Origin of the sequence: Thioalkalivibrio sp. ALJ12 (assembly GCF_000378305.1) — a bacterium.
Classification (GTDB): domain Bacteria; phylum Pseudomonadota; class Gammaproteobacteria; order Ectothiorhodospirales; family Ectothiorhodospiraceae; genus Thioalkalivibrio.
Genome location: NZ_KB899538.1, coordinates 1,354,887 through 1,411,475 on the forward strand (window position 1 = coordinate 1,354,887; position 56,589 = coordinate 1,411,475).

Sequence of the window (56,589 nt, forward strand, 5' to 3'; positions counted from 1 at the left end):
CCTCGCGGCGCGCTCGCGAGTGAGCGCACGGCAGTATGCGGACCGAAGGCACGTATACACCGGGTGCCGAACCGGGCCGGCCACAATATGGTAGGCGGTCGGACGAAGCCACGGTAAACGCCAGAGGACGAAACAGGCTCAGCCTAAACGGCGCGGAAGGTGGTCGGGGTGCGCGCCTACCGGGGCGTTAGCCCGGCAGGGCGCGAAGGGGAGGGCTTAGTCGTTCGCTTGGGCGGCGCGTTCTTTTTCGGCCTGGTGCAGGCGCTGCAGCATGGCCTTGAGCACCTTCGGGTTGCCGGCGACGACATCGCCGCGGCGAAGCACGTCTGGGTTGCCGGCCCAGTCGCTGACAACGCCACCCGCCTCCTGCACCAGCAGCAGGCCTGCCGCGATGTCCCAGGCCTGCAGGCCCATCTCCCAGAAGCCATCGAAGCGTCCGCAAGCGACCCAGGCCAGATCCAGCGCGGCGGAGCCCGGGCGGCGTACACCGGCGGTGCCGGGCACCAGGTGGCGCAGGCTGCTCAGGTAGCGCTCCAGATCCTGGCCTTCGCGGAAGGGGATGCCGGTGCCCAGCAGGGCGCCGTTGAGGTCCTTGCGGTCGGACACGCGGATCCGGCGGCTGTTGAGAAACGCCCCGGCACCCCGCGTCGCGGTGAACAGCTCTTCCTTCAGCGGGTCGTAGACCACCGCCTGCTCCAGCCGCCCCTTGTGCTTGAGTGCGATGGAGATGCCGTACTGGGGGATCTGGCGCAGGTAGTTGGTGGTGCCGTCCAGCGGGTCGATGATCCAGACGTATTCGCCGTCGGCTCCGTCCTGCTGCCCGCCTTCTTCCGCCATGATGGTGTGGTCGGGATAGGCGCGGCGCAACGTCTGCACAATGGCCTGCTCGGCGGAGAGGTCGACATCCGACACCCAGTCGTTGCGGGCCTTCTCGCGCGTGTTCATGCGATCCGGTCGTCCCCAGGCGCGGGTGGTGATGCGTCCGGCTTCGCGAGCCGCCGATACCGCCGTGTTCAGCATGGGGTGCATGGGGTGTCTCCTGGTGTTCTGAGGGGTGTCCAGCGGGCGCGCGCACGCGCCGCGGAAAGGCCGCGAACAATACACAAGCGGCTCTTTTTTGGGAAGTCGCAGGCACCGGTGTGTACAATCCGACGCCTTGAACGAAGGGGGTTCCGCATATGGAGCAACGCCTGGGCCGGGTGCGGGTCGTGCTGGTCGGTACGACGCATCCGGGCAACATCGGCTCTGCCGCGCGTGCAATGAAGGCCATGGGGGTTACCGATCTGGTGCTGGTGGCGCCGGAGCGGTTCCCGCATGCCGATGCCACGGCGCTGGCCTCCGGGGCCGATGACCTGCTGGCGCGGGCACGGGTGGTGGACGACCTGGCGGCTGCGGTCGCGGACTGTGTGTGGGTGATCGGGACCAGCGCCCGGCTGCGCACGCACTCTGTGCCCGTGCTGGGCCCGGATATTGCGGCCGAACAGGTGCTGACGCATGCGTCCGAGGGGCCGGTCGCGCTGGTGTTCGGGCGCGAGCACAGCGGGCTGACCAATACCGAGCTGGATCACTGCAACGCCTTTGTCCAGATCCCGACCGTCCCGGATTTCAGCTCCCTGAATCTTGCTGGCAGCGTGCAGGTGATGACCTATGCGCTGCGCATGGCCGCCCTGGCCGGGGAGTCGGTTGGGGCCGCGGCTGCGGCCGAGCCCGAGGATGCGCGCGACCCGCTGGCGACCCAGGCGGAGATGGAGGGCCTGTTCAGTCATTTCGAGCAGGCGCTGACGACCATCGAGGTGCTGGATCCCGAGAACCCGCGCCATTTGATGCGGCGCCTGCGCCACCTCTACATGCGCGCGGGGCTCAGTGCCAGCGAGGTGCGCATGCTGCGCGGCATATTGACGCACACGGAGCGTGGCCGCTGAGACGGGTCGCGCGCGGAAGTGATACCTTAGTAAATGACTCAGGAATGAGGCCCGGCCATGTTTGACAGGATGCGCGAGGACATTCGCTGCGTGTTCGCACGCGACCCCGCCGCCCGCAACGCCTTCGAGGTGGTGACGGCGTATCCCGGTCTGCATGCGCTCTGGTATCACCGGCTGGCGCACTGGCTGTGGAACCATCGCATGCGCTGGCTGGGGCGGGTGATTGCCAACTTCAGTCGCTGGGTGACCGGGATCGAGATCCACCCGGGCGCGAAGATCGGGCGGCGCTTCTTTATCGACCACGGTATGGGTGTGGTGATCGGCGAAACCGCCGAGGTCGGCGATGACTGCACGATCTACCACCAGGTGACCCTCGGCGGTACCAGTTGGGAGGGCGGCAAACGCCACCCGACGCTGGGCGACGAGGTGGTCATCGGTGCGGGGGCCAAACTGCTGGGCCCGATCCACGTGGGTGACCGCGCGCGCATCGGTTCGAATGCAGTGGTGCTGAAGGATGTCCCGGCGGATGCGACGGCGGTCGGGATCCCGGCGCGGGTCATCGGTCCGCGGCCGGAGCCGGACCCGCGGTTTCAGCAGATGGCCGACCGCCTGGGTTTCGATGCCTACGGTGTTGCGCGCGATATGCCCGACCCGGTGGCCAACGCGATTCATCGGATCGTGCACCGAGTGCATGAGCTGGACGAGCGCATGGACAAGGCCTGCCAGGCCCTGAAGCGTGCGGGGATCGACCCCGGCGAGGTGGTGGGCGATGCGGATTCGAGGCCGATCGAGCCCTGCGATCTGGAGGGGCTGGAGCCGGACGAATGCGAAGTGCCTCGGCCTGCGGAAAGCCAACAAGAACGTAAACAGCAGGGGAATACTTGATCGTTTTGGTCGGTTATTCTAAGCTGCACGTCAAATGAGCAGGAAGCAGACACAGCCATGAAACTGACAACCAAAGGGCGCTACGCCGTCACTGCCATGCTGGACGTGGCGATGCACACCGAGAACGGCCCGGTATCACTGGCCGAGGTGGCGCGACGCCAGAAACTGTCATTGTCCTATCTGGAGCAGCTTTTTTCCAGGCTGCGCCGGCAGGGGCTGGTGAACAGCAGTCGCGGCCCGGGCGGTGGTTATGCGCTGAGTCGGGAGCCCGAGGGTATCTCGGTGGCCGATATCATCGTCGCGGTCGACGAGCCCGTGGATGTCACGCGCTGTGGCGGCAAGGCCAACTGCAATTCCGAATCGCGCTGTCTGACGCACGATCTGTGGACGGATCTCAGCCAGCAGCTCTACGACTTTCTCAGCAACCGGACGCTGGCGGATGTGCTGGAACGGCATCGGGCACAGAAGGAGCAGGATGGCGTGAAGGAAGTGGTCGTGCATGGCAACGCCCTGAAGGGCGATGCAACCAAATCGAGCAATGCGACCGCCTGAGGCGGCTGCGTAAGGAGTGAACGCGTAATGAGTGACCTGAAACTGCCCATCTACCTGGACTACTCCGCGACCACGCCGGTCGACGAGCGTGTGGCCGAGAAGATGACCGGCTGCCTGACCAAGGACGGCCTGTTCGGCAACCCGGCATCGCGCAGCCACAGCTTCGGCTGGGGTGCGGAAAAAGCCGTGGAGAATGCCCGTGAGCAGGTTGCTGCGCTGGTTGGCGCTGACCCGAAGGAGATCATCTGGACCTCCGGCGCCACCGAGTCCGACAACCTGGCGATCAAGGGTGCCGCGAATTTCTACCAGCGCAAGGGCAAGCACATCATCACGGTCAAGACCGAGCACAAGGCCGTGCTGGACACTGCGCGCCAGCTGGAGCGCGAGGGCTTCGAGGTCACCTATCTGGGCGTGAAGGAGAACGGCCTGGTGGACCTGCAGGAACTCAAGGATGCGATCCGGGACGACACGATCGTCGTCTCCGTGATGCACGTGAACAACGAGATCGGCGTGATCCAGGACATCGAGGCGATTGGCAATCTGTGCCGCGAGCACGGGATCGTCTTCCACGTGGACGCGGCCCAGTCCGCCGGCAAGGTCGCGGTCGATCTGTCCAAACTCCCGGTAGACCTGATGAGCTTCTCCGCGCACAAGGCCTACGGGCCGAAGGGCATCGGTGCCCTGTATGTGCGCCGCAAGCCGCGGGTGCGCATCGAGGCGCAGATGCACGGTGGTGGGCACGAACGCGGTATGCGCTCTGGCACGCTGGCGACTCACCAGATCGTCGGCATGGGCGAGGCCTTCCGAATTGCCGGCGCGGAAATGGGTACCGAACTCGAGCGCATCCGCATGCTGCGCGACCGCCTGTGGGCGGGCCTCGACGGCATGGAAGAGGTCTACCTGAACGGCGACGCCGAACAGCGGGTCGCGCACAACCTGAATGTCTCTTTCAACTTCGTCGAGGGCGAGAGCCTGATCATGGCGCTGCGCGACATCGCCGTGTCCTCCGGATCGGCGTGTACCTCGGCGAGCCTGGAGCCGTCCTACGTGCTGCGAGCACTGGGTCGCGACGACGAGCTGGCGCACAGCTCGATCCGCTTCTCCATCGGTCGCTACACGACCGTCGAGGAGGTCGACCATACGGTCGAGATCGTGCGCGCCGCAGTCGCCAAGCTGCGCGAGCTCTCCCCACTGTGGGAGATGTATCAGGACGGCATCGATCTGAGCACCGTCGAGTGGGCGGCCCACTAGGCCACCGGCTCGGCACCACGAACGCAACGCGTACTACGCAATAGGAGAACGGTCATGGCTTACAGTGACAAGGTTCTGGACCACTACGAAAATCCGCGCAACGTCGGCAGCTTCGACAAGAACGATGACTCCGTCGGTACCGGCATGGTCGGCGCCCCGGCCTGCGGCGATGTGATGAAGCTGCAGATCAAGGTCAACGACGAAGGCGTGATCGAAGACGCCAAGTTCAAGACCTACGGCTGTGGCTCCGCCATCGCCTCCAGTTCGCTGCTCACCGAGTGGGTGCGCGGCAAGACCCTGGACGAGGCCAGCCAGATCAAGAATACGCAGATTGCGGAAGAACTGGCCCTGCCGCCGGTGAAGATCCACTGCTCCGTGCTGGCCGAGGACGCGATCAAGGCAGCCATCTCCAACTATCAGGAGCGGCACGGTCAGGACGAGCAGGCCGAGCAGAAGACCGCCTGAGGTGTCTATGGCGATTACACTGACCGAACCGGCAGCCGAGCGCATCCAGAGCTTTCTTGCCCAGCGTGGCAAGGGTGTGGGCGTGCGCCTCGGGGTCAGGACGACCGGCTGCTCGGGCATGGCCTACGTGGTCGAGTTCGCCGACGATATCGAGGACACCGACACGGTGTTCGAGGATCGTGGCATCAAGTTGGTGGTCAACCCGAAGTCGCTCGTCTATCTGGATGGCACCGAGCTGGATTTCGGCAAGGAAGGCCTGAACGAGGGTTTCAGGTTCAATAACCCGAACGAGAAGGCCCGGTGCGGCTGCGGTGAAAGCTTCAGCATCTGACTGATGCACGCATCCGGGGTGGTGCATGGTGGTTGCCTGGCAGCCACTGTCCCACCCCGTTTTGCGTTGGGCGCCCGTGCCCGATGCCAGCCTCTTGTTGCGAGGACCACAGGACGTCATGACCGACCCCTTCGAGCAGTTCGACTTGCCGGTCGCTTTCGAGATCGACCGTCAGCAGCTGGCCGAGCGCTTCAAGCGCCTGCAGGCCGAGCTGCACCCCGACCGCTTCGTGCGTCAGGGCGACCAGGCGCGGCGCATGGCTGCGGCGATGGCGGCCGATGTCAACGAGGCCTATGCCATTCTCGACGACGACTACCGCCGTGCGGTGGCCTTGCTGGAGCGCGGTGGGATTGCGTTCGATGCAGAACGCGATACCAGCCAGAACATCGAGTTCATCGAGGCCCAGATCGAGTGGCGTGAACGCCTGGAAGAGGCCGAATCCGCCGGCGACCGCGAGGAACTGGACGCGGTGGGGATGGAGCTGGAAAAGGCCCGCGACGAAACGCGCTCGAAGGTCGCCGAGGCCCTGGCCGATCCGACATCGCCCGCGGCGCAGGCCAAAGATCGCGTACTCGAGCTGCGCTTTTTCGACCGCTTGCTGGCGGAGCTGAAACGAACCCGACAGAACCTGGCGCGCGGCTGAGCCGCCGCCGTGTGAAGGAGCCGAATTTCGATGGCGTTACTGCAGATCACCGAACCCGGAGCCGACTCCGCCCCGCACCGGCGGCACCTGGCGGCCGGGATCGACCTCGGCACCACGCATTCGCTGGTCGCCACCGTGCGCAGTGGCGTGGCCGACACCCTGCCGGACGAGCAGGGCCGGCATATCCTGCCTTCTGTGGTGCACTACGCGCCGGATGCGGTAAGCGTCGGGCACGCGGCGGCCGAGCATGCGGCGGATGATCCGCACAACACCATTGCCTCGGTCAAGCGCCTGATCGGTCGAGGCGTGGCGGATGTGGCCACGCTGTCGGGCGAATTGCCGTTTCGGCTGAAAACCGGGGACTCCAGCGTTCCGCGGATCGAGACGGCGGCCGGCGACAAGACGGCGGTGGAGGTCTCGGCCGACATCCTCAATACTCTGCGCGAACGCGCCGAAGCCACGCTTGGCGACGAGCTGGAAGGCGTGGTTATTACCGTGCCGGCGTACTTCGACGATCCGCAACGCCAGGCGACGCGCGACGCGGCGCAACTGGCGGGCCTGAACGTCCTGCGGCTGATTAGCGAGCCGACCGCCGCGGCTGTGGCCTACGGCCTGGACCAGGGCGAAGAGAGCACCATTGCGGTCTATGACCTGGGTGGCGGGACCTTCGATATCTCCATCCTGCAGCTGCGCCGGGGTGTGTTCGAGGTGCTGGCCACCGGGGGCGATTCCGCCCTGGGCGGCGATGACATCGACCGCGCGATCGCGGACTGGCTGCTGAATCAGGCCGGAATGACCGGCGAAACCGACCCGCAGCGTCTGCGCCGCGTGCTGCTGGCCGCGCGCGAGGCCAAGGAGGCCCTGACCGACGCCGACAGCACTCGCGTCGAGGTCGTGCGCGCCGATGGCTCGACTTATACGGCGGAGCTCGACCGCGCGACGCTGGTGGAGCTGGCCCGGCCGCTGCTGGACCGGACGATGGCCGCCTGCCGCCAGGTGCTGGAAGATGCCGACCTGGCGCCGGACGCGATCGACGAGGTCGTGCTGGTCGGTGGTTCCACGCGCATGCCGGCGGTCCGCGAGGCGGTGGAAGCGTTCTTTGGCCGCGCGCCGCACGCCGGGATCGATCCCGATCGTGTGGTGGCCATCGGGGCGGCCCAGCAGGCGGACATCCTGGCCGGCAACAAGCCCGATACCGAGCTCCTGCTGCTGGACGTGATCCCGCTGTCGCTGGGGCTGGAGACGATGGGGGGACTGGTCGAGTTCATCATCCCGCGCAACACCACGATCCCGGCCACCCGCGCGCAGGACTTCACCACCTTCAAGGACGGCCAGACCGCGATGTCGCTGCACGTGGTGCAGGGCGAGCGTGATGTGGTCGATGCCAACCGCTCGCTGGCGCGTTTCACCCTGTCCGGTATCCCGCCGATGGTGGCCGGGGCCGCGCGTATCCGCGTGACCTTCCAGGTCGATGCCGACGGGCTGCTGAACGTGACCGCGCGCGAGCAGACCCAGGGCGTGGAGGCGCATATCGAGGTCAAGCCCAGCTATGGCCTGACCGACAGCGAGATCGAGCAGATGCTGCGCGATTCCGCCTCCTCCGCGCGCGAGGACATGGAGGCGCGGCGCCTGCGCGAGGAGCAGGTCGAGGCCGACCGCGTGCTCGAGGCGCTGGATGCCGCGCTGGAGACGGACGGCGATCGCTACCTCGAGGCCGAGGAGCGCCAGACCATCGAGCAGGCGCGCGATGCGCTGCGCGCCGAACGCGAGAAGGGTGCCGATCCCGACGCCATCGAGGCAGCGCGCAAGCGCGTGGAACAGGCCTCCGAGGCCTTTGTCGCGCGGCGCATGAATGACAGCATCCGGCGCGCGCTCGCCGGACACAACGTTAGCGAATACGACGCAGGGAACTGACAACATGCCCCAGGTAATCTTTCTGCCCCACGAGGAAATCTGCCCGGAGGGGGCCTCCATCGAGGCCGAGCCGGGCATCAGCATCTGCGATCTCGCCCTGAAAAACGGGATCGAGATCGAGCATGCCTGCGAGAAGTCCTGCGCCTGTACCACCTGTCACGTCTATGTACGCGAGGGCTTCGACACCCTCGAGGAGCCGACCGAGGACGAGGAAGACATGCTGGACAAGGCCTGGGGTCTGGAGCCGGACTCCCGACTGTCCTGTCAGGCGATCGTGGCCGACACCGATCTGGTGGTCGAGCTGCCGAAATACACCATCAACCAGGTCTCCGAGAACCACTGAGGGCACGGCTATGAAGTGGACCGATACCCAGGAAATCGCGATCCAGCTGGCGGACGAACACCCGGACGTGGACCCGCGCAACATCAACTTCATGGACCTGCGCCAGTGGGTCATGGAGCTGCCGGAGTTCGACGACGACCCGAACCGTTCCGGCGAGCGCATCCTCGAGGCGATCCAGGCCGCCTGGATGGAAGAGGCCGACGTCGACGACTGAGCTATTCGCCAGGCGTCGCCGGATGGGGCTGTTCGGCCTCTTCCTGCTGGTGGCGCCATAGCCGCGCGTAGGCACCTTTGAGGGCCAGCAACTCGCGGTGTGTGCCGCGTTCGACCACGTGGCCGTGCTCCATGACCGCGATCTGTTCGGCGTCGATCACCGTCGACAGCCGATGCGCGATCACGAGCGTGGTGCGCCGTGCCGAGACCTCGTTCAGCGCGCGCAGGATCGCCTTCTCCGAGCCCGAATCCAGCGACGAGGTCGCCTCGTCGAAGACCAGGATCGGTGGGTCCTTCAGCAGCATGCGGGCGATCGCGATCCGCTGTTTCTCCCCGCCCGAGACCTTCAGCCCCCGTTCCCCGACAACCGTATCCAGCCCGTCCGGCAGTTGTGCGATGAAGTCGTCCAGGTGTGCGAGGCGCACTGCGCGACGAATCGCCTCCTCGTCCGCGCCTGGCTGGCCGTAGGCGACGTTGTAGCGGATGGTGTCGTTGAACAGCACGGTGTCCTGCGGCACCACGCCGATGGCCCGGCGCAGACTAGCCTGCGTCACCTCGCGGATGTCCTGCCCGTCGATCGTGATGCGCCCGCCGTCCACGTCGTAGAAGCGGAACAGCAGGCGCGCCAGGGTGGATTTGCCGGCGCCGCTGGGGCCGACGACGGCCAGCTTGTGACCGGCCGGGATCTCCAGCGAGACGTCCTCGAGGATGCGCCGGTTGGCGTGATAGCCGAATTCCACATGCTCGAAGCGCACCGTGCCCGCCCGGACTTCTAGATCGGGGGCATCCGGGCGGTCCTCCACCTGAACCGGTTTTTCCAGCAGGCCGAACAGCCGCTCGATGTTGGCCAGTGACTGGCGAATCTCGCGATAGACGAAGCCGAGGAAGTTCAGCGGCATGAACAGCTGGATCATGTAGGCGTTGACCATCACCAGATCCCCCAGTGACATCTCGCCGGCGGCTACCTGGCGCGTGGCCAGCAGCATGATCACGGTGATCGCGGCGGCGATGATCAGGGCCTGCCCGGAGTTCAGCAGCACCAGCGACAGGACGTTCTTGGTGCGCGCCTGCTCCCAGGCGGCCAGCCCGCGGTCGTAGCGCTCGGCCTCAAAGGACTCGTTGCCGAAGTACTTGACCGTCTCGTAGTTCAGCAGGCTGTCGATCGCGCGGGTGTTGGACTCGTTGTCGCGCAGATTGGCCTCGCGCACGAAGCGCGTGCGCCATTCGGTGATCCAGATCGAGAACGCGATGTAGACCGCGACCGCCACCAGCACCGTGACCATGAATACCGGCCCCACGGCGATCAGCAGGATCACCGCGACCAGCGCGATCTCGATCAGGGTCGGCAGGATGTTGAATACGGTAAAGCGCAGCAGGAAGCTCATGCCGCTGGTGCCGCGCTCGATGTCGCGCGCCAGACCACCCGTCTCGCGCGCGAGGTGAAAACCCAGCTCCAGCCGGTGCAGGTGCTGGAACACGCGCAGCGAGGCGCGGCGCATCGCGCGCTCCGCCACGCGCACGAATACCGCGTCGCGCAGCTCGCCGAACAGCGTGCTGCCAAAGCGCAACAGACCGTAGCCGATCACCAGGGCCACCGGTACGGCGACCAGTGCCTCGGTACCGGCGTCCTCGAAGTGCTCGACGATGTACTTCAGCGCCAGCGGGATCGCGACCGTGGCCAGCTTGGCCAGGCCCATCAGCACAAGCGCCAGGATCAGCCGTCCGCGAAACTCCGCCAGATAGGGGAGCAGGCTCTTGAGGATGCGCCAGTTCACCGCCCCGGGGGGCGGTGCATCCGGATGCGCCGTGTGCCCACGCATTCAGGCGGTTTCGACGCGGTTGCGGTTGGCGCGCTTGGCCGCGTACAGCGCCTCGTCCGCGCGCGCGATCAGGTTCTCGGCCGACTCCCCCGGCTGGTGGCCGGTAACCCCGAAGCTCGCGGTCAGCGGTGGGGCGGTCCCGAAGTCATGTGCCTCGATCGCATGGCGCAGGGCCTCGGCGAGATTCGCGGCCTGTTCGGCTGTGGTGTTCGGGCAGAGGATCAGGAACTCCTCGCCACCCCAGCGTGCGGCAGTATCGGAGCTGCGAATGCGGTCGCGCAGCAGGTGTCCGGTCTCGCGCAGGACATGGTCGCCGCGAGCGTGCCCCTGCTGGTCATTGATGGTCTTGAAGTGATCCAGGTCCATCAGGATCGCGGTCAGAGGGCTCGCGTCCCGGCGGGCCTGCAGGATCGCTTCCTCGAGGGCATGGTTACCCTTCAGGCGGTTGTGCAGCCCCGTCAGGGGGTCGGTGGTGGCCAGGCGCTCCAGGTGCTCCTGAGCGGCCTCGAGATCCCGCGTGCGTTCGCTGACCATGCGATCAAGGACCTGGGCGCGGTCCTCCAGTTCCTTGATCGGGTAGGGCTCGTCGGCCCCGTGGACAGTGGTGGGGAACGATCCGTGCAGGTGCGCCAGACGCCAGCCGTCGTCGGTGCGTCGAAAAACCAGGCTGCCCCTCAACTCGTTGAGTCTGATCTGTTGTCCGTGGATCCGGGTGTGCATCGCGAACGTGATCATCGCGATCGCGACCTCCGGATGCGGAAAGGTCACGTGCTCGTGCTGGATCATGTAGTCGAAGGGCTCCGGGGCCTGCTCGATATCGCGCCGAATGATCGAAGCGGCCTCGTCGGGCGAGAACGCCGCCTCGTCCATGCCGGTTCCGAAACCACAGACGGTTTCGGCGTTAAGTGCCATCACCTCGTTTGCATCCCGGTGCCGCAACCAGGCATCCAGGTACTCGCGGACCGCGCTGCGGACTTCCTCGTCAACCGAATTGCGCATGCTTTCGGACCATCACGTCTGGTGGTGGATACGGGTCGGGCGGGGTGATGCCCAATGTACACGGTGGCAGTTGATTCGTACCAGTCGCGACGGAAGAGAGCGCCCCGGCGGGTCGGGCAGTTTCGAGGCTTGCAGCTTCCGCTGGCATTCGGCAGGCTTCGGAGTTTGCCAGTCCCTGGAGTTTCTTTTGGAACCGACACGTCTCGCCGCCGGGCACGCGCAGGGAAGCGCCTCGGCCATTGCGCCGCTGGACATCCTGCGCGAGACCTTCGGCTATTCCGATTTTCGTGGCCAGCAACAGGCGGTCATCGAGCATGTGATCGCCGGTGGCGATGCCGTGGTGCTGATGCCCACTGGTGGTGGCAAGTCGCTTTGCTACCAGGTGCCGGCGCTGGCCCGCCCGGGCTGTGCGGTCGTGATTTCGCCGCTGATTGCGCTGATGCAGGATCAGGTGGCGGCCTTGCGCCAGAACGGGGTGGCCGCGGCCAGCCTGGATTCCGGTCAGGACGCCGAGACCGCGCGCGGTGTGCTGGCCGCACTCCATGCGGGCGAACTGGATCTCCTGTACCTGTCCCCGGAACGGCTGTTTGCCTCGGGCATGCTGGAGCGTTTGCAGGGGATCGAGCTGGCCCTGTTCGCGATCGACGAGGCGCACTGCGTTTCCCAGTGGGGTCACGACTTCCGCCCGGAATACGGCCAGCTCGCGGTGCTGGCCGAACACTTCCCGGATGTCCCGCGCATGGCGCTGACCGCCACGGCCGACGGGCCGACTCGCCAGGAGATCCGCGAACGGCTAAGGCTGGAACAGGCCCGCGCGTTCATCAGTTCCTTCGACCGCCCCAACATCCGCTATCGTGTGGCTCAGGCCGATGGCGGGCGCGGGGGCACGCCGCGCGACCGCCTGCTGCGCTTTATCCGTGAGGAGCACGCCGGCGAAGCGGGCATCGTCTATTGCCTGTCGCGCAAGAAGGTCGACGCCCTGGCCGAGTGGCTGGCGGAGCAGGGGATTCCCGCGCTGCCCTACCATGCGGGCCTCTCGGCGCGGACCCGCGCGGAAAACCAGACCCGCTTCCTGCGCGAAGAGGGCGTGATCATGGTGGCCACGATCGCGTTCGGCATGGGGATCGACAAACCCAACGTGCGGTTCGTCGCGCACATGAACCTGCCCAAGAGCCTGGAGGGGTACTACCAGGAGACCGGGCGCGCGGGGCGCGACGGGCTGCCGGCCAATGCCTGGATGGTCTACGGCCTGCAGGACGTGGTCACCCTGCGCCAGATGCTGGAGGGCTCGCAGGCCGGCCCGGAGCGCCAGCGCATCGAGCAGCAGAAACTGGACGCGATGCTGGGGTTCTGCGAGATCACCAGCTGCCGCCGCCAGGCTCTGCTGGCGTACTTCGACGAACACATGCCGGAACCCTGCGGGACCTGCGACAACTGCACGGATCCGCCCGCGACCTGGGATGCCACTGTGCCGGTTCAGAAGCTTTTGTCCTGCATCTACCGCACCGGCGAGCGCTTCGGGGCCGGGCATGTGATCGACGTGCTGCGGGGGTCTTCGAGCGAGCGCCTGCAGCGGCTCGGGCACGACCGGCTGAGTACCTACGGGATCGGCACCGAACTGGACAAGATGCAGTGGCGCGGGGTAGTGCGCCAGCTATTGGCCCGAGGTCTGCTGCGGCTGGATGACGAGGGCCACGGCGGCTTGCGCCTGGATCCGGCCTGCCGGGGCGTGCTGCGCGGGGAGGAGTCCATCCACCTGCGCGAGGAGCAGGCCCGTCCGGCGCGGCAGGCCCGGCCCGCACGCCGCGACACAGCGCGCAGCGTATCCGCGATGGACCCGGAAGACCGGGGTCTGTGGGAGCGCCTGCGGGCGCTGCGCACGGACCTGGCGCGCGAGCAGGGGGTGCCGCCGTATGTGATCTTCTCCGACGCCACACTGCTGGAGATGGTGGCCAGCGCGCCGCGTACGCCCGAGGAGATGGCCGGGATTACCGGGGTGGGGCAGCACAAGCTCGAGCGCTACGGCGACGCGTTCATCCGGGCCATCGAGGGGCATTTCGGGCTATAGTGGTGCAAACGCCGGGACAGGCCCGATAACAAGACAACAACAGCCGGGGAGACCGCGTGAGCCATACCCCTTTTCTGAAAGATTTCTACGAACTCCGGGATGGCCAGGTGGTGGTGACTCCCGAGCAGGGTAGCGACTTCGCCAAGACGCTGGCGGGCGACTTCAACCCGATCCATGACGCCGACAACCGGCGTTTCTGTGTGCCCGGCGATCTGCTGTTTGCCCTGGTGCTGGATACCTTCGGCGCGAGCGCGAACATGCATTTTCGCTTCACCAGTATGGTGGGCGGACATGTGCCGCTGATCTTCCCGGACACCCCGGGCGATGCCTTCGCCATTACGGCAGACGGCGGCAAGAGCGTGATCGAGGTCGAGCGCTCCGGGCGTGTGATCGATGATCCGGATGTGATCGAATCGCTGATCCGCAGCTACGTCAGCTTCTCCGGGCAGAATTTCCCGCATGTGCTCGTGCCGCTGATGGAGGAGCACGGGGTGATGGTGAACCCCAAGCGCCCGCTGGTGATGTACGAGCGCATGGGCTTCAGCCTGCCGGAGCCGCTGGCCGCAACGGCCGGTGTCCCGGAACCGCGGCTCAAGGATGCGGTGATGACCGTCAACGGCAAGCGCGGCGAGATCCGCCTCGACTACGAGCTGGTGATCGACCAGGCCGTCGTGGCCGAAGGCAGCAAGCATCTGGTGCTGAGCGGCCTGCGCCCGTACGACGCCGCGGACGTCGAACAACTGGTGGCCGACTACGAGAGCTGGAAGGCCGCCTACAGCGGCGAGAGCCGTGCACGGCGGGTGGCCGGCTAGCTCCGCCGACTCCGCATCCTTCGGAGTCGCTATCTACTCGGCCGTATCGCGCGCGTGTTCGGCCAGGAGATCGCGCGGGATGATCGCCAGCGTCTCCTCGTGCGTGGCGCGCAGGAATACCCCGGGCGCACAGCCGGCCTTGTAGGCCTCCAGCCAGCGCCCCGCACAAAGACACCAGCGATCCCCGGCCTTCAGACCCGGAAACCCGAATGCCGGATTGGGTGTGCTTAGATCGTTTCCCCTGGCGCGCGAGTACTCCAGAAAATCCTCGGTCATCTCGGCACAGACGGTGTGAATGCCCTGGTCGTCATGGCCGGTCGCGCAGTCACCGTCGCGATAAAAGCCGGTGACGGGATCGGTGCCGCAGGGTTCCAGCGGGCGACCAAAGACGTTGCGGGACTCGAAGCGCTGCATCAGTCAGCATCTCCTGGTGAATGATCTACCCTGGCAGGATATCGAAGTCGTCAGCGTACCGAGTGGTTCCTGCACAGGGGATGAGAGTTCATCCTGGAACGACGGCGTAAGGTCTCGTGAAGCGACTGCATAGTGTGAAGGGATTGGCAGTTTTTCGGGTGTGCCGGAACGCCCGGGCCTTTCGCGCGGACTCACGGGCAGGAATCCACACAAGGAGTAGGTGACATGATGTCGACGAAACGTTGGGTATTGGCGGCGGCGCTGGGCGCCTTGTTCACGGTCGGCACCGCTCAGGCGCAACCGGGCCCCGGTGGCCCGCCGGGGGGCTCGCCCGGGGCCAGTGGTGGTACCCCGGCCGGAGGCAATCCGCCCCCGGGCCATGGCGGAACACCCCCGGGACAGCAGCGCGGTGGCAGCAGCCCGGACCTGCCCAAGCCGCCGCGTTCGTCCAGCCCGCCCTCGCCGGGGGATGGCCCGTTGCCGGATCCGTCCGACCTGCCGGAGCCGCCGACCCCGCCGACGCCTGATCTCTGATCAACCTTCCCGGATGGTTTAGCGATTCTCTGCCCGTCGCGCCCGCAGCGCGGCGGGCAGGGCCGGGTTCATCAGAACCGCATAGGCCGCGGTGGCGGCCACCACACCAACTAGTGGCGGCACGACGGGCGAGTAGTACGCGGCCGCCGAGCCGGCGGCGTAGGCCAGCAGCCCCGGCCAGTGAAAGCTCGGGAGCCGGGTGTTGGCCAGTTGTGGATACTGCCCCCGGTGGCGCAGCCAGTAATCGGCCATGATTACACCCCCCAGCGGCGGGATGAAGGTCCCCAGCAGGATCAGGAACGGCACCAGGTAGTCATACATCCCGGCCACCGCCAGTGCCGTGCCGATAGCGGCCCCGAGTACCGTCACCAGGCGCCTGCGTTGGGTGCGCAGCAGATTGCAACCGGCCACGCCGAAGTTGTAGATGGTGTTGTCCTGAGTACTCCAGATGTTCAGCAGCAGCATCAGCAGCGTGAAGGTCACGAACCCCTGCGCCAGCATCACGTGGACGATGTCCGCCTCGTGATAGATCAGCGCGCCCAGTGCGCCGGTCAGTACCATCAACCCATTTCCCAAGACGAAGGCCGCCAGGGTGGCGATCACCGCAATGCGGGGTGTGCGGGCGAAGCGGGTCCAGTTGGTCGCCAGCGTCGCGCCGCCCACAAACGTCCCGATCACGATGGTGAGCGCGGCGCCGAAGCCCATCTCTGTTTCCGGATCCTGCCCCAGCAGACCGCCGGGGCCGCCGACCTCGCCCACGCCAATGAACAGCGTGAACAGGATAAACAGCAGCATTACCGGCACGGCGACGCGGGAGAGCCAGTCGAGACCACGGTAGCCGATCATCGCGGTGATGCAGAAGGCGAAGCCGAACAGCACCATCAGTCCGACCTCCATGGGTTCGGGGAGGGCGGTGGTCTCGACCAGGATGATCGCAACCGTTGCGGTACCCCAGGCGTACCAGCCGATCTGGGTGAACGCGAGGATCACGTCGGAGAGCTTGCTGCCCCACTCGCCGAAGCAGAAGCGCCCCATCAGCACCGTGTGCAGCCCGCTCCGGCAGCCGATGTAGGCAAGGGTGGCGGCATAGGCGCCCAGCAGGAGGTTGCCCAGCGCGATCACCAGCATCAGTTCGCCGAAGCTGAAGGCGGTGCCCAGCGACCCGCCGGCCCACAGGGTCGAGGTGAAGAAGGTGAACCCGAACAGGACCACGGTAATGGACCAGAAGCCCTTGCGGGCGTGGTCCGGGACTTCGCTCAGGGGGTGGTCGTTGTGGTTCACACGCGTCCGTCGGCTGGGGATCCGGGGGAGTGTACCGATGGTCGCGTTACTTCGCCTGTCCTCCCAACTCCCGCATCCTTGCCAGCCAGCGTTCGCGGCTAGCGGCATCACCTCCGGACTGCCCGATCAGGGTGTGGCGCACGGGGCCGAAGCCGCAAAACCGAAAGACGTTGCGCTCCAGGCTTTTCAGGCTGTGCGCGCGATAGAACCAGCGGTAGATCGGTGCCGGCATGCCCATGGTGACGACGATGCGCACCGAGCGGCCCCTGAGCCGGGTATGGCGCAACTGGTTCATGTCGTCGTCGCCCACAAAGGACGGCCGAAAGACCTGCTCCAGAAAGCCCTTGACCAGTGCCGGCATGTCGCCCATCCACAGGGGGTAGATCAGTACCAGGTGGTTGGCGACCTCGATCAACTCCTGCGCCTCAAGGATCGCCGGGGGTACGGCCTCCTCCAGGAACTCGGCCTGGCTGCGCAGCAGCGGGAAGTCACGCTGGGCGATCGGGAACGCATCCACTGCGAGACCTGCACGCTCGGCACCCTCGCGGTAGGCGTCCGCCAGCGCATGGTCGAAGTGGCCTTCGGCCGGGTCCGGGTGGCCCTGCAGGATCAGGATGCGTGTCATCGGCCAGCCTCCGGCAGCTCGGGAACAAACCACTCATTACGAGCGTAGCCCATCACTGAAGCCGTCTGGCTTTACTGCCAGTAGCAGCGGCGGATCGATGCACATTGATTCGAGTTTGCCCTACGATATTCCGGGTGCTGCAGCGCAGTAACGGAGACGGGTGGAAATGGCTTTTGATCCGGTAGTTTTGTTCTTCCTGCTCGGGGCAATTGCCGGGCTGGCCAAGTCGGATCTCAAGATCCCGATGGCGATCTACGAGGCGCTGTCGATCTATCTGTTGCTGGCCATCGGGTTGCATGGCGGCGTGAAACTGGCCGAGAGCGAGTTGGTGCCGCTGATTCTGCCCGGCCTTGCGGTGCTGACGGTCGGGGCCCTGATCCCGCTGCTGGCGTTCCCAGTGCTGCGCTGGCTGGGGCATATGCCGCGCGCGGATTCGGCCTCCATCGCCGCACACTACGGCTCGGTCAGCGTGGTGACGTTCTCGGTAGCGGTCGCCTTTCTCGCAGCCCGCGGGATCGACTACGAGGGTCACATGGTGGTCTTCCTCGTGCTGCTGGAGATGCCGGCGCTGGTGATCGGCATCCTGCTGGCACGCATGGGCACGAAGGGACCGGTGCAATGGGGCAAGACCATGCACGAGGTCTTTTTCGGCAAGAGCATCTTCCTGCTCGCCGGTGGGCTGGTGATCGGCTTCGTGGCCGGTCCCGAATTGATGGACCCACTGGAGCCGATGTTCTTCGATCTGTTCAAGGGCGTACTGGCCCTGTTTCTGCTGGAGATGGGGCTGGTCGCCTCCAGCCGGATCGCCGAGGTGCGCCAGTACGGGCTGTTCCTGGTGGTGTTCGCGATCGTGATGCCGGTGGTCTCGGCGATCCTCGGGATCCTGCTGGGCTGGGGCTTGGGCATGAGCCTGGGTGGTACGCTGCTGCTGGCTACCCTGTACGCGAGTGCGTCCTACATCGCCGCACCCGCGGCCATGCGCATCGCGGTACCCAAGGCCAACCCCGCGCTGTCGATCGGGGCCTCGCTGGGGGTCACCTTCCCGTTCAATATCTTCCTGGGCGTCCCGCTGTACTTCTGGATGACCCAGTGGCTCTACTCGCTGGGAGGCTAGGACAATGCAATCGGAGGAGATGCTGCTGTTGACGGTGGTGGCCGAGGCCATCCTCGAGGATATTCTGATCGAGGAGGTGCGCCGCCAGGGCGCGGCTGGCTACACCGTGTCCGACACCCGGGGCTGGGGCAAACATGGCAAGCGCCGGGGCAACTGGCGCCAGGGCGGCAACATCAAGCTTGAAGTGGTCGGTTCCCCGGACCTGTGCGACCGCATTGCCAAACAGTTCAAGGAGCAGTACGAGGCGGACTATGGCCTGTTGATGTTCACATCCCCGGTCACGCTCAAGAACTGAGCCGGACCCGCGCGAGGACCTTGTAGGGGCCGGGGTTGCCACCCTGGCCGGATTCGATCAGCACGACCTCCGTCGCGTTCCAGTGGATCGCGTGCTCGGGCGTCTCGCGTTCGGGCGGACGCGCGAAGCGGCGCAGGGTCACGTGCGGCCGGAACGAGTGATCCTCTGGCGTGGCGCCGCAGGCTCGGGTGAGGTCGCGCGCCCGGGCCGCGAGCGTGTCGAGCGCGGCCGGTGTCGCGGAGGGCCCGATCCAGCTGACGTGCGCCCGCTCGAAATGGCCGAGCCGGTCCAGTGTGAGCGGAAAGGCCTCCTGCCCCAGCGTACCCATCTCCCGGGCGATACAGTCGGCCTGGGTGGCCGGGATGGTGCCGGCAAAGGCCAGCGTCAGGTGCAGGTGGCCCCGGGGGACGGGCCGTCCCGGGCCAATCAGGCGTTGCGCTTCGTCATCCAGCATCCCGCGCGTGGTGTCATCGGGCCACAGCGCGAGGAACACGCGGCGTGCGTCGCTCAAGGCGTCTCTCCTCGACCCGGTCAGGCCGCCCGGCCAGGCCGCTTAAGGGCGGGGCAGGCCCTCGCGCTGGCGGCGTTCCCACAGGGTCTTGCGGCTGATACCCAGGGCGCGCGCGAGTTCGGTCTCGGTCATCTGGGCCTGGTTCTGTTGTACGAAGCGGCGGAAATAGTCATTGAGGCTCGAGCCTCCGGGAGTCGTGTCGCCATTGCCCGTAGCCGGGGCCAGTCCCAGGTGGTCCGGTTCGATCCGGCTGTCCGGGCTCAGCACCCAGCCGCGCTCGAGGGCATTCGCCAGTTCGCGCACGTTGCCCGGCCAGTCGTGGGACTCGAGTGTTTTCTGCGCGGCCTGGGTGAGTTCGGCGGGTGGTCCGCCATTCCCTGCCAGATCGGAGAGGAAATGCCGGGCCAGTGCCGGGATATCCTCGCGGCGCTCGCGCAGCGGCGGGATGGACAGCTCCAGTACGCGCAGGCGGTAGTACAGGTCGGCACGAAAGGCCTGTTCGCCGATCATCGCCTCCAGGTCGCGATGCGTGGCCGCCAGCAGGCGGACATCGACCTTCAGGTTTTCGTTCGCGCCGACCGGGCGGATCTCGCCGTCCTGCAGCACGCGCAGCAGGCGCGCCTGCGCGGCCGGGGCCAGTTCGCCAATCTCGTCCAGGAACAGCGTGCCGCCGTGGGCCGCCTGGATCAGGCCGGTGCGCGCCTTGACGGCGCCGGTATAGGCGCCCTGGGCATGGCCGAACAGCTCGGCTTCGACCAGTCCCTCGGGGATGGTCGCGCAGTTGACCGCAATAAACGGCCCGGTTGCGCGCGAGCTGAGCCGATGCAGGGCCCGTGCAGCCAGCTCCTTGCCGGTGCCCGACTCGCCGCGCAGCAGTACGGTGGACTGAGTGGTCGCGACCCGGCGGATCTGGTCACGCAGGCGCTGGATGGCCACGCTGTCGCCCACCAGGCCCAGACTGTCGTCGTCGGCATCGCGGTCGCTGCCCGCCGACGTTGCGGCGGGGACCCCCCGCAGCGCCGCGCGCAGGGTGAGCAACAGGGCGTCGTGATCGAATGGCTTGGCGATGTAGTCGGCCGCGCCTTCCTTCATCGCGGTGACGGCCGAGGGGACCGAGGCGTAGCTCGTCATGATCACGGTGGGGGTATGGCCGGCCTCGGCCAGTAGCTCGATGCCCTCGCCGTCGGGCAGGCGCAGGTCCACCAGCATCAGGTCCGGCAGTTCCTCCCGCAGGGCGGTGCGGGCGCTGGCGAGGTCTTCGGCCAGCCGCACCTGGAACCCGTGATGCTCCAGGAACCGGCGCACGGCACGGCGGATCGGGGCTTCGTCGTCAACCAGAAGGATGCGCGTCATGCGTGGTCGCCATCGGGGTTGTGTCGCGGCAGGATCAGGATAAAGCGCGCACCGCCGTCCGGGCGGTTCGCGGCCATCAGGGTACCACCGTGGTCGCGCACAATGCTGTAGGCCACCGGCAGGCCGAGCCCGGTGCCGTGGCCGGCGGGCTTGGTGGTAAAGAATGGCTCGAACAGCCGCTCCAGGCTGGATTCCTCGATGCCCGGTCCGCGGTCGTCGATGATCAGGTGGATGTTGCGACCGCGAGCGCTGGCGCTGATCGCTACCGTCGCATTCTCGGGTGAGGCCTGTTCGGCATTGGTCAGCAGGTTGATGAACACCTGCAGCAGGGTCGCGTGCGAGCCGCGCAGATAGAGGCCTTCGAGGCCGTCCAGCTCGAAGCGCAGGTCCTTGCGCCCGGCGAGGCGAGTGAGGCGGATCGCCTCGTTGACGATGGCATCCAGCGCGATGGTCTCGAAATGCCCGGCGGAGGGGCCCTCGTCGGCATGGGCGAAGGTGACCAGCGACTGCACGATCGCATTGATGCGCCGCGTCTGCGCGAGGATGTCCTCGGCGGTGCCCCGGACCTCTTCGGGGTCCTCCTCCAGCGGGAGGTTCTGCGCCAGCGAGGCGATGCCCGTCAGCGGGTTGCCGATCTCGTGCGCGACCCCGGCGGCAAAGCGCCCGATGGAGGCCAGGCGATCACCGTGGGCTATTTCGGACTCCAGCTGGGCGCGCTCGGTGATGTCCTCGATCAGGACGATGCGACCCTCCAGCCGGCCATGCTCGTCCTGGAGTGCGGACTTGTGGAGGTTCAGCCGCCGGTTGCCATCGGGCAGATCGACGTTGAGCTTGTACCACTGGCGATCCGGGCTCTCGATAAAGGCGGTCAGCAGCCCCGCCCAGGGACTCTCGAGCTGCTGCAGATTGCATCCGATGGCCTGGTCAGTGTTGATCGCGGTCAGTTTGGCCAGGGCCTGGTTCCAGCCGGTGATCTCGCCGGTGGTGCCAAGGCTTGCTACCCCCAGCGGCAGTTCGTGAAGGATCTGGCGGTGGAAGCGGCGCAGGGCGTCCAGCTCGGCCGCCAGACCCGACAGGGGCAGGGCGCGCGTCTCGAGTTGCTCTTCCACCCGGCGCAGGCTCTCGCTCAGAGTGTGGCGCCCGGCGGCGTCGAGACGCAGGTGCTGGTCGACGATCATGCGGGCGAGCACCGGGCCCAGCAGGCCCGAAAGGTTGCGCTCGATGCGCTCGCGCAGCGTGCGCAGGTCGCCGCGCGAACGGGTGTGGCGCGGCAGGCCGAGATCGTCGAGGGCCCGCTGGACCTCGTGACGGGCAGCGCTGGCACCGAGCGTGGCGGCCAGTGCGGTCTCCATCTCGGCGACATCGCCGGCCAGCGGCAGGCCGCCGCCGGTCCCGGCCGATTCGTTGGGGCAGCAGGCGCGCCCGGCCTCGGTCTCCTCGCGGTTGGGGCGGGTCAGCAGCGAGCCGAGCACAAACAGCACGGCATTGATGCCGAGGCTGCACATCAGGGCGAAGGTCCACGGGTCCAGGGTCTCGGCCCGAAGCATTCCCTGTGGGTCCGGGTAGCCAGCAACGATCCCCGCCTTGGCCATCAGCGGCAGCACCAGCGTCAACAGCCAGCCGGCGATGCCCGCACAGAGTCCCAGCAGGAAGCCGACGCGGTTGGCCTGTTTCCACAGCATCAGCCCGATCAGCCCCGGTAGCAGTTGGGCCACGGCGGCAAACGAGATCAGGCCCAGCTGGGCCAGGCCTTCGACCACCTGCAGCAGGCCGTAGAACGCGTAGCCCAGACCGATGATGAACACGATCCACAGGCGTCGACCCCAGAGGAGCCGGGAATAGAGGTTGGCGGCGGCGCTGTCCTCGTCGTGCAGGCGCGTCAGTGGCGACAGGTAGTTGGTCCCCATGTGGGCCAGGGCCAGCGTGGTCACGATCATCATTGCGCTGGCGGCCGAGAGACCACCAATGAACACCAGCAAGGCCAGCGAGGGCGAGTCGACCATGCCGGCGATGCCGATTGCGTAGTAGTTGGTGTCGATGCCGAGCTCGGCCGCCTCTCCGGCCCAGTAGAGCACCGGCATCGGCAGGTTCAGCAGGAGCAGGAAGGCGGGAAAGGCCCAGGCAGCCCGGTTGAGCGCCGCCGGGTTGATGTTCTCGGTAAAGAGCATGTGGAACTGGCGCGGCAGCAGGAAGGCGGCGGCAAACGCCAGGATCATCATCGCGAACCAGCCGCCCTCGCGTACCGGCGCGTACAGCGCATCCACGGCCTCGGGATTCTCGGTCAGCCAGGTGTCCAGGCCGGAAAACCCGCCGAAGACCGCGTACAGCGCGACTGCGGTGATGCCGAGGATCGCCACCAGCTTCACGATGGACTCGAACGCGATGGCCAGCACCAGGCCGGCGTGTTTCTCGCGCGGTGCGATATGGCGGGCGCCGAACAGGATCGCGAACAACGCGATGGTGGCGCTGAAGGTCAGGGCCAGGAGGTGCGGTGGCGTCTCGGCCGTCAGGACGCCGGCGGATTCCGCGACCGCCTTGATCTGCAGCGCGATGTACGGGAGTACCCCGGCCAGCATGAACAGCGCGACGATGGGGCCGGTCCAGCGGCTGCGATAGCGAAACGCGAACAGATCCGCCAGGGATGTGAGCTGCTGCTCGCGGGTCAGGCGCAGGATCGGGCGCAGCAGCCACGGGGTAGCGGCGAAGGCCAGCGTCACGCCCAGGTAGATCGTCAGGTACAGGTAGCCATGGTCCGCGAGGAAGCCGAGGTTGCCGTAGAAGGTCCAGGACGTGGCATAGACGCCGAGCGACAGGCTGAATACCCAGCCGTTGGCCGCGATGCGCCCGACGCGCGGAACGCGATCGGCCAGGAAGGCGATCCCGAACAACAGCGCCAGATAGGCCACGCCGACGGCGTAGATCAGGCCCAGGCTAAGGGTCACGGCGACCCCCGGCAAAGACAACGGCAACCAGGACGATGAAGGTCGCCCAGCCAGCGAATGGCCACCACCAGGCCGGCGTCAGGTGCGCGACCCAGATGACCAGTGGGCTGAGGAACAGCAAGGCGCCCAGCAGGGCGACGAGGATTGCGCGTGAAGACTGCAAGGTCAGCGCCCCGGAGTGTGCCGATCCGGCCTGTGACGGGCCGCAGGCCGTGGCGCGAATGTGGGGGTGGACAGGCGCAGCATGGCCGCAGTCTACCCCCTAGGGAAACACTGATGAATGTACACGTTCGCGCTCGAGTCACTTTTTTCGTGTGAACAAGGCGCGGTGACTGCCGTGCAGTCATTCTGCACAAGGGAGCCGCAACGCAGTTCCCACGCCCGTTTTTGATAACAACCGGCGGCCGAGCCCTTTTGGGGTTGGCACCCCAGGTTCCCCGATCCTGCGTTGCGCCCCGAATTGATCAAAAACGGGCGGGTAGATCCACTACCCGCTGCACGACGCGCCTTGTCTCGGAAAACCTGGGGTGCCAACGCGAGCGTGTACATTCATCAGTGTTTCCCTGGCTCGCGGACGGGCACGCCGGTAGTGAGTGGCAGGCGAGTGGCCAGGGGACGGTCGGTCAGGCGCTCCAGTGCCTCGGCCAGCTGGGCAGCGGGCCGGTCGGGGCAGTCGGGGTCGCTGGGTGCCAGCCCGATGCAGGTCAGCACTGAGGCGAGCTGGGCGCGTGTGGTGTCCTCGCGCAGACCCTCGGCGCCTGTCGCCTTGGACAGCTTCTGGCCACCCGCGCCGATCAGCACGGGGTGGTGCGCGTAACGCGGCCAGGGCGTGGTCAACGATTGATACAGCTGCATCTGACGGGGAGTGGAGCCCAGCAGATCGACTCCGCGCACCACGTCGGTCACGCCCAACCCGAGATCATCCACGACGGTGGCCAGCTGGTAGGCGAACAGGCCATCCGCGCGGCGGATGACGAAGTCGCTGCCGAGGGCCTCGAGGTCGAAGGCGACGGGGCCCAGGAAACGGTCTTCCACGTCCCAGTGTGACTGCGCCGCACGGGCACGGAAGGCCCGCGGCGGGTGTCCGGCCGGCGGACCCTGACGACAAGTTCCGGGGTAGATCGGGCCTTCCCAGCCCGGTTTGCCGTTGTGAGCAAGGTCGCGCCGGGTGCAGGCGCAGCCAAAGGCGAGGTCCCGGGCTAGCAAGTGCTCAAGCGCGGCCTGGTATGTCGGGGTGCGGTTGCTCTGGCGGGTGGGCGGGCCGTCCCAGTCCAGGGCGAAGGCCTCGAGTGCCGAAAGGATCGCGGACTCCGCGCCCGTCTGGACGCGCGGGGTGTCGATGTCGTCGATACGCAGGTGCCAACGGCCGTGGTGACTGCGGGCGTCCAGCCACGAGATGACGGCGGCGAACAGGGAACCCGCATGCAGCGGGCCGGAGGGGGTAGGGGCAAAGCGCCCCACATAGGGGGCGCCTTGATTCGAGCTGGCGGTAGTCATGGCACAGCCATCCTGCCGCCGGATGACCTGCTAGGGAGACGCTGATTTAATCGCACGTCCGCGTTGGTGCCCCCTGTTTTCCGAGACAAGGCGCGTCGTGCAGCGGGTAGTGGTTCTACCCGCCCGTTTTTGATGAATGCGGGGCGCAACGCAGGATCGGGGAACAGGGGGCACCAACCCCACAAGCCATTGAAAGCAGGGGCTCGGCCGCTTTTGCGTGGGAACGGCGTTGCGGTTCCCTTGTGCAGAATGACTGCACGGCAGTCACCGCGCCTTGTTCCCACGCAAAAGCGACTCGAGCGCGGACGTGCGATTAAATCAGCGTCTCCCTAGGCCATCTGCTTTTCCTTGATCTCCGCCAGCTGCTTGCAGTCGATGCACATCGTGGCGGTCGGGCGTGCCTCGAGGCGGCGGATGCCGATCTCGACGCCGCAGGTCTCGCAGTAGCCGTAGTCCCCGGTGTCGATCTTGCGCAGGGCCTCGTCGATCTTCTTCGACAGCTTGCGCTCGCGATCGCGGGCACGCAGCTCCAGGCCAAACTCCTCTTCCTGGGTCGCGCGGTCGGCCGGGTCCGCGAAGTTCGCGGCGTCCTGACGCATGTGGCCCACGGTACGGTCGACCTCTTCGGCCAGCTCCTGGCGCCATGCCCGCAGCAGGCTGCGGAAATGATCGAGCTGATCCGGATTCATGTACTCTTCGCCGGACTTCGGCTCGTAGGGCGCGATGCCTCCGGCAACCATGTGCTTGGTGGAGGGGTGGTCCTGATTCTTGTCAGCAGCCATGCGGGCATTCTCTCCGGCTGGAAAAATAAGGCGCACTTAGTATCAGAGACAGCCCGGCTGGGCAAGTCCCGTGCCAGTATTTTTTGTGTGGGGCCCGGAGCGAATCCCACTTTATCAGCCACATACCCAGAGGAACCCGGATGCAGGAACTGAAGGCCTTGATCTTCGATGTCGACGGCACACTGGCCGATACCGAGCGCGACGGGCATCGCGTCGCATTCAACCAGGCGTTTGCCGAGGCCGGGCTGGACTGGGAGTGGAGCGTCGAGCGCTACGGACAGTTGTTGCGCGTGACGGGTGGCAAGGAACGCATCCGCCAGTACCTCTCGGAGGATCATCCCGACATCCTGGACGAGCCCGAAATCGATCAGCGCATCCGGGACCTGCATGCGGCCAAGACAAGGCACTACGTGGCGCTGCTGGAGACCGGCGCGATCCCGCTGCGGCCGGGGGTCGAACGTCTGCTCGACGAGGCGTCGGCGGCAGGACTGCGCCTGGCGATTGCTACCACCACGACGCCCGAGAACGTCACCGCGTTGCTGGAGGCGACGCTGGGCGAAGAGGGTCCGGACCGCTTCGAGGTGATCTCTGCCGGTGACGTCGTCCCGGAGAAAAAGCCCGCCCCGGATATCTTCCAGCACGCCCTGGAGGCGATGGATCTGCCGCCACAGGCCTGCTTGGCCCTCGAGGACTCGGACAACGGCGTGCGCGCAGCCCGGGGGGCGGGGCTGAATGTGGTGGTCACGACGAACGACTACACGCGCGAGCAGGACTTCACCGGCGCCCTGGTTGTCCTGGATGGATTTGGCGAGCCGCAGTGTCCGGCAACGGTGTTCCGGGGGCCGGATTTGCCGGGCCCCTGTGTCGATGTTGCCGCGCTCCGCGAGTGGGCCGCGGCAGCGCAAGGCGGGCGTTGAGCCCGGTCCGTGTTTCCCTAAGCAGTAGTAACCGAATCAGAACCCGTCCGGGGCAGCGCGGGGCGCGGTAGCAGCAGACGTGTCCAGTCCGGCGGCAGCGCGTCCGGGGCATGGGTCACGAGGATGCATTGGCGCCGAGCCAGCCAGGGCCGGAGGCGCTGCAGGATCCGCTGGATGGTGGCGGCATCGAGACCGGAAAAGGGTTCGTCCAGCAGCACGATCGGGCGGTTCTGCAGGAGTATGGCGGCGAGCGCCAGGCGCTGACGCTGGCCACCGGACAGGTGCTGCCCGCCCTCGCCGATGCGGGCGTCCAGTCCATCCGCATCGGCGCCAACCCGGTCGGCCAGGTCGACTTGCCGAAGCGCATCCCACAGGGCCTCGTCCTGGTGGTCGTCATGCGGACCGGGCGCGAGGATTTTGCGGATGCGGGTGTCCGGCAGGTGCGGGGTCTGCGGCAGATAGCTGATCCGGGCATAGCGGGCATCGACCGACAGGGTCTCGATGGGTGTCGACCCGATCCGGACCGACCCGGCCAGGGGCGCCTGTTCGCCGGCGAGGGTGTCCAGCAGGGTGCTCTTGCCGTGTCCGCTCGGGGCGGTCACGACCAGCGGCGTCCCGGGTTCGGGTGCCAGGTCCAGCGGTGCCGACAGCGGGCGGCCGGCCTCGAATCCCGTCACCAGGCCCTGCGCGGACAGGCGCGGGTGTCCCTGCCGTTCACCCCCTTCGGGCAAATCGGCCGGGAGGGGCTTCCGCGCGACCACATGCCGTATGCGGCGCGCGGCGGCCAGGCTCTCGCCGGCCCGCCACCAGGCGCCCGGCAGGCTGCCCAGGACCTCGCCCAGGCCCAGGGTCATCAGGGGCAGCAGGACTGCCACAGGTGCTGAAATCAGCCCCTGCGTGTACCAGTGCAGGGCCAGCAGGAGCATCAGCAGTGCCGAGACGGCGACCACCGCCTGCACCACGGGCTCGGTCAGTGTGCCCACCGACTCCTGTCGGGTCAGTCGCCGGGCATGGTCGCGGTTCTGCCGCGCCAGCGCCTGTTCGGTATCGCCCGCCCGCTGGAAGGCGATCAGTTCGGCCAGGCCTCCGATGTAGTCGGCCAGGGCGATACGCTCATGAGCCCGGGCGCGCACCAGCTGGCGGCTGTCACGTTGCCCGACCCATGCGAGCAGCAGCGAGACCAGCATGGTCAGGGTGCCGGCCACCAGCAGGAGCGCCGCCGCCGGCCATGGCGCCAGCCAGAATGCAATGACCAGTGTGACCAGCAGGCTCAGCAGAGCGGCGATGATCGGGCCCGCGACCCGCAGCGGCATCGCGTCCAGGGTGTCGATGTCCCCGGTCAGCCGGGTCTGCAGGTCGCCGCTGCGATAGGCGCGGACCCAGCCGGCGGGACGGGCCGCCAGGCCCCGGAAGGTCCGGCCCCGCAGGTCGGCGAGGCTGCGCAGCACCGCCTCGTGGCTGACCAGCCGCTCGGAATAGCGCGCCAGCGTGCGCGCGATCGCCGCGGTTCGGATGCCGCCCGAGGGGACGTAGACGTCGAGGGTGGCCAGCAGGCCGGCCCCGGCCAGGGCTGTGGCCGTAATGAACCAGCCGGACAGCGCCAGCAGCACGATCCCGGCGACCCAGGTCAGGGCCAGCAGGGCCCAGGCGCCCCAGTACCACAGCCGCCGTTGCCGGAAGACCGCGTGCAGGAAGCGCAGATCCCGGAAGCCGTCCCTACGCATCCCGATCCCCCACGAGATTCAGGGTCCGCTGGCAACGGGCCTGCACCGTCGTGTGGTGCGTGGCCACGACCAGCGTGAGCCCGTGCTCCCGGGCCAGCCCGAACAGGGTGTCCAGCAATGCGCGCTCGGTCGCCGCGTCGAGTGCGCTGGTGGGCTCGTCCAGCAGCCATAGCCGGTAGCCGGAGAGCAGGCCGCGGGCAAGGGCGACACGCTGGGCCTGGCCGCCGGAGAGGCCGCGGCGCTGCTCGCCAATCGCCGTATCCAGCCCGTCCGGCAGCTCCGCCGCCTGCAGCGGCAGGCCGGCCTGCGCCAGCGCCGAGCCCATCTCCTCATCGGAGAGGGGCTCGCGGCGGGCCAGCTGCAGGTTCTCGCGCAGGGTCCCGTGGAACAGGTGGGCCTGTTGTCCGATCCACACGAACGATTGCGCATCACCATGGCGCCGTACGCATCCCTCGTCCGGTTGCAGGAACCCCGCACACAGGGCGAGCAGGGTGGATTTTCCCGCGCCACTGGGCCCGGTGATCGCGATGGATTCGCCGGGCTGGACCGTCAGCGTGGTCCGGGGCAGGGCGAGTGCGTCCTGGCCGGGATAGCGCAGGCTGACGGCTTCCAGTGCGAGCATCGCGCCGGTCGGGTCAGTCTCGGGCGGCTCGATGGCCGGAGCGGCGCTGGCGGCGGGGTGTTCGGCGGGCGCGGTCAGCGGGGCCAGAGCCTCGGCCGCCGCGAGCGCACCGGCGCGGTCGTGATAGCTCTGTGCGAACTGCCGCAGCGGCAGGAAGTATTCCGGCGCCAGCAGCAGCACGAACAGACCGGTGAACAGCGTCAGCTCCGCGGCCGGGCCGTAGTCCAGCGCCCCGAACAGGGCAAAGCCGACATAGATCGCGACCATGCCGATGGCCACGGCGCTGAAGAACTCCATGACGGCCGAGGACAGGAAGGCCACCCGCAGCGTACGCATGGTAAGTCGGCGCTGATGGTGGCTGCGCTCCACCACCTCGGACTGGGTGGCCTCGATTGCGCGTGCCCGGCGCAGCCAGTCGAGGGCGCGGATGCGGTCCAGGAAGTGCCCGGCGAGACGGTCCTGCTCGGCCTGCTGCTGGCGATGGATCTGTTCGGCCCCCATGCCGACGATAGCCATGAAGGCCGGAATCAGCGGGGCGGCGAACAGCAGCAGCAGGCCGGCCAGCCAGTCCAGCCAGAACACCGTGATCAGGATCGCCAGCGGGATCAGGATGACCGCCTGCAGCGCGGGCAGGTAACGCGCGTAGTAGCCGGTCAGGTCCTCGCCGCGGGCCTGGAAGCGTTCGATCCATTCGCCGGTGGTGGCCTGTGCCGCGAGCCGCGCCGGACCGGCCTCGCGGGCGCGATGCAGCAGCTCGCCGCGCAGGCGGCCCTTGACCGCGTGGGCCAGCCGCTGGCCGGCCAGGTCACGCAGTCCCTGTGCGCTGTAGCGCAGCACGATCAGTACGAGCCCGGCCGCCAGCACCGCTGCCCAGTCCAGGCGCTCGGGCGCGAACAGGGCCTGGTACACGGCCTGGGCGATGATGCCGGCCACGCCGATCGTCGCGCCGGCCGCGATCAGGGAGCCGGCCGCGGACATCCAGAGCCAGCGGCGATGGGGGCGGGCACGCTGGCGCAGCCACTCCCTGGCGGTAGCATTCATCGCGTGCGGACGACGGGCATCCGGGCTCGACGCAGCGGGAGCGGACGGATTGGGCGTGTGGACATCAGTCAGGCTCCTAGGGAAACACTAATTAATGTACACGCTCGCGCTCGAGTCGCTTTTGCGTGCGAACAAGGCGCGGTGACTGCCGTGCAGTCACTCTGCACAGGGGAACCGCAACGCAGTTCCCACGCCCGTTTTTGATAACAACGGGCGGCCGAGCCCCTTCGGGGTTGGCTCCCCAGGTTCTCCGATCCTGCGTTGCGGCCCGAATCCGTCAATAACGGGCCGGTAGAACCACTACCGGCTGCGCACCGCGCCTTGTCTCGGAAAACCTGGGGTACCAACGCGAGCGTGTACATTGATCAGTGTTTCCCTAGCGCAGGTAGCGCCCACGCAGCATGTTGAAGTACAGCGGCTTGATCATGTGCACCTTCAGACGCCACCACATCCAGCTGGGTTCGCCCTGATCGATGAAGCCGAAGGTCGGGACCTCCTGCAGGCTGTAGTCGAACTCCACCAGGGCGGCCTTGCCGACCTCGGTGATCAGCGGGCAGGAGGTGTAGCCGTCGAACTCGCGCGATGGCTCGCGATCCTGCAGTACATCCACCAGGTTGTCCGGCATCACCGCGCCGTGGGAGCGCACGGTGGAGGCGGTCTTGCCGATCGCGGTGGCGACCACATCGCCGGCGCCGAAGATGTTCGGATAGCGGGTGTGCTGGAGGGTGCGATCATCCACCGCCAGCCAGCCGCCATCGGCCAGCGCGCCATCCTCCACGGCAAGCCCGGCCTCGCGCACGAACCCGTGGGCCCGCATCGGCGGCGTCACATGGAGGTAGTCGTAGTCGACCGTCTCCTCGTTGCCGTTCGTCCCGCGGAAGGTGGCCTGCCGGGCGTCGATATCGACCGCGGCGAGAAACCCATCCTCGTTCACGGCGATGTCACGCTCGGCATACAGGTCGCGCACCATCGTGTCGAAGCGCGCGACGCTGAACAGGCGGTCTGCCCCGGTGTGGTAGTGGAACTCCGCATCTCCGCGCTGGCCGGCGCTCTGCAGCAGGCTCTCGGCGATGAAGGTGGCCTTGATCGGGGCGCCGGCACACTTGATCGGCGTCCCCGGGATGGTGAAGCGGGCCACGCCGCCGCGCTCGCCAAAGGTGCGTACCTGTTCGTAGGCATCGCGCGCGGCCTCGGCGCTGGCGTAGATGCTGGTCAGGCCCGGGCGGCCGATGTCCTCGCGGCGCAGGCCGTCGATGGCCTCGAAGTCCAGGTGCAGGCCGGTTGCGACCACCAGGAAGTCGTAGTCCAGGTGGTCGCCATCGACCGTCTCCACCCGCTGCGACTCCGGGTCGATCGCGGCGACGGCGGAACGCACCCAGTCCACCCCGCGCGGGATATAGCGCTCGTTGCGCCGCTGGACCTCGCCGACCGAATAGACGCCCGCCGCTACCAGGGTCCAGCCGGGCTGGTAGTCGTGGATCTCGCTCGGTTCCACCACGGTAATACGGGCGCCATCGAGCAGGGCGCGCAGGCGCGCGGCCATGGTCAGGCCGGCCGCGCCTCCACCCAGCACGACGATACGTGCCCGTGTCGAGACCGCGGCCTGAGCCGGGGCGGCCTGTACGCCGGTCGCCGAGGCCAGGCCGGCCGCACCGGCGATCTTCAGGAAGTCGCGGCGGGACAGGCCGCTGCGGTCCATGGCGGCAGCCAGGGCCTCGGTCGACTGCTGCTGGCGGCTGCGATTTTCGCGCTGTTCGGGCTGGGACATGCTGGATCTCCGTCGTCCGGCACCGCGGTTCCTGCGGTGCACTCTTGTTATGAAAGGCGGGCGTCTGACGCGCCCTGCTTGCCGTTTTCTTACAAGTTGCGTGCCAGATCGCAGAGCCCGCTCGCGCCTGCCGCTGGCGGCGGGTTGTGCCACGACAGGACTGCCACAAATGGCAGTCGTGGGGTTTTTGCTGCCATGAATGGCAGTCACAGCGGCGCTGTGGCGAGCGGGTGCGGGCGGTTGTCTTCGAGGCCGGTTGCCGCCTGCCGGGCCCGCGAGCGGGAGGCGGGCTTGCTGGCACGGTACTTGTAAGGACGCGGTAGCTGCGTCCGGACGGCGCACCCTGACAATGGAGGAACGCCATGGAGCTCGACCCCATACTGCTATCACGAATCCAGTTTGCATTCGTGGTCTCGTTTCACGCCATCTTCCCGGTCTTTACCATCGGGCTGGCGTCGTTCATCGCCTTCCTGGAGTTTCGCGCCTGGAAGACCGGCGATGCGATCTACACCCAGATCTCGAAGTTCTGGATCAAGATCTTCGCGGTCGTGTTCGGGATGGGGGTGGTCTCCGGGCTGGTGATGTCGTTCCAGTTCGGGACCAACTGGAGTGCGTTCTCCTATGCGACCGCCAACTTCCTCGGGCCGGTGCTCTCCTACGAGGTGCTGACGGCCTTCTTCCTCGAGGCGGCCTTCCTGGGCGTGCTGCTGTTCGGCCGTGACCGGGTACCGCAGGGCGTGCACCTGTTCGCGGCGCTGATGGTGGCGCTGGGTACCTTCATTTCCTCGTTCTGGATCCTGGTCGCCAACAGCTGGATGCAGACCCCGGTGGGCTTCGAGTTGCAGGACGGTGTCTTCCACGTGACCTCCTGGATCACCGCGATCTTCAACCCGAGCTTCTGGCCGCGCTTCTTCCATATGGGCCTGGCCTCGCTGCTGACCGCGGGTTTCGTGGTCGCCGGCGTCTCGGCCTGGTACCTGCTGCGCCAGCGCGATGTGCTGGTCAACCGCAAGGCGCTGGGCACCACGATGTGGGTGTTGCTGCTGGCGGCCCCGGCCCAGCTGGTGGTGGGCGACATCCATGGCCTGAATACCTTTGAACATCAGCCGACCAAGGTCGCGGCGATGGAGGGCGTCTGGGAGACCGAACGCGGGGCACCGCTGCTGCTGTTCGCGATCCCGGATTCGGCCAACGAGACCAACCACTTCGAGATCGGTATCCCGAAGATGGCCAGTTTCATCCTGACCCACGAGCTGGATGGCGAGGTCCCTGGCCTGCTGGAGGTACCCGCCGAGGAACGCCCGCCGGTGGGAATCACCTTCTGGTCGTTCCGCATCATGGTCGCGATCGGGATGGTGATGATCCTGTTCGTGCTGGCCGGTGCCTGGCTGCGCTTCCGGCGCCGCATGTTCGCCTCGCCGCGTTTCCTGCGGGGTCTGACCTGGATGATCCCGGCCCCGTTCATCGCGGTGGTCGCCGGCTGGTTCGTGACCGAGACCGGGCGCGCACCCTGGCTGGTCTACGGCGTGATGACCCATGCCGAGGGCATCACCCCGGCGCTGACGGGAGGCATGGCCCTGTTCACGCTGATCGGCTACGTGCTGGTCTACGCCGCCGTGTTCACGGCTGGCGTCTACTACCTGGTGCGTATCGTGCAGAAGGGACCGGAGACCACCGAGGTCCGGCAGGCCCCGGCCCACGCGAAACGGCCCTGGTCCGCGGCCGATACCTCGATCGACGACGCCGCTACCGGCGCTGCAAGGAGCTGATCCATGGAAACCACGCTTGATATCACGCTGATCTGGGTGGTCATCATTGCCGTCGGCATCATCGCCTACGTGCTGATGGACGGGTTTGATCTGGGGGTCGGGATCCTGTTCCCGTTCGCCCCGGGCGAGACCTCGCGCGATGTGATGATGAACTCGGTCGCCCCGGTCTGGGACGGCAACGAGACCTGGCTAATCCTCGGCGGGGCGGGGCTGCTGGCGGCCTTCCCGCTGGTGTACTCGGTGTTCCTGCCGGCCCTGTATATCGGCGTCTTCCTGATGCTGGCGGGGCTGATCTTCCGCGGGGTGGCGTTCGAGTTCCGGTTCAAGGCCAATACCTCCAAGGGGTTGTGGAACGTGGCCTTTGCCGCGGGGTCGGCGGTGGCGGCGTTTGCCCAGGGGGCCGTGGTGGGCGCCTACATCCAGGGCTTCGAGATGGAGGGTCTGAGCTTTGCCGGCGGGCCGCTGGACTGGCTGACGCCGTTCACCGTGCTGACCGGTATCGGTCTGCTGGCGGGCTATGCGCTGCTGGGCGCGACCTGGCTGATCGTCAAGACCGATGGCGAGACCCAGGCCTTTGCCTATCGCGTGGTGCCTGGCCTGCTGGCCCTGGTCCTGGTGGTGTTCGCGGCGGTGAGCCTGATCACGCCGTTTATTGACCCGAAGGTGATGGAACGCTGGATGGGCACCTGGCAGTACCTGTGGGTCCTGCCGGCGCTGGCCCTGTTGTCCGCCTGGATACTGATCCGGGCGGTGCGGCGGCGTGACGAGGGGATCCCGTTCGTAGCGACGATCGCCCTGTTCATTACGACCTATCTGGGGCTTCTGGTCAGCAAGTGGCCGTATGTGGTGCCGCCGGACCACACCTTCTGGGATGCGGCGTCGTCCCCGGATGCACAGTTGTTTATCCTGGTCGGGGCGCTGTTCGTGATCCCCATCATCCTGGGGTACACGGCCTGGACGTACTGGGTCTTCCGCGGCAAGGTGACGCCCGAGACCGGGTACCACTAAGCGGGATCCGTAGAGACCGGCCGTGATGCCACTGAACGTACCTCGGTTGAGCGTGTCTATTGGGCAGAGTCATCGGAGGACCACCGCCGCGGCGCCTCCCCTGGATACCTGGCCCATGCGAGAAGACGTGACGATTAGCCGACTGGCGATTCCGTGTGGCAACGAGACGGACCTCTCGGCGATGCGACAGATGATGGAGGCCTTTCGCGAGCCCTCCATCCTGTTGTCGCCCGATTACCGGATCCTGGCCGCGAATACGGCCTACCAGAGGGTCTACGGCACGGATGCCGATGGCTCTTCCCGGGCCTGCTATGAGGCCTCGCACGGCTATCAGCGTCCGTGCGACGAGGCCGGGGAAGCCTGTCCGCTCCAGGCTGCGCTCGCCAGCCGCCGCCGGGAACGTGTCCTGCATGTGCATCACACGGCGCAGGGCCGCGAGCACGTGGACGTCGAGCTGACTCCGATCCTGGGGGCGGAGGGGGCTGTTCGCTATTTCGTCGAGCGCCTCCATCATCTGCCCGTATCCAGCCCGCAGAACGGGGCCACCGGGCTGGTCGGGCGTTCGCGGGCGTTCAATACCATGCTGGGCTTGATCAGTCGCGTGGCACCCAGCAATGCCTCGGCGCTGCTGCTGGGTGAGTCCGGTACCGGCAAGGAGTTGATCGCCCGGGCGATCCACGAAGAGAGCCCGCGCCGCGACAAGCCGTTTGTCGCGGTTGAGTGCTCCGGACTGACCGAGACCTTGTTCGAGAGCGAGTTGTTCGGCCACGAGAAGGGGGCCTTCACGGGTGCGGCCTCGGCCAAGGTCGGGCTGGTCGAGGCCGCGTCCGGCGGCACGCTGTTCCTGGACGAGGTGGGCGATATCCCATTGGGCCAGCAGGTGAAGCTGCTGCGCCTGCTGGAGACGCACGCCTACCGCCGGGTCGGCGGAATCGAGTCTCGGAGTGCGGATTTTCGACTGGTTTGTGCCACCCACCGGGATCTGGAGGCGATGGTGCGGGCCGGCGAGTTTCGCGAAGACCTGTTCTACCGGATCAATACCTTCCCCATCGAGGTGCCGCCGCTGCGCCAGCGCAGCGGCGATATCCCGCTGCTCGTCGAGGCCATGCTGGATCGCTCCGAGCTGGTGCCGCGTCCGACGATGGAGGACGACGCGATCCGGGTTTTGGAGGGATATGCCTTCCCCGGCAACGTGCGTGAACTGCGCAACATCCTGGAACGCGCGGCCCTGCTGGCGGATGGCGGTCCGATCCGGCCGGAGCACCTGCCAGGCCCGGTGCGCCAGCAGGCCACGCGCGCCGAATCGGGTGCGGCCGGAGAAGGTTACGCGGAGTTGGTCCATCCGCGGGAACTGCGTCCGCTGGATCAGATCGAGCGCGAGTATCTGCGTCACGCCCTGGCGGTACACCAGGGTGATCGGCGGAGCCTCGCGCGCCGGCTGGGCCTGAGCGAGCGCAGCCTGTACCGGCGCTTGCGGGAACTGGATCGAGACGGCTGATCCGGCGGCCCCAGGTACGGGTTCTGACGGGCCGCCTGCGGTGAGTGTTCCCGTCTGCGCAGTATGCCGCGGTCGGAGAAACCTGAATCGCGCGTGGTGCTGCAGGGTCGCAGGAGCTGCATAACCACAACTCCCGAACACCAGAAGGGCCGCGCCCGCCCGGCCGGCCGATGGTGATGTGATGCCCCAGGCATCAGAAATACCGAATATTCCCAACCACCAACACGAGGTGAACTGATGAAAAAGACGACCATTGCACTGTCTCTCTCGGCTGCGCTGCTGGCCGCACCGCTCACGGCGGCAGCCGAGTCGCTTTCGTTTGGCGAGGAGCAGACCGTTCGCGCCATGGCGGGCGGCAATGTCGGACAGGCCATTGCGAGCATGATGGAGGCCGAGTCGCTGGCCGTGGTCAACAACCGTTCCGCGATCTGTGGCGCGCTGACCGGCGGTCTCGGGGCCGGGATGCTGGCCGCCAACCCGGAGGCCGGGTTCAGCATCGCGGGCATGGAAGGGCCCGAGGATGCCGCCGACGCAGTAGCGGCGATCGGTGACGCCGAGGTGACCTATCTCGCCTTTGGCGCCGGTGCCAGCCGTGACGACAACGTGGCCCTGGCCCACGCCCTGCTCGGCGAGCTCGCGAAGGCCGAGTGGGACGGCACGTTGATGCTGCATATCTCCACCTGGATGCAGCAGCAGGTACAGGCCGCGGCGGAGATGGACGAGGCGGTTGCCGAATACCTGACCGGGCGCCCGATGGTTGCGCTGATGCCCGATGTGGAGGCCGGCGAGGCCGTGATGCTGCGCGTGTCCTTCGACGGCTCGGAATTTACCACCGAGGAGATGGGGCGCCAGCCGATGCGTGACGACCTGGCCGAGCTCTTTCGCCGCATGTAGTGACGGGTGGGCCGCTCGGGGCGGGGTGCCCTTGTTGCGGCTCGTCTTAGGTGCCGGCTATCGAGGCCTTAGAGAATTAGTAATAGCTAATGCAGTGGGGTCGCGATACCTTGGTTTCCACGGGGAGCCGAGACGGCCCCGAAACTTGCAAACCATTGATTATCAAGAAAGGAGTACATCATGGCACTTCGACTGGGTGATACCGCCCCGAACTTCCAGATTGACACCACCAAGGGCAAGATCGATTTCCACGAGTGGATCGGCGATTCCTGGTGCTTCTTCTTCAGCCATCCGGCCGACTTCACGCCGGTGTGCACCACCGAGATGGGCCGCACTGCCCAGCTCGCGCAGCAGTTCGCGGATCGCAACGTGAAGCCGCTGGGCCTGTCCACGGATACCGTCGACGAGCACAACAAGTGGATCGAGGACGTCAACGACACCCAGAACACCACGCTGGAGTTCCCGATCGTTGCCGACGCCGACAAGAAGATCTCCGAGCTCTACGAGATGATCCACCCGGGCGAGAGCGAGACTGCCGCGGTGCGTTCGGTCTACATTATCGACCCGAACAAGAAGATCCGGCTGATGATGACCTACCCGATGTCGGTGGGCCGCAACTTCGACGAGATCCTGCGCGTGATCGATGCGCTGCAGACCGGAGACCAGCACGGCATCGCTACGCCGGCCGACTGGACCCCGGGCGATCGCGTGATCATCCCGCCGACGGTCAGCAACGAGGATGCGCAGAAGAAGTTCCCGCAGGGCTTCGAGGAGATCCGCTCCTACCTGCGCTACACCCAGGTCTGACTCCGACCTGAAGCCTTGGCGTCCGCCCGGCATTGCCGGTCGGACGTCATTGACCAAGCTGTCAGAGGCCCCATTACGGGGCCTTTCTTGGTTGGGGAGAGTGATACGCGTTCGGTCGACTGTCCCTGCTCCTCGGACCGTTCAGAAAGCTGTCCCGCCAATACCGACAAGACGCAAGGGATCGGCTTCTCGAATTCGGGCCCCGGCCCCTTGATTCCTGTGCGCAGCGGAACCCTGTCCCGGACCACCGAGTCCACGGACATGTATGGATGCAACAGGAGTTCGCGGGATGAGCAAGACGATACTGATGGTGGTGACCAGTCACGGCGAGATCGGCGACGGCCACGCGACCGGCGTGTGGTTTGACGAGTTCTCGGTGCCCTATGACCGCTTCCGCAAGGCCGGTTTCGAGATCAAGGTGGCCAGTCCCAAGGGCGGGCCCGTCCCTCTGGATCCCAAGAGCCTGGAGTCGAATCATCCCGGACCGGCGGCCGTCGCCGCGCAGGAGGCCCTGGACGACACGATCCATCTCGATGAAGGCATGCACCACGATGCCTACGCGGCAATCTTCTTCCCCGGTGGGCACGGCACGATGTTCGATCTGCCGGAGAATCCGCATGTGCAGCGCCTGGTCGGCGAGTTTCTGGAGAACGACAAGGTCGTGGGCGCGGTGTGTCACGGGCCGGCCTGTCTGGTCGGCGCGATGCTGAAAGACGGCAGTCCGGCAGTGAAGGGGCGCAAGGTGGCCGCGTTCACCAACAGCGAAGAGAAGGCGGTACAGCTCGATCAGGCCGTGCCGTTTCTGCTGCAGGACCGCCTGGCCGAACTGGGTGGGGAGGTCGAGACCGCCGAGGACTGGACCGACCATGTCGTGGTGGATGGCAAACTGGTGACGGGGCAGAACCCGCAGTCCAGCAAGAGCGTGGCCGACGCGATCGTGCGCCTACTGCGTGAAGCCGGCTGATTGGGCGCCGATGACAAGCGGACCGGGGCCTTCTGGGCCCCGTTTTTTTGCTTGTTGAGTGAACGAGGTTCAAATCTTGGTTCCGATTCGGTAGTCTGCGCCGATGGGCACCGAGAATCGAAAGCAGCGCGAGCGCGAGGCGCGCGAGACCCTCTTTGTCGAAAAGGCCCACGAGCTGATCCGCTCGGAGGGCCTTTTGGCGTTGCAGATGTCGCGTCTGGCGGCCGCCTGCGAGTACGCGACCGGCACGCTGTACCAGCATTTCAACTCGAAGGAAGATCTGCTGGCGGCCGTCGCGACCCGGGCAACGCGTCAGCGTGCGGAGCTGTTTCGGTGCATTCCTCGGCTGCCGCTGGGAACCCGTTCACGAATGCTGGCGATGGTGCTGGCCGATATCGATTTCGCGCAGGCGAATCCGGACTACTATCGATTGACCCAATTCGTGACGACAGAGGTGGTCTGGGCGAGTACGTCGGAGGCGCGGCGGCAGGAGTTGCTTGATGCGGCTCAACCGATCAGCCAGGCGATCAACGCCATCGTGGCCGAGGCGCGGGCGAACAAGGACCTGCCACCGGCCCAGGAGATGGGCGAGGAAGAGATGGGGCTGGGGCCGTGGGCGCTGAATACCGGGATGCAGGCGCTCGCGAATGCCCAGGGGCTGCTGGATGCCTACGATATCCACCGCCCGTATGAACACTTGATCCGCCATACCCATGCGCTGCTGACCGGCTGGCGCTGGGAGCCGCGAATCGATCCAGACGAACCCTCGGTCGTGCGCGCCGAGACGGAGCGGGTGCGCGCGATCGTGCGCGAGCACATTCCTGAGGCAAATTCATGAGCAAGCGATTCTTCCTGATGCTGCTGGGCGTAGCCCTGGTCCTGGGTGGCATCTTTGGTTTCAAGGCCTTCGTGGATCAGCAGATCGCGGAGTTCTTTGACGAGATGCCGGAGCCGACTGCGACCATCAACGCGGCGACCGTGGAGACCGATCGCTGGGCCCCGCAGCTGCGTGCGGTGGGGGACCTGGAGGCGGTGCAGGGGGCCACGCTGAGTTTCGAGGCACAGGGCATTGTTGACCGCATCCATTTTGCCAATGGGGCCTTCGCCGAGGCGGGCGAGACGCTGGTCGAACTCGACACCGAGCTGGACGAGGCGGAGCTGGAAAGCCTGCGCGCCGAGGCGCAGCTCGCGGCGCGCGAGCTGGAACGGGCGCGGGGCCTGGTGCAGCGCAACGATATTTCCGACTCGGAGTTCCAGCGCCGCGCGACCGAGGCGCAACAGGCCGAGGCGGCGGTCAAGGCACAGGATGCCCGTATTCGCCAGAAGCGTCTGCGGGCGCCCTTTGACGGGCAGCTGGGTATCCGTCAGGTGAACGAGGGCCAGTTTGTCGGCCCGGGCGACCCGATTGTGGTGCTGGAGTCCCTGGACCCGCTGTATGTGAACTTCACGTTGCCCGAACGCCGGCTGGCGAATGTCGAGCTGGGGCAGTCGGTCGAGGTCACCGTCGATGCCTATGGCGAGACCTTCGAGGGGCAGATTACCGCGATCGAGCCGCGTGTCCGTGCTGCCTCGCGGATGTTCCGCGTGCAGGCGATGATCACCAACGAGGACCATCGGCTGCGCCCCGGTCAGTTCGCCCGCGTCACGCTGCAGCGTGGCGAGCCGGAGGAGGGGCTGGTGGTCCCGCAGACGGCCATCCGTTTCGCACCCTGGGGCAACTCGGTGTTCGTGATCTTTGAAGACGATGACGGCGACAAGCGTGTGGAGCAGCGCCTGGTGGAGATCGGTGAGCGACGCGGTGACCTGGTGCGCATCGTGGATGGCCTGGAAGAGGGCGACGAGATTGCGGTCAGCGGTCTGCTGAAGCTCCAGAACGATACCCCCGTGAAGATCACGGAGGATGCCCAGCCCGATGCCGAACGCGATCCGCGGCCAGCGAATCGCTGAGCGGGCCCGCGATGATGCGCTTTACCGATATCTTTATTCAGAAGCCCGTGCTGGCCACTGTGGTCAGCCTGTTCATCCTGCTGTTCGGGGTGCGGGCGGTGTTCGACCTGAACGTGCGCCAGTTCCCCGAGGTGCAGAACGCGGTGGTCACGGTCAGCACCGCCTATATCGGCGCGGATGCGGACCTGGTACAGGGATTCATCACCACGCCGATGGAGCGCGAGATCGCCGAGGCGGAGGGGATCGACTACATCGTGTCCAACAGCCTGCCGGGGATAAGCACGGTGCAGGCGTTCCTGGAGCTGGACTACGATCCGAACCAGGCGCTGACGCAGATCTCCGCCCAGGTGGACAAGATTCGCAGCGATCTGCCATCGGAGGCCGAGGACCCGGTGGTGGATCTCTCCGTGGGTCAGGATGTGGCGGCGATGTACCTGTCGTTCTATTCCGAGCGCCTCTCCAACAATCAGACCACCGACTACCTGATTCGCGAGGTGCAGCCGGAGCTGGCCACCGTTAACGGCGTTCAGCGGGCCGAGATCCTCGGCGATCAGAGCTTTGCGATGCGCGCCTGGCTGGACGCCAATCGCATGGCGGCCTATGGCGTAACCGGGCGCGACGTTCGGTCGGCGCTGGAGGGCAACAATGTCCTCTCCGCGGTGGGGCAGACCAAGGGCTCGATGGTGAGCCTGGACCTGACCGCGGATACCGACCTGCAGACCCCGGAGGCGTTCGAGCAGCTGATCCTGTTCGAGCAGGAGGGCGACCTGGTGCGTCTTGGCGATATCGCCGAGGTGGAGCTGGGGTCGGAGAACTACGACACCTCGGTGCGCTTCAACGGTCAGGCGGCGACGTTCATCGGCATCGAGCTGGCGCCGGATGCCAATGCCCTGGAGGTGATCGCGGATGTACGCGAGATCTTCGAGGAGCGCATCGAGCCGCGCCTGCCCTCCGGGCTGGAGGGCGAGATCGTTTATGACTCCACCGAATACATCGAGAGCGCGATCGACGAGGTGTTGACGACCATCGTGCTGGCGCTGCTGATCGTGCTGGTCGTGATTTATCTGTTTCTTGGCTCGTGGCGCAGTGTGCTGATCCCGGCGGTGGCGGTACCGCTGTCCCTGATCGGGACCTTCATGCTGATGCTCCTGATGGGGTTCTCGCTGAACCTGCTGACGCTGCTGGCGATGGTGCTGGCCATCGGCATCGTGGTCGATGACGCGATCATCATGCTGGAGAACATCTCGCGGCATATCGAGGAGGGCATGTCGCGCATGGACGCGGCGATCCAGGGGGCGCGCGAGCTCGCGTGGCCGATTGTCGCGATGTCGACCACGCTGGTGGCGGTCTTCCTGCCGCTGGGGTTCATCGGCGGCCTGACCGGCACGCTCTTCATCGAGTTTGCGTTTACCCTGGCGGCGACGGTCGTGATCTCGGGGATTGTCGCGATCACGCTGTCGCCAATGATGTGTTCGAAAATCCTGCGCGATGGTTCGGTCGAGCGGCGCGGGCGCATCGAGTCGTGGCTGGACGCGCGCTTTGACAGCCTGCGCGAGCGCTATCGCCGACGGCTGCACGGGGCACTGAATGACCGCTTCACCGTCGCCGCCTTCGGCGCCATCGTGCTGGTGTCCTGCTACTTCCTGTTCGTGACTTCGCAGACCGAGCTGGAGCCGCAGGAGGACCAGGGTTTCGCCTTCTCGATCATGGAAGGCGATGCCTACATGGGGATCGATTACCTGGAGCGCAACACCGCGCTGACCGACGGCTTTTTCGACCGCATCCCCGAGCTCGACAACATCTTTATCGTGAACGGCTTTGGCGGCGGACCCGGTATGGCCGGGGCGACCAACCAGGCCCTGGGCGGTTTCGTTATGGCGCCCTGGGATCAGCGTGACCGAACGACTGCCAAGATCCTGGAAGAGGACCTGCAGCCGGCGCTGGAAGGGCTGCCAGGGCTCGAGGTGTTCGCGATCCAGCCGCCGCAGCTGCCGACCCCGGGGCAGGGCGCGCCGGTCAGCGTTGTGTTCGGCTCCACCAGCTCGTTCGAGGAGTTGAACGAGCTGAGTCAGGAGATCAAGGACCGGGCGATGGAGACGGGTCGGTTCATCTTCCTCGATACCGATCTCAACTTCGACCAGCCACGGGTGGATCTGAAGATTGACCGCGAGCGTGCCTCGCAGCTTGGCATCGACATGGCGACGCTGAATGCCGATCTGGCGACGTATCTCTCCGGCGGGTTCGCCGGGCGGTTTGCGATGGAGAACCGCAGTTATCGCGTGATCCCGCAGGTCCAGCGTTCCGACCGCCTGACGCCGGAGCAGCTTGAGGAGCTGTACACGCGCACCGCGGACGGCGAGCCGATACCGTTGTCCAGCATCGTGACGCTGGAAGAGACGGTCACGCCGCGCCAGCTCAACCGCTTCCAGCAGCTGAACGCGGTGACCCTGCAGGGGGTGCCACGGCCCGGCGTCACCCTCGGGGAGGCGCTGGACATCATCGACCGGATTGCCGCCGAGGTGCTGCCGCCCGATGTGAACGTGGACTATGCCGGCGAGTCGCGGCAGCTGAAGGCCGAGGGTGGGGATCTGGTCGTCACGTTCTTCTTCGCGCTGGTCGTGATCTTCCTGGTGCTGGCCGCGCAGTTCGAGTCGTTCCGTGATCCCTTGATCATTCTGACCACGGTGCCGATGTCGATCGCCGGCGCCCTGATCTTCATCAGCCTGGGTGTGACCTCGCTGAACATCTATACACAGGTGGGTCTGCTGACCCTGATCGGGCTGATCGCCAAGCACGGCATCCTGATCGTGGAGTTCGCCAACCAGTTGCAGCGTCAGGGGCGACCCTTGCGCGATGCGATCGAGGAGGCGGCCAGCCTGCGGCTGCGGCCCATCCTGATGACGACCACGGCGACCGTGGTGGCGATGGTGCCGCTGCTGATGGCGACCGGTGCTGGTGCCGGCTCGCGCTTCGCAATGGGCCTGGTGATTGCGGCGGGCATGGCGATCGGCACGTTGTTCACGCTCTTCGTGGTCCCGGCCATCTATACCTATGTGGCGCGCGATCACTACGCCGACACGCTAGAGGCGCAGGAGGCCGATGCGGGTCCTGCCTGATCGTCGGTGCGCGCGCCCCGGCAGAGGGGCGCGGGCTCCGATCACGCTGTGGTCTAAAGAGCATGCATTGACTGCGGTCATGGACTACAATCAGCGACCGCATTCCCCGCTGAGGCTGCCGAGCAGGCGCCGGGCGCTGATGCGAACAGAACCCCCATGCCGCTCCGCGGAACTCTGCGGACCGGTCCTTCTATAAACGAAAGTCTATTGGTCGTATCTAGATTATTTATTTGTTATTAGCAGTGCGCCTTCCTAATCTAGGCGACCGTCACGATTAACCAACGCGTAGGAGAAAGCCACATGGCCGCCAAGAAGTACTCCGCGGGCGTCAAGGATTACCGCGAAACCTACTGGATGCCGGAATACATGCCGCTGGATACCGATCTGCTGGCATGTTTCAAGATCACCCCGCAGCCGGGCATCGACCGCGAAGAAGCCGCGGCCGCCGTGGCCGCCGAGTCCTCCACCGGTACCTGGACCACGGTGTGGACCGACCTCCTGACGGATATGGACTACTACAAGGGCCGTGCCTACTCCATTGAGGACGTGCCGGGTGACGACGAGTCCTTCTACGCGTTCATCGCCTACCCGATCGACCTGTTCGAAGAAGGTTCGATGGTGAATGTGTTCACCTCGCTGGTCGGTAACGTGTTCGGCTTCAAGGCCATCCGTGCCCTGCGTCTGGAAGACGTGCGCTTCCCGATGGCCTACGTGAAGACCTGCGGTGGTCCGCCCTCCGGTATCCAGGTTGAGCGTGACAAGCTGAACAAGTACGGCCGTCCGATGCTGGGCTGCACCATCAAGCCGAAGCTGGGTCTGTCCGCGAAGAACTACGGCCGCGCCGTGTACGAGTGCCTGCGTGGCGGCCTCGACTTCACCAAGGACGACGAGAACATCAACTCGCAGCCGTTCATGCGCTGGCGTGACCGCTTCGAGTTCGTGCAGGAAGCGACCGAAAAGGCCGAGGCCGAAACCGGCGAGCGCAAGGGTCACTACCTGAACGTCACCGCGCCGACCCCGGAAGAGATGTACAAGCGTGCCGAGTTCGCCAAGGAAATTGGCGCGCCGATCATCATGCACGACTACATCACCGGCGGCTTCTGCGCCAACACGGGTCTGGCCAACTGGTGCCGCGACAACGGCGTGCTGCTGCACATCCACCGTGCGATGCACGCGGTGCTCGACCGTCATCCGAAGCACGGTATCCACTTCCGTGTGCTGGCGAAGATCCTGCGTCTGTCCGGTGGTGACCACCTGCACACCGGCACCGTGGTCGGCAAGCTGGAAGGCGACCGTGCCGCGACCCTGGGCTGGATCGACCTGCTGCGTGAATCCTTCATCCCGGAAGACCGCTCGCGCGGCATCTTCTTTGATCAGGATTGGGGCTCCATGCCGGGCGTGTTCGCCGTGGCCTCTGGTGGTATCCACGTCTGGCACATGCCGGCCCTGGTCTCCATCTTCGGCGACGACTCCGTGCTCCAGTTCGGCGGCGGTACGCTGGGCCATCCGTGGGGTAACGCCCCGGGTGCGGCGGCCAACCGTGTGGCGCTGGAAGCCTGTGTCCAGGCGCGTAACGAAGGTCGGGACATCGAGAAGGAAGGCAAGGACATCCTGACTCAGGCGGCGCAGCACAGCCCCGAACTGAAGATCGCCATGGAAACGTGGAAAGAGATCAAGTTCGAGTTCGACACCGTCGACAAGCTGGATACCCAGCACAAGTGATCGTCCGAGCGCGGGCGGCGCTAGTGCGCCGTCCGTGCCCAGAAAGAACCAGAGCACAGGATTACCGACATGTCTGATATCCAGAACTTCAAGCAGTCGCAGAAGTACGAGACCTTCTCCTATCTGCCGGAGATGAATGCCGACCAGGTGCGCAAGCAGATCGAATACTGCCTCGCGCAGGGCTGGAACCCGGCGATCGAGTACAGCGAAAAAGAAAACGCCATGGCCCACTACTGGTACATGTGGAAGCTGCCCTTCTTTGGCGAGCAGTCCGTGGAAGCGGTGCTGTCCGAGATTGAAGAATGCCGCCGTGCCAACCCGGGCATGATGGTGCGCTTCATTGCGTACGATAACTACGCCCAGAGTCAGGGCATGGCCTTCGTGGTCGACCGCGGTCGCTAAGACCCCGGTTCGGTGGAGGCCGGGTGCCTGTGGCACCCGGCCCGTCCATCAAGCGTTATTACCGTTGCTGCCGCCAACTGTAAGGAAGTGCCATGAGTAATCCGACATCCGCGTCTGAAGGTCTCTCGGGTCGCGAACTCGCCCGGGAACGGCGCAAGGCCATGTCTCATAATGGCAAGGCTGCCGTGAAGCCGACCGGCCAAACCAAGGGAACGTCGCGTTCTGCCGCGGCCGCGCAAAAGGCGCGCCAGGCTCAGCGTGTTTCCGAACCGGCCCCCCAGGCGCGGGAGCCGGAGTCGCACTCCAGCGAATCTCAGCCGTCGACCTCGTTCGAGGTCGGCAGCAGCGCACCTGCGCGCCGTCCGGAACCGGGCGCGCACGCCGGTGCGTCGAACGGCCGCCAGGCCGCTCTTGAGCGCCGCCAGAAGATGGCGCGCCAGGGCAAGAAGGCGGTCGGTCGCTCCAATACCCGTGCGCGGGCCCTCGGCGGTTTGGCCCGTGGCGGTTCCGACCGGTCGCGTCAGCTTGAAGCGCTGTCGCAGAACCAGGGTATGGAAATCGACTGTTCCAACATGAGCGGGCGCGAAATCTGCCGCCTGCGCCGTCAGGCCCTGGCGACCGATGGCAAAAAGGCCATGGCGGCCGAGCCGCGCCGTGAAGACCTGCTGAAAGGCCAGGGTTCCTTCGCGCCGTCTGCACAGGAAGAGAAAAAGGGCTGTGGCTGTGGCTGCAAGGACGAGAAGTCCGAGCGCAACGACACCTATAGCGCGGTGACCCCCGAAAGCGACACCGTCGTGGAAAGTGGCCTTGACCAGTTGTGCGACAAGGTGGAGTCCGGTGGCGAGTCCGCGGGTCCGCATCCGGTGATCTCCGAGGTCCGCGCGATCTGCATGGCGCGCCGCGAGGCGATGGCACAGAACGGCAAGCGTGCGACCAAGCGCCGTTTCAACGGCTCCAAGGGCCGCGGTGCCATGCCGCAGGAAGGCGCGTGGAAGGCTGCGAAACGCAAGGGTATGTCCACTCGCGAGGTAGCACGCCAGCGTCGTGAAGAGCTGTGCACGATTGGTCGCGGTTCTTCGGATCCGGGTCGTCCCTGTGGTCGTCCCCGTGGTCAGACGAGCGAAGCACCGCCGAAGGTGGAAGAGGGCACGACCCTCGCCGGTGGTCACATTAGCGGCACGCAAGTCGAGTCGACGCGCAGCGTCACCGGCGCCGAAGCGGGCAGCTGCTCCAACATTACCGGGACCGAGTACCTGGGCCTCGAGCACTACGAGCGCTACTGCGATGTGCGCCCGAGTGCCAACCCGGCCAAGGTGGGGCACTCCCACACCAGCCGCGGCCAGGAAGTCAGTGGTACCGAGGTCGGGCGCTCTGCCCGTGTAACGGGGGACGAGTCCGGCTCTTGCGAAGCGATCACCGGCACCGAGTACCTGAGCAGCGAGCAGTACGAAGGCTTCTGCGGCACCCGTGCGCCGAACAGCGCGCCGCGCACCAGCGTGATGGTGACCCGTCATGGCGAGGGTGTGTCGGGTACGAGCGTCGGCCGTAGCCCGCGTGTCACCGGTGACGAGTCGGGCTCCTGCCGCGACATCACCGGTACCGAGTACCTGAATACGCAGGCGAGCGAGGTTCCGTGTAACACGGGAAAGTCCAACGGAGCGCCGATGAAGGTCGGCGTCATGCATACGCTTCGCGGTCGTGAATTGACCGGGACAGAAGTCGGGCGCTCCTCGCGTGTCACCGGTGACGAGTACGGCAGCTGCAAGCCGGTCACCGGGACCGAATACATCGGTACGGAACAGTTCAAGGGCATGTGCGGTACCCGCCCGGAGCCGACGCCGGCCAAGGTGCAGGAGCTGCACACGATGGAAGACCAGAGCGTGACGGGTACGGCCGTGGGTCGCAGCTCGAAGGTGACGGGTGACGAGTCCGGATCCTGCCGCCCCCTGACGGGTACCCCGTACTACAACCAGGCGGATTTCGGTGACCTGTGTGACCGTCCGGCCGCCGGTGGTGTGCCGAAGGTGGGCGTGATGCACACGCTGCGGGGTCGGGAAGTCTCCGGCACGCAGCTGGATAGCTCGCTGCGCGTGACCGGTGACGAATACGGCGGCTGCAAGCCGATCACCGGTACCGAGTATGTCGGGTCCGAGCATTACGACGCCTTCTGTGGCTCCCGTCCGCAGGCCGGCCCGGAAAAAGTCTCCGTGAGCCGCACCTGGAACCAGCAGAACGTCTCGGGTACGTCCGTGGGCCGCTCGGCACGGGTCACCGGTGACGAGTACGGTGCGTGCAAACCGGTTTCTGGCACGCCCTACATCGGCGCTGACCAGTACGAGGCTTATTGCGAGCCGCGTGATATGCAGACGGCGCACACCCGCGTGGCCGAACGCCATGCGACGCCGGGGCATCCGGTTTCCGGGAGCCAGCCGGGTTATGACGAGCGCGTGACGGGCACCGAACGCGGTGCATGTCAGGACGTGTCCGGTGCGCCGTATGTCGGGGCGAACGAATTTGCCGCGACCTGTCCGACGGCCGCTGGCAGCTTGCACCCGCGTCTGCGTCCGGAAGGCCAGGCCGCAGTAGCCGCACCGGTGGCCGACGTGCCGGCGCAGGCGATGCCGAATGACGGCTTCAGTGTTCAAAGCCCGGCCCGCGAAGCCTTGGCGCGCCGCGAGCGTCGTGTGACCGGTACTGCATACGGTGCCTCGGGTGGCATTACCGGGCCGATCAACAAGGCGACGGGCCTGGTGTCCGGGACCGAGGAGTTCCGCTATCAGCCGGATCGTCACCAGCCGGTACCGGCTCAGGCTGAAGATGTGGCCAAGATTGGTGCCGAACGTGTGACCGTTAACGGGAGCAGCAACGGTGTGACCATCACGGGCGATGACTGGGCCCGTGGAAGCAGCGTCACCGGCACCGAAGGGTTCGCCACGCGTCGTAACGCGACGCAAAAGGGCAACCCGCGTGGTGAAGGCCGTAGTGCCTATGCCAATCGTGAGCTCGAGCGCAAGGAAGTGCCGATGAGCAAGATCACCGGTTCCTCCGGGAATAGTGGCAGCGGTTCGCTGGTGACCCTGTCCGGCGGTGCCCGCGGCTAAGCGGCGAGTAAGGAGGCAATACGACCACGATGGTGCGCCGAGGCCGCCGCAAGACTTCCGCCTTTGGCACGCGTTACGCGACGCCACGGGGAAGTGCCGTCCGGTCGCCGGTGGCACAAGGGGCGAATTCGGCTGCTGCGCAACCTCTGGTTAGCGCAGTGCCGCCGAAGGCGCCGGCGCCGATGGACGTGCCTTCTGTGCTGAAGCCCGGGCATCCGCTGGCGGATGTCGCCGACAACGAACGGCTGTACGCGTTCGAGAGTGGGTTTCGCGATCGCTTCGCGAATCTGGTGCCAGTACTGAAAGAGGTCCATGCGCTGCAACACGAGCGGGACTTCGAGGAAAAGGCGCAACGGATTGTCGAGGATAACCTCGGGTATCGGTTGCCGGAACGCGTCCTGGAGGATGCGTGGATCAACGATCTGGACACGCGCGAACTGTACCTGCACGGCACGTTCGAGCTGTTTGATCAGCTGGTCAATGAATACTGGGCGGGTCGGGATGACCTGGTGGACGAGGCGGAACGCGCGATTGCGTACTTCCTCGACTGCGATTTCCACGAAGTGGACATCTCGCCCTGTTCCGACGGGCGGCTGTTGAGCCTGCGGCGTTTTATTCTGCGCCTGCCGGATCTGGCTGTTCGGGTTAAGAGTTATGCCGGTGCGCAGTTCGACATCGAAGAGGATGTCCGCCACTGGACGAAACGCGAGCTGTTGCGGTTCCGCGAAGGACGGCCGACCACGGCGGATGTGCCGAGTCGATACCTGAAGATCGCGGCGTACCACTACAGCAGTGCGGACCCGCACCATCAGGGGTGCGCGGCGCACGGCAACAGTGAGCGGGACGCGGCGGATGCCGCTCTCCGGCAGCTGCGGGCGTTTCGTCAGGCGATCGAGAACACCTACTGCTGTGGGGCCTCGGTCGATACGCTGCTGATTGGCGTGGATACGGATACGGATGCCGTGAAGATCCATATCCCGGACGCCGACACGCGGATGAGTCTGTACCGCTTCGTGGATAGCGCGAAGGTGTACCGGGAGACGCAGGACCTGGATGGCCGTGACGCGGAACTGCGCGTGTATCAGGCGATCCAGGACGCGATCCACCAGCAAGGCTGGGGTCACGGCAACGGTGGGCCGCACGAGGGGATGCTTCGGCTGATCTCGCGGCTGTTGCTGAACAATATTTCGCAGCTCGATTACGTGGCGCGCTACCACAACGGGCATTACGCCGATGTGGGGCACCGCGAGCGGGTGATCATCGTCGGCCAGGAAGTCGAGGAGATGCAGGTACGCAACTTTGCCTACTTCGCGCACCTGGAAACGATGGAAGAAGGCGCCCACGGGATGGATGTGGGGGTGAACAAGATCTTTCGGCAGCTGAATGTCGAGCGGGGCCTGCCGGTACCGGTGGTGATCCATTACCGCTACGACCGCAAGGTGCCGGGGTCGCGCGAGCGGGTCGAGGCCCGCTGCCGGCGGATCCGCGACCAGATCATGGCGCGCTATCGCGAACTGGCCGAAAAGGGCCTGATCGGGTGCCACATGGTGATTCGCGACAAGCGCAGCGGCAGCCAGTTGGAACCGCTCGCCGGTTGAGCTAACGGGACACGGAATGAAGATCTGCAAGGTAGAGAAGACGCTGGTTTCGACCAACCGGATCCGGGATCTGGGTCACCGTCCCTTGCTGGTGGTCCAGGAGAAGGCCGGGGGTCCGCGCACGGTCGCGGTGGACGCGGTCGGTTGTGTGCCCGGGGACTGGGTGATCGTGGTCGGATCGTCCGCGGCGCGCGAGGCGGCCGGCAGCAAGGAATACCCCAGTGACGCGACGATCGTCGGGATCATCGATTACTGGGAGGAGCAGTAGCTCCATGGAAATTATGCAGGTGCAGGACGAACTGGTGGTCACGCGTCGTGTGGACGGCCTTCAGACCATGTCGCTGCGCGTGCTGGTGGATCAAAAGGGTGCGCTCAGCGTCGCCGTGGATCCAGTTGGTGCGCACCCGGGCAATTGGGTGTTCACGATCTCTGGATCGGCCGCGCGCTACGCGCTCGATGACCCCAAGGTGACAACCGATCTGACGATCGGCGGCATCATCGACCAGTGGGACGATGGTGGCAGGAAAGCGGAAGGGTCGACGAACAAGGCTGGACAAGACCAGACCGATGCACAGCGCTCTGCTGGTACCCACAAGGCGGCTTGAGCGTCATTTTAATTGGAAAAACTGTAACTCCAGGAGAAAGAGAAATGGCAACTGAACGTTTTGGTGTGGCGCTGGGCATGATCGAGACCCGTGGTCTGGTGCCGGCGATTGAAGCCGCTGATGCAATGACCAAGGCCTCTGAAGTGCGCCTGATTGGTCGCCAGTTTGTCGGTGGTGGCTACGTGACCGTGCTGGTCCGTGGCGAGACCGGTGCCGTGAACGCCGCCGTGCGTGCCGGTGCGGATTCCTGCGAGCGTGTGGGTGACGGCCTGGTGGCTGCGCACATCATTGCCCGCGTGCATTCCGAAGTGGAAAGCATCCTGCCCGAGCAGGTTGAAAAGTAATTCATCAGTAACGCTTGATAGGAGTTAAGTAATGGCTAGCGAAAACTTTGGTGTGGCCCTCGGCATGATCGAGACCCGTGGTCTGGTCCCGGCGATTGAAGCTGCCGATGCGATGACCAAGGCCTCGGAAGTGCGCCTGATCGGTCGTCAGTTCGTCGGTGGCGGTTACGTGACCGTTCTGGTGCGTGGCGAGACCGGCGCTGTGAACGCTGCGGTGCGTGCCGGCGCGGATTCCTGCGAGCGTGTGGGTGACGGCCTGGTGGCTGCGCACATCATTGCCCGTGTGCATTCCGAGGTGGAAAACATCCTCCCGGAAAAGCCGTAAGTCCCTGCGGCGGATAAACGCCGCCGTGGCTGATCGGCCCGGCGGCCCGTTTGTAAAAGAGGTTAGCAATGGCGAGCGAAATTTCTGGTGTGGCCCTGGGCATGATCGAGACCCGTGGTCTGGTGCCGGCAATTGAAGCGGCGGATGCGATGACCAAGGCCTCGGAAGTGCGCCTGATCGGTCGTCAGTTCGTCGGTGGTGGCTACGTGACGGTTCTGGTGCGTGGCGAGACCGGTGCCGTGAATGCGGCGGTGCGTGCCGGTGCGGATTCCTGCGAGCGTGTGGGCGACGGCCTGGTGGCTGCGCACATCATTGCCCGTGTCCACTCCGAAGTGGAAAGCATCCTGCCGAAGGCCCCGACGGCCGACGGCTCGGCCAGCTGAGGCAACCTCGATGGCGGATCCGCGGATCGTGGGTTACCTGAACCGCGCGGTGGCGCATGAGCTGTCCGCGGTTCAGCAGTATCTGGCCCAGGCGCGATTGACGGCGATGTGGGGCATGAGCGATGTCAGCGAATGCCTGCGTCGGGACGCCCAGGAGGAACTGGACCATGCGGATCGATTCATGACCCGCATGTTTCACCATGGGGTTGCCCCCAACGGGAGCCAGCTGGCACCCGTGCGGCTGGGGCGCTCGATGGCCGAATTGCTGGAGCGCAACCGCGAACTGGAGATGGAAGCCGTGCGCCTGTATGACGAGGCGGCGGTCTACTGTCGGCGCGTGGGTGCGGTGGCCGATGCCGAGTTGTTCGAGAGGATCCTCGAGGAAGAACTCGAACATGTGCGCGAGATCGACGCACAGGAAGTCGCGGCCCGCTAGGGGTACGCCTGTCCAACGTTCTGGAGTAGTACATGGCGGATAGCGATCTCGTGGTGCCGGCCGGCTGGGAGCCGGGCAAGGGCTCCTCGGCGACCATCAGCAAGCAGTTCACCTTCGACCGTTACGGCATCACGCGCGAGTTTCTCGATCGGGTAGCCGAGTTGTCGGAGGAGGATGGCTATCATCCCAATATCAGTTTCGGTACGACGTATGTGAACATCACCATTGATGCGCGCGACGGCGACCGGATTGGCGAGGCGGATCAGCGTTTCGCGCAAGAGGTGGATCGGCTGGCCAGCGAAACGACTGGCTGACCGACCATCACGTCAGAGTCCACGAACTGGACCCGTCCGGTTCCTGGCCCTAGGAGGCTGATACGTGGGTTCCCGGGTATTCGCGGTAGTCAATCAGAAGGGGGGTACCGGCAAGACCACCCTCTCCATGAACCTCGCCGCCGGTCTGGCGCGCCGAGGACGCACCCTGGTGGTCGATGCGGATCCGCAGGGATCGGCCGGCCAGTGGGCGCGCATGTCCTCGGACGACCGTCCCTTTCCGGCCTCCGTGTTCGCCGTCGCGGGTCCGCTGGATCGCGAACTCAAGGCGCTGCGCAAGGATTACGATCACATCGTGGTGGACTGCCCGCCGACCCTGGAGGGTGGTGCGGTGACTGCCGCGCTCGCGGGCTCGGATGTCGTGTTGATCCCTGTTCTGCCATCCCCCGTTGATCTTTGGGGCAGTGTGCGGATGGGGCGCGGTCTGGAGGAGGCGCAGATGAAGAACCGGTCGCTGCGCCCCTATGTCGTGATCAACCAGCTCGAGGTCCGCAGTGCGCTGTCGCGTGCGATGAAGCATGCACTGATGGAGATCGACATCCCCGCCCTGGAGCAGTCGCTCCGCCGGCGGGCCATCTACCGGCGTTCCGCGCTGGAAGGCTGTTCCGTGTACGACCTGGGCAAACCGGGCGAACCGGCGGCCGAGGAGATCGAAGCCATCATCGAGGAGGTGTCGCAATGAGCAATCTGCAAGACAAGCTGGCGGCCGGTGTGCGCAGCGCCCGGGAAGACCAGAACAAGGACAGCAATGCTGCGTCGGATAACGCGCTGAAGAAAGACACCAGCACGACCCCTGCGAGCGCGCAAACGCATCAGGCGGCCAGCACCAAGGCAGCCGCAACGAAAAAGGCCGCGACGCCCAAAAGCACGGCGCGCAAGACGGCGACCCGCAAGGCCTCTACGACCAAGCGCAAGGCCCCGGCCAAAAAGCCGGCCGCACAGGCCACACGCAAGACGTCCGCCACGAAGCCGGCGGCCAAGAAGTCCAGCGGCTCTGGCGCCAGCCGCGGAGGTCGCACCACCGCCGAGCTCAATCCGGGCAAGGCGAAGGCGACGGCCGACGAGCCGTGGAAGAACCTGCACCCGAATCGTATCTGGCCGGACTGAGTCAGGGCGTTTCGGGGCCGGGGCTGGGCGGGGTGCTGGGCATCCCGTCCCCCGGCCTTTTTTGATTGAGGAGTCTGGGCAATGCAAGACGATCTGCGCGATCACCTGATCACGGAAGAGCCGTATTACCAGCCGGTCGCGGACGAGATCGAGCTGTACGAGGCGGCGTATTCGGTGCGCATGCCGATGATGCTGAAGGGGCCGACGGGCTGCGGGAAGACCCGCTTCGTCGAGCACATGGCCTGGAAGCTCGGCAAGCCGCTGATTACGGTCGCCTGTAACGAGGACATGACGGCTTCCGATCTGGTCGGGCGTTATCTGCTCGATGCCGATGGCACGCGCTGGCAGGACGGTCCGTTGACCCTGGCCGCGCGCCACGGGGCGATCTGCTACCTCGACGAGATTGTCGAGGCCCGGCAGGACACCACGGTAGTGATCCACCCGTTGACCGACAATCGCCGCGTGCTGCCGCTGGAAAAGAAGGGCGAGATGGTCCAGGCGCACGCGGATTTCCAGGTCGTCATTTCCTACAACCCGGGTTATCAGAGCCTGATGAAGGATCTGAAGCAGTCGACCAAGCAGCGCTTCGGCGCGCTGGATTTCGACTACCCGGATCACGAGACCGAGGCGAAGATCGTCGCTCACGAGGGCAAGATCAACGAGGAGATGGCCGGCAAGCTGGTCAGCGTGGCCGAGCGCGCGCGCAACCTGAAGGGCCATGGCCTGGACGAGGGCATCTCCACCCGCATGCTGGTCTACGCCGCCTCGCTGATCGCCAAGGGCGTGGAGCCGCTAGGCGCCTGCCGCATGGCGCTCGTGCGGCCGATCACCGACGATCCGGACATGCGCGACGCGCTGGATTCGGCCGTCACCACGTTCTTCTAGCGCACCGCGCGGCGTACCCGTACCGATGAGCGTTCATCTGGAGGACTACCAGGACCTCCTCGACGATCTGGGAAACCACGCCACCGAGGTGCTGGAAAGTTCCTGGCAGGAGGCCAGCCGTGCCTTCAGCGCCAGTGGGCTTAAGCGTTACTACCTTGAAGGGGCCCGCAGTCTCCAGGCCCTGGGGCGCGGTTCCGAGATGGTCGTGGCCTTCGTGCAGGAGGCGCCTGCACTGGCCCAGGAACTGGGCGAGGATGCCGTTGCGGAACTGCTCGGTTCCGCGATCAAGATGTACTCCAAGACCTCCGCGGCGGTCATCACCCTGGTGATCGAGACTAGCCCGGTCGCGGCCCAGCGGCTTGGCGACTATTCGCTGTTCGAGGGGTATCTGCGCCTGCTGGATAACCTGCTGGGGCAGGCGCCGCGTGGTGTGCGGCCGATGCTGGAACACCTGGATGAGCTGCTGACCCACCTGACGCTGGGCGGTCTTCGGCGCTGGGCGACGTGGGGCGCGCAGGCGCACCGCACGGACCTGGAGGGCCAGATTGCCTACTTCGGTCTGGAGTCGCCGGAGTCACGCTCGGTGTTCCAGAAGGAGCGCCGCGGCACCCTGTTCGTGGACGTGCAGCGGCGTATCAACCTCTACTTGCGCTCGCTGTGGGCACGCGATTTCTTCATGCGCCCGACCAGTGGCGACTTCGAGTCGCGCGAGGGGTATCGCCCCTACATCGAGGGCTTCACGATCTTCCTGCCGGACGCCTACGACGATGTCGAGGGCCTCACCGGGCTGGATCTGTATCGCGCGGCGGCCGCGCACGCGGCATCCCATGTGGTGCATACCCGCGAGATGCAGCCGGACGAGGGGCCTCGGGGCGTGGTCGGCATCCTGACCGAGCTGTTCGAGGACGCGCGTATTGAGGCCCTGGCGATCGCGGCGTTCCCGGGCCTGCGCCAGATCTGGGTCCCGCTGCATACCGCCACGGCGGAGGATGGGGACACGGCGCAGGCAGTGCTGGCGCGCACCGCGCGCGCCTTGCTCGATCCGCAATACCACGACCCGCATGCATTCGTGCAGAAGGCGGTGAGCGCGTTTGCGGAACGCGTGGACGACCTTGAGGCCGCAGGGCTGGCCCGCGAGCTGGCCGAGGTGCTGGCACCCGAGTTTCCCGAGCAGGGCTACATGAACCCGGCCAAGGTCGCGCCGGATGTCCTCTATCGCGACGACAACCGCTATCTCTGGAACTTCGGGCGCGAAGAGGAAGAGGCGGAGGTCCTGGCCGCGCATGGCTCCGGGCAGGAGCGTTTCTACGTCACCCCGATGCAGATGATCAATACGTTGGACGTGCCGAACGCCGGCGACGACGCCCAGCAGATCCTGGTGCTGGCGACCGAGTGGTTCCGCGACGGCGAAAACGAAAGCATCAACCAGCAGGAGGGCAAGGAGCCGATCTCGCTGCCGTTCCACTATCACGAGTGGGACTACCAGATGCAGCTGGAGCGGCCGCACTGGGTCACACTGCTGGAGCGGCGCCCGAAGAAGGGCGACATCGAGGAAATCGAGGCCATCTACGACAAGCACAAGCCGCTGGTCTCGCGCCTGAAATTCCTGATCGAGGCGATGCAGCCCCAGGGCGTTCAGCGCATGCGCAAGCAGCCGGAGGGCGACGAGCTGGACGTGAACGCGCTGGTCGAGGCCCAGATTGACGTC

Annotated in this window: 55 protein-coding genes (1 of these 55 cut by a window edge); 40 read left to right on the top strand and 15 right to left on the bottom strand. The window is 66.1% G+C overall.

Going from position 1 to position 56,589, the window contains the following annotated elements:
• Positions 1-216: 216 nt before the first annotated feature.
• Positions 217-1,029, bottom strand: coding sequence for an inositol monophosphatase family protein (locus F467_RS0106455; protein ID WP_018138889.1), 813 nt, complete (start codon positions 1,027-1,029; stop codon positions 217-219).
• 149 nt (positions 1,030-1,178) lie between these two features.
• On the opposite strand from F467_RS0106455, the gene F467_RS0106460 reads away from it, so the two are divergent.
• The 10 genes from F467_RS0106460 to iscX all read left to right on the top strand — a co-directional run bounded on the left by F467_RS0106460 (position 1,179) and on the right by iscX (position 8,520).
• The gene (locus F467_RS0106460; RefSeq protein WP_018138888.1) at positions 1,179-1,922 is read left to right on the top strand and encodes an RNA methyltransferase; all 744 of its coding nucleotides are present in this window, start codon (positions 1,179-1,181) and stop codon (positions 1,920-1,922) included.
• 57 nt (positions 1,923-1,979) lie between these two features.
• Complete coding sequence (gene cysE, locus F467_RS0106465; RefSeq protein WP_018174409.1) at positions 1,980-2,807, top strand: serine O-acetyltransferase; 828 nt, start codon at positions 1,980-1,982, stop codon at positions 2,805-2,807.
• Between the two features lie 57 nt (positions 2,808-2,864).
• The gene (locus F467_RS0106470) at positions 2,865-3,359 is read left to right on the top strand and encodes an Rrf2 family transcriptional regulator (protein WP_018138886.1); all 495 of its coding nucleotides are present in this window, start codon (positions 2,865-2,867) and stop codon (positions 3,357-3,359) included.
• 27 nt (positions 3,360-3,386) lie between these two features.
• Positions 3,387-4,610 carry an IscS subfamily cysteine desulfurase gene (locus F467_RS0106475; protein ID WP_018138885.1) on the top strand — a complete coding sequence of 408 codons (1,224 nt, stop codon included), beginning with the start codon at positions 3,387-3,389 and terminating at the stop codon, positions 4,608-4,610.
• Between the two features lie 54 nt (positions 4,611-4,664).
• Positions 4,665-5,075: a Fe-S cluster assembly scaffold IscU gene (gene iscU, locus F467_RS0106480; RefSeq protein ID WP_018138884.1), complete on the top strand. Its 411-nt coding sequence runs from the start codon at positions 4,665-4,667 to the stop codon at positions 5,073-5,075.
• A 7-nt stretch (positions 5,076-5,082) separates the two neighbouring features.
• Positions 5,083-5,406, top strand: a complete 324-nt coding sequence (gene iscA / locus F467_RS0106485; RefSeq protein ID WP_018138883.1) for an iron-sulfur cluster assembly protein IscA — start codon at positions 5,083-5,085, stop codon at positions 5,404-5,406.
• A gap of 118 nt (positions 5,407-5,524) precedes the next feature.
• A complete protein-coding gene (gene hscB, locus F467_RS0106490; RefSeq protein WP_018138882.1) occupies positions 5,525-6,049 on the top strand; it encodes a Fe-S protein assembly co-chaperone HscB in 525 nt (174 codons plus the stop codon).
• Between the two features lie 30 nt (positions 6,050-6,079).
• Complete coding sequence (hscA, locus tag F467_RS0106495) at positions 6,080-7,963, top strand: Fe-S protein assembly chaperone HscA (protein ID WP_018138881.1); 1,884 nt, start codon at positions 6,080-6,082, stop codon at positions 7,961-7,963.
• Positions 7,964-7,967: 4 nt separating this feature from the next.
• The gene (gene fdx, locus F467_RS0106500; RefSeq protein WP_018138880.1) at positions 7,968-8,306 is read left to right on the top strand and encodes an ISC system 2Fe-2S type ferredoxin; all 339 of its coding nucleotides are present in this window, start codon (positions 7,968-7,970) and stop codon (positions 8,304-8,306) included.
• Between the two features lie 10 nt (positions 8,307-8,316).
• Complete coding sequence (gene iscX / locus F467_RS0106505) at positions 8,317-8,520, top strand: Fe-S cluster assembly protein IscX (protein WP_018138879.1); 204 nt, start codon at positions 8,317-8,319, stop codon at positions 8,518-8,520.
• 1 nt (position 8,521) lies between these two features.
• On the opposite strand, the gene F467_RS0106510 is transcribed toward iscX, so the two are convergent.
• Positions 8,522-10,339 carry an ABC transporter ATP-binding protein/permease gene (locus F467_RS0106510; RefSeq protein ID WP_018138878.1) on the bottom strand — a complete coding sequence of 606 codons (1,818 nt, stop codon included), beginning with the start codon at positions 10,337-10,339 and terminating at the stop codon, positions 8,522-8,524.
• The gene (locus tag F467_RS0106515) at positions 10,340-11,338 is read right to left on the bottom strand and encodes a diguanylate cyclase (protein WP_018138877.1); all 999 of its coding nucleotides are present in this window, start codon (positions 11,336-11,338) and stop codon (positions 10,340-10,342) included.
• 187 nt (positions 11,339-11,525) lie between these two features.
• On the opposite strand from F467_RS0106515, the gene recQ reads away from it, so the two are divergent.
• Both recQ and F467_RS0106525 read left to right on the top strand, forming a co-directional pair.
• On the top strand, positions 11,526-13,406 hold the full coding sequence (recQ, locus tag F467_RS0106520) for a DNA helicase RecQ (protein WP_018138876.1): 1,881 nt from the start codon (positions 11,526-11,528) through the stop codon (positions 13,404-13,406).
• A 56-nt stretch (positions 13,407-13,462) separates the two neighbouring features.
• Positions 13,463-14,218 carry a DUF3581 family protein gene (locus F467_RS0106525; protein ID WP_018138875.1) on the top strand — a complete coding sequence of 252 codons (756 nt, stop codon included), beginning with the start codon at positions 13,463-13,465 and terminating at the stop codon, positions 14,216-14,218.
• 33 nt (positions 14,219-14,251) lie between these two features.
• On the opposite strand, the gene F467_RS0106530 is transcribed toward F467_RS0106525, so the two are convergent.
• A complete protein-coding gene (locus F467_RS0106530) occupies positions 14,252-14,632 on the bottom strand; it encodes a DUF2237 family protein (RefSeq protein WP_018138874.1) in 381 nt (126 codons plus the stop codon).
• A 228-nt stretch (positions 14,633-14,860) separates the two neighbouring features.
• Here F467_RS0106530 and F467_RS13405 point away from each other — a divergent pair, with 228 nt between their 5' ends.
• Positions 14,861-15,166 (top strand): hypothetical protein, encoded by a 306-nt coding sequence (locus tag F467_RS13405; RefSeq protein WP_081601208.1) that lies wholly within the window; start codon positions 14,861-14,863, stop codon positions 15,164-15,166.
• A gap of 18 nt (positions 15,167-15,184) precedes the next feature.
• On the opposite strand, the gene codB is transcribed toward F467_RS13405, so the two are convergent.
• Together codB and F467_RS0106540 are read right to left on the bottom strand one after the other, a co-directional pair.
• Positions 15,185-16,447, bottom strand: coding sequence for a cytosine permease (codB, locus tag F467_RS0106535; RefSeq protein WP_018138873.1), 1,263 nt, complete (start codon positions 16,445-16,447; stop codon positions 15,185-15,187).
• A 46-nt stretch (positions 16,448-16,493) separates the two neighbouring features.
• Complete coding sequence (locus F467_RS0106540; RefSeq protein WP_018138872.1) at positions 16,494-17,072, bottom strand: NAD(P)H-dependent oxidoreductase; 579 nt, start codon at positions 17,070-17,072, stop codon at positions 16,494-16,496.
• 166 nt (positions 17,073-17,238) lie between these two features.
• Between F467_RS0106540 and F467_RS0106545 the strand changes: the two genes are divergently transcribed.
• Together F467_RS0106545 and F467_RS0106550 are read left to right on the top strand one after the other, a co-directional pair.
• The gene (locus F467_RS0106545) at positions 17,239-18,186 is read left to right on the top strand and encodes a sodium-dependent bicarbonate transport family permease (RefSeq protein WP_018138871.1); all 948 of its coding nucleotides are present in this window, start codon (positions 17,239-17,241) and stop codon (positions 18,184-18,186) included.
• A gap of 4 nt (positions 18,187-18,190) precedes the next feature.
• Positions 18,191-18,481, top strand: a complete 291-nt coding sequence (locus tag F467_RS0106550) for a hypothetical protein (RefSeq protein WP_018138870.1) — start codon at positions 18,191-18,193, stop codon at positions 18,479-18,481.
• Here the strand turns inward: F467_RS0106550 and thpR are convergent.
• The 6 genes from thpR to dksA form a co-directional block, all read right to left on the bottom strand.
• Positions 18,471-18,992, bottom strand: a complete 522-nt coding sequence (gene thpR, locus F467_RS0106555; RefSeq protein ID WP_018138869.1) for an RNA 2',3'-cyclic phosphodiesterase — start codon at positions 18,990-18,992, stop codon at positions 18,471-18,473. The two genes, F467_RS0106550 and thpR, sit on opposite strands and share 11 nt — an antisense overlap.
• A 42-nt stretch (positions 18,993-19,034) precedes the next feature.
• The gene (locus F467_RS0106560; protein ID WP_018138868.1) at positions 19,035-20,345 is read right to left on the bottom strand and encodes a sigma-54 dependent transcriptional regulator; all 1,311 of its coding nucleotides are present in this window, start codon (positions 20,343-20,345) and stop codon (positions 19,035-19,037) included.
• Positions 20,342-23,287, bottom strand: a complete 2,946-nt coding sequence (locus F467_RS0106565) for a sensor histidine kinase (RefSeq protein WP_018138867.1) — start codon at positions 23,285-23,287, stop codon at positions 20,342-20,344. Before F467_RS0106565 ends, F467_RS0106560 begins: the two co-directional genes overlap by 4 nt.
• Complete coding sequence (locus tag F467_RS13745) at positions 23,277-23,450, bottom strand: hypothetical protein (protein WP_018138866.1); 174 nt, start codon at positions 23,448-23,450, stop codon at positions 23,277-23,279. The genes F467_RS0106565 and F467_RS13745 overlap by 11 nt, the downstream gene beginning before the upstream one ends.
• A gap of 389 nt (positions 23,451-23,839) precedes the next feature.
• Positions 23,840-24,784, bottom strand: a complete 945-nt coding sequence (gene gluQRS / locus F467_RS0106575; RefSeq protein ID WP_018138865.1) for a tRNA glutamyl-Q(34) synthetase GluQRS — start codon at positions 24,782-24,784, stop codon at positions 23,840-23,842.
• Between the two features lie 329 nt (positions 24,785-25,113).
• Positions 25,114-25,566, bottom strand: coding sequence for an RNA polymerase-binding protein DksA (gene dksA / locus F467_RS0106580; protein WP_018138864.1), 453 nt, complete (start codon positions 25,564-25,566; stop codon positions 25,114-25,116).
• A 140-nt stretch (positions 25,567-25,706) separates the two neighbouring features.
• On the opposite strand from dksA, the gene F467_RS0106585 reads away from it, so the two are divergent.
• A complete protein-coding gene (locus tag F467_RS0106585; RefSeq protein WP_018138863.1) occupies positions 25,707-26,483 on the top strand; it encodes an HAD family hydrolase in 777 nt (258 codons plus the stop codon).
• Positions 26,484-26,500: 17 nt separating this feature from the next.
• On the opposite strand, the gene cydC is transcribed toward F467_RS0106585, so the two are convergent.
• From cydC to F467_RS0106600, 3 genes are all read right to left on the bottom strand, one after another.
• Complete coding sequence (cydC, locus tag F467_RS0106590) at positions 26,501-28,207, bottom strand: thiol reductant ABC exporter subunit CydC (protein ID WP_018138862.1); 1,707 nt, start codon at positions 28,205-28,207, stop codon at positions 26,501-26,503.
• Positions 28,200-29,870 carry a thiol reductant ABC exporter subunit CydD gene (gene cydD, locus F467_RS0106595; protein WP_018138861.1) on the bottom strand — a complete coding sequence of 557 codons (1,671 nt, stop codon included), beginning with the start codon at positions 29,868-29,870 and terminating at the stop codon, positions 28,200-28,202. Before cydD ends, cydC begins: the two co-directional genes overlap by 8 nt.
• Before the next feature lie 376 nt (positions 29,871-30,246).
• Positions 30,247-31,638 carry an FAD-dependent oxidoreductase gene (locus F467_RS0106600; RefSeq protein WP_018138860.1) on the bottom strand — a complete coding sequence of 464 codons (1,392 nt, stop codon included), beginning with the start codon at positions 31,636-31,638 and terminating at the stop codon, positions 30,247-30,249.
• A 362-nt stretch (positions 31,639-32,000) separates the two neighbouring features.
• Here F467_RS0106600 and F467_RS0106605 point away from each other — a divergent pair, with 362 nt between their 5' ends.
• The 24 genes from F467_RS0106605 to F467_RS0106720 all read left to right on the top strand — a co-directional run.
• Entirely contained in the window at positions 32,001-33,407 is a 1,407-nt protein-coding gene (locus F467_RS0106605; protein ID WP_018138859.1) for a cytochrome ubiquinol oxidase subunit I, read from the top strand.
• 3 nt (positions 33,408-33,410) lie between these two features.
• Complete coding sequence (gene cydB, locus F467_RS0106610) at positions 33,411-34,415, top strand: cytochrome d ubiquinol oxidase subunit II (RefSeq protein ID WP_018138858.1); 1,005 nt, start codon at positions 33,411-33,413, stop codon at positions 34,413-34,415.
• A gap of 115 nt (positions 34,416-34,530) precedes the next feature.
• Positions 34,531-35,913 carry a sigma-54-dependent Fis family transcriptional regulator gene (locus F467_RS0106615; protein ID WP_018138857.1) on the top strand — a complete coding sequence of 461 codons (1,383 nt, stop codon included), beginning with the start codon at positions 34,531-34,533 and terminating at the stop codon, positions 35,911-35,913.
• A gap of 237 nt (positions 35,914-36,150) precedes the next feature.
• A complete protein-coding gene (locus F467_RS0106620) occupies positions 36,151-36,807 on the top strand; it encodes a hypothetical protein (protein WP_018138856.1) in 657 nt (218 codons plus the stop codon).
• Positions 36,808-36,987: 180 nt separating this feature from the next.
• Positions 36,988-37,614, top strand: coding sequence for a peroxiredoxin (locus F467_RS0106625; protein WP_018138855.1), 627 nt, complete (start codon positions 36,988-36,990; stop codon positions 37,612-37,614).
• Positions 37,615-37,903: 289 nt separating this feature from the next.
• Positions 37,904-38,578, top strand: a complete 675-nt coding sequence (locus F467_RS0106630; protein WP_018138854.1) for a type 1 glutamine amidotransferase domain-containing protein — start codon at positions 37,904-37,906, stop codon at positions 38,576-38,578.
• A gap of 103 nt (positions 38,579-38,681) precedes the next feature.
• Positions 38,682-39,416 (top strand): TetR/AcrR family transcriptional regulator, encoded by a 735-nt coding sequence (locus F467_RS0106635; protein ID WP_018138853.1) that lies wholly within the window; start codon positions 38,682-38,684, stop codon positions 39,414-39,416.
• Complete coding sequence (locus F467_RS0106640; RefSeq protein WP_018138852.1) at positions 39,413-40,525, top strand: efflux RND transporter periplasmic adaptor subunit; 1,113 nt, start codon at positions 39,413-39,415, stop codon at positions 40,523-40,525. The genes F467_RS0106635 and F467_RS0106640 overlap by 4 nt, the downstream gene beginning before the upstream one ends.
• A 14-nt stretch (positions 40,526-40,539) precedes the next feature.
• Positions 40,540-43,641 (top strand): efflux RND transporter permease subunit, encoded by a 3,102-nt coding sequence (locus F467_RS0106645; protein ID WP_018993631.1) that lies wholly within the window; start codon positions 40,540-40,542, stop codon positions 43,639-43,641.
• A 300-nt stretch (positions 43,642-43,941) separates the two neighbouring features.
• Positions 43,942-45,363 (top strand): form I ribulose bisphosphate carboxylase large subunit, encoded by a 1,422-nt coding sequence (locus F467_RS0106650; RefSeq protein WP_012982269.1) that lies wholly within the window; start codon positions 43,942-43,944, stop codon positions 45,361-45,363.
• Positions 45,364-45,432: 69 nt separating this feature from the next.
• Entirely contained in the window at positions 45,433-45,765 is a 333-nt protein-coding gene (locus tag F467_RS0106655) for a ribulose bisphosphate carboxylase small subunit (RefSeq protein WP_018138850.1), read from the top strand.
• A gap of 161 nt (positions 45,766-45,926) precedes the next feature.
• Positions 45,927-48,866, top strand: coding sequence for a CsoS2 family carboxysome shell protein (locus F467_RS0106660; protein WP_018138849.1), 2,940 nt, complete (start codon positions 45,927-45,929; stop codon positions 48,864-48,866).
• 182 nt (positions 48,867-49,048) lie between these two features.
• Entirely contained in the window at positions 49,049-50,464 is a 1,416-nt protein-coding gene (locus F467_RS0106665) for a carboxysome shell carbonic anhydrase (RefSeq protein WP_018138848.1), read from the top strand.
• 16 nt (positions 50,465-50,480) lie between these two features.
• Entirely contained in the window at positions 50,481-50,732 is a 252-nt protein-coding gene (locus F467_RS0106670) for a carboxysome peptide A (RefSeq protein ID WP_012982273.1), read from the top strand.
• Between the two features lie 4 nt (positions 50,733-50,736).
• Positions 50,737-51,069, top strand: a complete 333-nt coding sequence (locus F467_RS0106675; protein WP_018138847.1) for a carboxysome peptide B — start codon at positions 50,737-50,739, stop codon at positions 51,067-51,069.
• A gap of 44 nt (positions 51,070-51,113) precedes the next feature.
• The gene (locus tag F467_RS0106680) at positions 51,114-51,413 is read left to right on the top strand and encodes a BMC domain-containing protein (protein ID WP_012982275.1); all 300 of its coding nucleotides are present in this window, start codon (positions 51,114-51,116) and stop codon (positions 51,411-51,413) included.
• Positions 51,414-51,444: 31 nt separating this feature from the next.
• Complete coding sequence (locus tag F467_RS0106685; RefSeq protein ID WP_012982276.1) at positions 51,445-51,738, top strand: BMC domain-containing protein; 294 nt, start codon at positions 51,445-51,447, stop codon at positions 51,736-51,738.
• A gap of 68 nt (positions 51,739-51,806) precedes the next feature.
• Positions 51,807-52,121 carry a BMC domain-containing protein gene (locus F467_RS0106690; RefSeq protein ID WP_012982277.1) on the top strand — a complete coding sequence of 105 codons (315 nt, stop codon included), beginning with the start codon at positions 51,807-51,809 and terminating at the stop codon, positions 52,119-52,121.
• Positions 52,122-52,131: 10 nt separating this feature from the next.
• On the top strand, positions 52,132-52,557 hold the full coding sequence (locus tag F467_RS0106695; RefSeq protein ID WP_018138846.1) for a bacterioferritin: 426 nt from the start codon (positions 52,132-52,134) through the stop codon (positions 52,555-52,557).
• A gap of 32 nt (positions 52,558-52,589) precedes the next feature.
• A complete protein-coding gene (locus tag F467_RS0106700; protein ID WP_012982279.1) occupies positions 52,590-52,871 on the top strand; it encodes a 4a-hydroxytetrahydrobiopterin dehydratase in 282 nt (93 codons plus the stop codon).
• Between the two features lie 64 nt (positions 52,872-52,935).
• Entirely contained in the window at positions 52,936-53,571 is a 636-nt protein-coding gene (gene parA, locus F467_RS0106705; protein ID WP_018138845.1) for a ParA family partition ATPase, read from the top strand.
• Entirely contained in the window at positions 53,568-53,996 is a 429-nt protein-coding gene (locus F467_RS0106710) for a hypothetical protein (RefSeq protein WP_018138844.1), read from the top strand. Before parA ends, F467_RS0106710 begins: the two co-directional genes overlap by 4 nt.
• A gap of 81 nt (positions 53,997-54,077) precedes the next feature.
• Complete coding sequence (locus tag F467_RS0106715) at positions 54,078-54,881, top strand: CbbQ/NirQ/NorQ/GpvN family protein (RefSeq protein WP_018138843.1); 804 nt, start codon at positions 54,078-54,080, stop codon at positions 54,879-54,881.
• Positions 54,882-54,906: 25 nt separating this feature from the next.
• On the top strand, positions 54,907-56,589 hold the 5' portion of the coding sequence (locus F467_RS0106720) for a nitric oxide reductase activation protein NorD (protein ID WP_018138842.1). 639 nt of this gene lie beyond the right edge of the window; the window shows 1,683 of its 2,322 coding nt (coding positions 1-1,683); it begins with the start codon at positions 54,907-54,909; the stop codon falls past the right edge of the window.

Bases quoted from the DNA above. Each gene is read 5' to 3' on its own strand.
- F467_RS0106455 (WP_018138889.1), bottom strand. From the start codon at position 1,029: ATGCACCCCATGCTGAACACGGCGGTATCGGCGGCTCGCGAAGCCGGA.
- F467_RS0106460 (WP_018138888.1), top strand. From the start codon at position 1,179: ATGGAGCAACGCCTGGGCCGGGTGCGGGTCGTGCTGGTCGGTACGACG.
- cysE (WP_018174409.1), top strand. From the start codon at position 1,980: ATGTTTGACAGGATGCGCGAGGACATTCGCTGCGTGTTCGCACGCGAC.
- F467_RS0106470 (WP_018138886.1), top strand. From the start codon at position 2,865: ATGAAACTGACAACCAAAGGGCGCTACGCCGTCACTGCCATGCTGGAC.
- F467_RS0106475 (WP_018138885.1), top strand. From the start codon at position 3,387: ATGAGTGACCTGAAACTGCCCATCTACCTGGACTACTCCGCGACCACG.
- iscU (WP_018138884.1), top strand. From the start codon at position 4,665: ATGGCTTACAGTGACAAGGTTCTGGACCACTACGAAAATCCGCGCAAC.
- iscA (WP_018138883.1), top strand. From the start codon at position 5,083: ATGGCGATTACACTGACCGAACCGGCAGCCGAGCGCATCCAGAGCTTT.
- hscB (WP_018138882.1), top strand. From the start codon at position 5,525: ATGACCGACCCCTTCGAGCAGTTCGACTTGCCGGTCGCTTTCGAGATC.
- hscA (WP_018138881.1), top strand. From the start codon at position 6,080: ATGGCGTTACTGCAGATCACCGAACCCGGAGCCGACTCCGCCCCGCAC.
- fdx (WP_018138880.1), top strand. From the start codon at position 7,968: ATGCCCCAGGTAATCTTTCTGCCCCACGAGGAAATCTGCCCGGAGGGG.
- iscX (WP_018138879.1), top strand. From the start codon at position 8,317: ATGAAGTGGACCGATACCCAGGAAATCGCGATCCAGCTGGCGGACGAA.
- F467_RS0106510 (WP_018138878.1), bottom strand. From the start codon at position 10,339: ATGCGTGGGCACACGGCGCATCCGGATGCACCGCCCCCCGGGGCGGTG.
- F467_RS0106515 (WP_018138877.1), bottom strand. From the start codon at position 11,338: ATGCGCAATTCGGTTGACGAGGAAGTCCGCAGCGCGGTCCGCGAGTAC.
- F467_RS0106530 (WP_018138874.1), bottom strand. From the start codon at position 14,632: ATGCAGCGCTTCGAGTCCCGCAACGTCTTTGGTCGCCCGCTGGAACCC.
- F467_RS13405 (WP_081601208.1), top strand. From the start codon at position 14,861: ATGTCGACGAAACGTTGGGTATTGGCGGCGGCGCTGGGCGCCTTGTTC.
- F467_RS0106540 (WP_018138872.1), bottom strand. From the start codon at position 17,072: ATGACACGCATCCTGATCCTGCAGGGCCACCCGGACCCGGCCGAAGGC.
- F467_RS0106545 (WP_018138871.1), top strand. From the start codon at position 17,239: ATGGCTTTTGATCCGGTAGTTTTGTTCTTCCTGCTCGGGGCAATTGCC.
- F467_RS0106550 (WP_018138870.1), top strand. From the start codon at position 18,191: ATGCAATCGGAGGAGATGCTGCTGTTGACGGTGGTGGCCGAGGCCATC.
- F467_RS0106560 (WP_018138868.1), bottom strand. From the start codon at position 20,345: ATGACGCGCATCCTTCTGGTTGACGACGAAGCCCCGATCCGCCGTGCC.
- gluQRS (WP_018138865.1), bottom strand. From the start codon at position 24,784: ATGACTACCGCCAGCTCGAATCAAGGCGCCCCCTATGTGGGGCGCTTT.
- dksA (WP_018138864.1), bottom strand. From the start codon at position 25,566: ATGGCTGCTGACAAGAATCAGGACCACCCCTCCACCAAGCACATGGTT.
- F467_RS0106585 (WP_018138863.1), top strand. From the start codon at position 25,707: ATGCAGGAACTGAAGGCCTTGATCTTCGATGTCGACGGCACACTGGCC.
- cydC (WP_018138862.1), bottom strand. From the start codon at position 28,207: ATGCGTAGGGACGGCTTCCGGGATCTGCGCTTCCTGCACGCGGTCTTC.
- cydD (WP_018138861.1), bottom strand. From the start codon at position 29,870: ATGAATGCTACCGCCAGGGAGTGGCTGCGCCAGCGTGCCCGCCCCCAT.
- F467_RS0106600 (WP_018138860.1), bottom strand. From the start codon at position 31,638: ATGTCCCAGCCCGAACAGCGCGAAAATCGCAGCCGCCAGCAGCAGTCG.
- F467_RS0106605 (WP_018138859.1), top strand. From the start codon at position 32,001: ATGGAGCTCGACCCCATACTGCTATCACGAATCCAGTTTGCATTCGTG.
- cydB (WP_018138858.1), top strand. From the start codon at position 33,411: ATGGAAACCACGCTTGATATCACGCTGATCTGGGTGGTCATCATTGCC.
- F467_RS0106615 (WP_018138857.1), top strand. From the start codon at position 34,531: ATGCGAGAAGACGTGACGATTAGCCGACTGGCGATTCCGTGTGGCAAC.
- F467_RS0106620 (WP_018138856.1), top strand. From the start codon at position 36,151: ATGAAAAAGACGACCATTGCACTGTCTCTCTCGGCTGCGCTGCTGGCC.
- F467_RS0106625 (WP_018138855.1), top strand. From the start codon at position 36,988: ATGGCACTTCGACTGGGTGATACCGCCCCGAACTTCCAGATTGACACC.
- F467_RS0106630 (WP_018138854.1), top strand. From the start codon at position 37,904: ATGAGCAAGACGATACTGATGGTGGTGACCAGTCACGGCGAGATCGGC.
- F467_RS0106635 (WP_018138853.1), top strand. From the start codon at position 38,682: ATGGGCACCGAGAATCGAAAGCAGCGCGAGCGCGAGGCGCGCGAGACC.
- F467_RS0106640 (WP_018138852.1), top strand. From the start codon at position 39,413: ATGAGCAAGCGATTCTTCCTGATGCTGCTGGGCGTAGCCCTGGTCCTG.
- F467_RS0106645 (WP_018993631.1), top strand. From the start codon at position 40,540: ATGCGCTTTACCGATATCTTTATTCAGAAGCCCGTGCTGGCCACTGTG.
- F467_RS0106650 (WP_012982269.1), top strand. From the start codon at position 43,942: ATGGCCGCCAAGAAGTACTCCGCGGGCGTCAAGGATTACCGCGAAACC.
- F467_RS0106655 (WP_018138850.1), top strand. From the start codon at position 45,433: ATGTCTGATATCCAGAACTTCAAGCAGTCGCAGAAGTACGAGACCTTC.
- F467_RS0106660 (WP_018138849.1), top strand. From the start codon at position 45,927: ATGTCTCATAATGGCAAGGCTGCCGTGAAGCCGACCGGCCAAACCAAG.
- F467_RS0106665 (WP_018138848.1), top strand. From the start codon at position 49,049: ATGGACGTGCCTTCTGTGCTGAAGCCCGGGCATCCGCTGGCGGATGTC.
- F467_RS0106670 (WP_012982273.1), top strand. From the start codon at position 50,481: ATGAAGATCTGCAAGGTAGAGAAGACGCTGGTTTCGACCAACCGGATC.
- F467_RS0106675 (WP_018138847.1), top strand. From the start codon at position 50,737: ATGGAAATTATGCAGGTGCAGGACGAACTGGTGGTCACGCGTCGTGTG.
- F467_RS0106680 (WP_012982275.1), top strand. From the start codon at position 51,114: ATGGCAACTGAACGTTTTGGTGTGGCGCTGGGCATGATCGAGACCCGT.
- F467_RS0106685 (WP_012982276.1), top strand. From the start codon at position 51,445: ATGGCTAGCGAAAACTTTGGTGTGGCCCTCGGCATGATCGAGACCCGT.
- F467_RS0106690 (WP_012982277.1), top strand. From the start codon at position 51,807: ATGGCGAGCGAAATTTCTGGTGTGGCCCTGGGCATGATCGAGACCCGT.
- F467_RS0106695 (WP_018138846.1), top strand. From the start codon at position 52,132: ATGGCGGATCCGCGGATCGTGGGTTACCTGAACCGCGCGGTGGCGCAT.
- F467_RS0106700 (WP_012982279.1), top strand. From the start codon at position 52,590: ATGGCGGATAGCGATCTCGTGGTGCCGGCCGGCTGGGAGCCGGGCAAG.
- F467_RS0106710 (WP_018138844.1), top strand. From the start codon at position 53,568: ATGAGCAATCTGCAAGACAAGCTGGCGGCCGGTGTGCGCAGCGCCCGG.
- F467_RS0106715 (WP_018138843.1), top strand. From the start codon at position 54,078: ATGCAAGACGATCTGCGCGATCACCTGATCACGGAAGAGCCGTATTAC.